The organism is Stenotrophomonas sp. LARHCG68 (assembly GCF_052871705.1).
Window position 1 is genome coordinate 1,226,514 of sequence record NZ_JBIXJV010000001.1, and the last position, 55,965, is coordinate 1,282,478.

At 66.6% G+C, this 55,965-nt stretch carries 52 protein-coding genes, 1 tRNA gene and 1 pseudogene (1 of these 54 cut by a window edge); 33 read left to right on the forward strand and 21 right to left on the reverse strand.

All coding sequences use genetic code 11. The features are described 5' to 3' along the window. Positions 1 to 115: 115 nt before the first annotated feature. A complete protein-coding gene (locus ACIPR8_RS05335; protein WP_446540349.1) occupies positions 116 to 595 on the reverse strand; it encodes a peroxiredoxin in 480 nt (159 codons plus the stop codon). Positions 596 to 672: 77 nt separating this feature from the next. Beyond that, positions 673 to 1,233 carry a glycine cleavage system protein R gene (locus ACIPR8_RS05340; RefSeq protein WP_132862794.1) on the reverse strand — a complete coding sequence of 187 codons (561 nt, stop codon included), beginning with the start codon at positions 1,231 to 1,233 and terminating at the stop codon, positions 673 to 675. Positions 1,234 to 1,393: 160 nt separating this feature from the next. On the opposite strand from ACIPR8_RS05340, the gene dapA reads away from it, so the two are divergent. Further along, positions 1,394 to 2,287, forward strand: coding sequence for a 4-hydroxy-tetrahydrodipicolinate synthase (gene dapA / locus ACIPR8_RS05345; protein WP_132862795.1), 894 nt, complete (start codon positions 1,394 to 1,396; stop codon positions 2,285 to 2,287). A gap of 31 nt (positions 2,288 to 2,318) precedes the next feature. Beyond that, on the forward strand, positions 2,319 to 2,825 hold the full coding sequence (locus ACIPR8_RS05350; protein WP_446540350.1) for a hypothetical protein: 507 nt from the start codon (positions 2,319 to 2,321) through the stop codon (positions 2,823 to 2,825). A 71-nt stretch (positions 2,826 to 2,896) separates the two neighbouring features. Here the strand turns inward: ACIPR8_RS05350 and fdxA are convergent, their stop codons facing one another. Continuing rightward, positions 2,897 to 3,220: a ferredoxin FdxA gene (gene fdxA / locus ACIPR8_RS05355; protein ID WP_132862797.1), complete on the reverse strand. Its 324-nt coding sequence runs from the start codon at positions 3,218 to 3,220 to the stop codon at positions 2,897 to 2,899. Positions 3,221 to 3,377: 157 nt separating this feature from the next. After that, positions 3,378 to 3,452: transfer RNA gene (locus ACIPR8_RS05360), tRNA-Glu, on the reverse strand. A gap of 41 nt (positions 3,453 to 3,493) precedes the next feature. On the opposite strand from ACIPR8_RS05360, the gene pcnB reads away from it, so the two are divergent. The 6 genes from pcnB (at position 3,494) to pgi (ending at position 9,132) form a co-directional block, all read left to right on the forward strand. Next, positions 3,494 to 4,876: a polynucleotide adenylyltransferase PcnB gene (gene pcnB, locus ACIPR8_RS05365; RefSeq protein ID WP_425603743.1), complete on the forward strand. Its 1,383-nt coding sequence runs from the start codon at positions 3,494 to 3,496 to the stop codon at positions 4,874 to 4,876. 6 nt (positions 4,877 to 4,882) lie between these two features. After that, the gene (gene folK / locus ACIPR8_RS05370; protein WP_446540351.1) at positions 4,883 to 5,371 is read left to right on the forward strand and encodes a 2-amino-4-hydroxy-6-hydroxymethyldihydropteridine diphosphokinase; all 489 of its coding nucleotides are present in this window, start codon (positions 4,883 to 4,885) and stop codon (positions 5,369 to 5,371) included. A 31-nt stretch (positions 5,372 to 5,402) separates the two neighbouring features. Further along, positions 5,403 to 6,218, forward strand: coding sequence for a 3-methyl-2-oxobutanoate hydroxymethyltransferase (gene panB / locus ACIPR8_RS05375; RefSeq protein WP_132862799.1), 816 nt, complete (start codon positions 5,403 to 5,405; stop codon positions 6,216 to 6,218). Next, complete coding sequence (panC, locus tag ACIPR8_RS05380; protein ID WP_446540352.1) at positions 6,215 to 7,057, forward strand: pantoate--beta-alanine ligase; 843 nt, start codon at positions 6,215 to 6,217, stop codon at positions 7,055 to 7,057. Before panB ends, panC begins: the two co-directional genes overlap by 4 nt. 180 nt (positions 7,058 to 7,237) lie before the next feature. Next, positions 7,238 to 7,618 (forward strand): aspartate 1-decarboxylase, encoded by a 381-nt coding sequence (gene panD, locus ACIPR8_RS05385; RefSeq protein ID WP_192288096.1) that lies wholly within the window; start codon positions 7,238 to 7,240, stop codon positions 7,616 to 7,618. Further along, positions 7,615 to 9,132 carry a glucose-6-phosphate isomerase gene (gene pgi / locus ACIPR8_RS05390; protein WP_446540353.1) on the forward strand — a complete coding sequence of 506 codons (1,518 nt, stop codon included), beginning with the start codon at positions 7,615 to 7,617 and terminating at the stop codon, positions 9,130 to 9,132. The genes panD and pgi overlap by 4 nt, the downstream gene beginning before the upstream one ends. Positions 9,133 to 9,291: 159 nt before the next feature. Here the strand turns inward: pgi and ACIPR8_RS05395 are convergent, their stop codons facing one another. Together ACIPR8_RS05395 and ACIPR8_RS05400 are read right to left on the reverse strand one after the other, a co-directional pair. Beyond that, on the reverse strand, positions 9,292 to 9,858 hold the full coding sequence (locus ACIPR8_RS05395) for a response regulator transcription factor (protein ID WP_132862803.1): 567 nt from the start codon (positions 9,856 to 9,858) through the stop codon (positions 9,292 to 9,294). Further along, positions 9,855 to 11,081 carry an ATP-binding protein gene (locus ACIPR8_RS05400; RefSeq protein ID WP_132862804.1) on the reverse strand — a complete coding sequence of 409 codons (1,227 nt, stop codon included), beginning with the start codon at positions 11,079 to 11,081 and terminating at the stop codon, positions 9,855 to 9,857. Before ACIPR8_RS05400 ends, ACIPR8_RS05395 begins: the two co-directional genes overlap by 4 nt. Positions 11,082 to 11,166: 85 nt before the next feature. On the opposite strand from ACIPR8_RS05400, the gene ispG reads away from it, so the two are divergent. The 3 genes from ispG to ACIPR8_RS05415 all read left to right on the forward strand — a co-directional run bounded on the left by ispG (position 11,167) and on the right by ACIPR8_RS05415 (position 14,077). Next, a complete protein-coding gene (gene ispG / locus ACIPR8_RS05405; protein WP_446540354.1) occupies positions 11,167 to 12,432 on the forward strand; it encodes a flavodoxin-dependent (E)-4-hydroxy-3-methylbut-2-enyl-diphosphate synthase in 1,266 nt (421 codons plus the stop codon). Further along, complete coding sequence (locus tag ACIPR8_RS05410; RefSeq protein WP_192288100.1) at positions 12,413 to 13,102, forward strand: phosphatase PAP2 family protein; 690 nt, start codon at positions 12,413 to 12,415, stop codon at positions 13,100 to 13,102. The genes ispG and ACIPR8_RS05410 overlap by 20 nt, the downstream gene beginning before the upstream one ends. 327 nt (positions 13,103 to 13,429) lie before the next feature. Then, positions 13,430 to 14,077 (forward strand): response regulator, encoded by a 648-nt coding sequence (locus ACIPR8_RS05415; protein WP_446540355.1) that lies wholly within the window; start codon positions 13,430 to 13,432, stop codon positions 14,075 to 14,077. Positions 14,078 to 14,283: 206 nt separating this feature from the next. On the opposite strand, the gene rne is transcribed toward ACIPR8_RS05415, so the two are convergent. Beyond that, positions 14,284 to 17,442: a ribonuclease E gene (rne, locus tag ACIPR8_RS05420; RefSeq protein WP_446540356.1), complete on the reverse strand. Its 3,159-nt coding sequence runs from the start codon at positions 17,440 to 17,442 to the stop codon at positions 14,284 to 14,286. A gap of 410 nt (positions 17,443 to 17,852) precedes the next feature. Between rne and ACIPR8_RS05425 the strand changes: the two genes are divergently transcribed. After that, complete coding sequence (locus tag ACIPR8_RS05425) at positions 17,853 to 18,824, forward strand: RluA family pseudouridine synthase (RefSeq protein WP_446540357.1); 972 nt, start codon at positions 17,853 to 17,855, stop codon at positions 18,822 to 18,824. Between the two features lie 39 nt (positions 18,825 to 18,863). Here the strand turns inward: ACIPR8_RS05425 and zupT are convergent, their stop codons facing one another. Genes zupT through ACIPR8_RS05440 form a run of 3 tightly spaced genes read right to left on the reverse strand, consistent with a single transcriptional unit; the run spans position 18,864 to position 20,463 of the window. Continuing rightward, positions 18,864 to 19,673, reverse strand: coding sequence for a zinc transporter ZupT (gene zupT / locus ACIPR8_RS05430; protein ID WP_132862810.1), 810 nt, complete (start codon positions 19,671 to 19,673; stop codon positions 18,864 to 18,866). Between the two features lie 24 nt (positions 19,674 to 19,697). Beyond that, positions 19,698 to 20,114, reverse strand: coding sequence for an energy transducer TonB (locus tag ACIPR8_RS05435; protein WP_446540358.1), 417 nt, complete (start codon positions 20,112 to 20,114; stop codon positions 19,698 to 19,700). Position 20,115: 1 nt separating this feature from the next. Next, positions 20,116 to 20,463, reverse strand: coding sequence for a 4a-hydroxytetrahydrobiopterin dehydratase (locus ACIPR8_RS05440; protein ID WP_132862812.1), 348 nt, complete (start codon positions 20,461 to 20,463; stop codon positions 20,116 to 20,118). A 94-nt stretch (positions 20,464 to 20,557) separates the two neighbouring features. Here ACIPR8_RS05440 and ACIPR8_RS05445 point away from each other — a divergent pair, with 94 nt between their 5' ends. Together ACIPR8_RS05445 and ACIPR8_RS05450 are read left to right on the forward strand one after the other, a co-directional pair. After that, positions 20,558 to 21,157 (forward strand): NfuA family Fe-S biogenesis protein, encoded by a 600-nt coding sequence (locus tag ACIPR8_RS05445; RefSeq protein WP_192288102.1) that lies wholly within the window; start codon positions 20,558 to 20,560, stop codon positions 21,155 to 21,157. Positions 21,158 to 21,169: 12 nt separating this feature from the next. Beyond that, entirely contained in the window at positions 21,170 to 22,960 is a 1,791-nt protein-coding gene (locus ACIPR8_RS05450) for a hypothetical protein (RefSeq protein WP_446540359.1), read from the forward strand. 174 nt (positions 22,961 to 23,134) lie between these two features. Here ACIPR8_RS05450 and ACIPR8_RS05455 read toward each other — a convergent pair whose 3' ends face one another. Further along, complete coding sequence (locus ACIPR8_RS05455) at positions 23,135 to 23,596, reverse strand: c-type cytochrome (protein ID WP_323439462.1); 462 nt, start codon at positions 23,594 to 23,596, stop codon at positions 23,135 to 23,137. Positions 23,597 to 23,605: 9 nt separating this feature from the next. Then, positions 23,606 to 23,992 (reverse strand): c-type cytochrome, encoded by a 387-nt coding sequence (locus tag ACIPR8_RS05460; RefSeq protein WP_446540360.1) that lies wholly within the window; start codon positions 23,990 to 23,992, stop codon positions 23,606 to 23,608. A gap of 225 nt (positions 23,993 to 24,217) precedes the next feature. On the opposite strand from ACIPR8_RS05460, the gene ACIPR8_RS05465 reads away from it, so the two are divergent. The 4 genes and pseudogenes from ACIPR8_RS05465 to ACIPR8_RS05480 all read left to right on the forward strand — a co-directional run bounded on the left by ACIPR8_RS05465 (position 24,218) and on the right by ACIPR8_RS05480 (position 31,889). Further along, on the forward strand, positions 24,218 to 25,351 hold the full coding sequence (locus ACIPR8_RS05465; RefSeq protein ID WP_446540361.1) for an efflux RND transporter periplasmic adaptor subunit: 1,134 nt from the start codon (positions 24,218 to 24,220) through the stop codon (positions 25,349 to 25,351). Continuing rightward, positions 25,348 to 26,982: pseudogene (locus ACIPR8_RS05470) on the forward strand (efflux RND transporter permease subunit); the annotation flags it as partial. The gene ACIPR8_RS05465 and the pseudogene ACIPR8_RS05470, both read left to right, overlap by 4 nt. 207 nt (positions 26,983 to 27,189) lie before the next feature. Further along, complete coding sequence (locus tag ACIPR8_RS05475; RefSeq protein WP_425603744.1) at positions 27,190 to 28,815, forward strand: efflux RND transporter permease subunit; 1,626 nt, start codon at positions 27,190 to 27,192, stop codon at positions 28,813 to 28,815. A 5-nt stretch (positions 28,816 to 28,820) separates the two neighbouring features. After that, positions 28,821 to 31,889 carry an efflux RND transporter permease subunit gene (locus tag ACIPR8_RS05480; protein WP_446540362.1) on the forward strand — a complete coding sequence of 1,023 codons (3,069 nt, stop codon included), beginning with the start codon at positions 28,821 to 28,823 and terminating at the stop codon, positions 31,887 to 31,889. A gap of 564 nt (positions 31,890 to 32,453) precedes the next feature. Here the strand turns inward: ACIPR8_RS05480 and ACIPR8_RS05485 are convergent. The 6 genes from ACIPR8_RS05485 to ykgO all read right to left on the reverse strand — a co-directional run bounded on the left by ACIPR8_RS05485 (position 32,454) and on the right by ykgO (position 37,050). Then, positions 32,454 to 33,686 carry a TraB/GumN family protein gene (locus tag ACIPR8_RS05485; protein WP_446540363.1) on the reverse strand — a complete coding sequence of 411 codons (1,233 nt, stop codon included), beginning with the start codon at positions 33,684 to 33,686 and terminating at the stop codon, positions 32,454 to 32,456. After that, the gene (locus tag ACIPR8_RS05490; protein ID WP_446540364.1) at positions 33,679 to 34,209 is read right to left on the reverse strand and encodes an N-acetyltransferase family protein; all 531 of its coding nucleotides are present in this window, start codon (positions 34,207 to 34,209) and stop codon (positions 33,679 to 33,681) included. Before ACIPR8_RS05490 ends, ACIPR8_RS05485 begins: the two co-directional genes overlap by 8 nt. Before the next feature lie 13 nt (positions 34,210 to 34,222). Next, positions 34,223 to 35,110, reverse strand: coding sequence for a carbon-nitrogen hydrolase (locus ACIPR8_RS05495; RefSeq protein WP_192288108.1), 888 nt, complete (start codon positions 35,108 to 35,110; stop codon positions 34,223 to 34,225). A 173-nt stretch (positions 35,111 to 35,283) separates the two neighbouring features. Then, a complete protein-coding gene (locus ACIPR8_RS05500; RefSeq protein WP_132862823.1) occupies positions 35,284 to 36,324 on the reverse strand; it encodes an agmatine deiminase family protein in 1,041 nt (346 codons plus the stop codon). Positions 36,325 to 36,407: 83 nt separating this feature from the next. Next, positions 36,408 to 36,737, reverse strand: coding sequence for a hypothetical protein (locus ACIPR8_RS05505; RefSeq protein WP_446540365.1), 330 nt, complete (start codon positions 36,735 to 36,737; stop codon positions 36,408 to 36,410). Positions 36,738 to 36,924: 187 nt separating this feature from the next. Beyond that, entirely contained in the window at positions 36,925 to 37,050 is a 126-nt protein-coding gene (gene ykgO / locus ACIPR8_RS05510; RefSeq protein WP_005409283.1) for a type B 50S ribosomal protein L36, read from the reverse strand. 191 nt (positions 37,051 to 37,241) lie between these two features. On the opposite strand from ykgO, the gene cmk reads away from it, so the two are divergent. The 8 genes from cmk (at position 37,242) to galU (ending at position 45,538) form a co-directional block, all read left to right on the forward strand. Further along, positions 37,242 to 37,919, forward strand: a complete 678-nt coding sequence (cmk, locus tag ACIPR8_RS05515) for a (d)CMP kinase (protein WP_323439469.1) — start codon at positions 37,242 to 37,244, stop codon at positions 37,917 to 37,919. Positions 37,920 to 38,110: 191 nt separating this feature from the next. Beyond that, positions 38,111 to 39,790, forward strand: a complete 1,680-nt coding sequence (rpsA, locus tag ACIPR8_RS05520) for a 30S ribosomal protein S1 (protein ID WP_132862826.1) — start codon at positions 38,111 to 38,113, stop codon at positions 39,788 to 39,790. 94 nt (positions 39,791 to 39,884) lie between these two features. Then, positions 39,885 to 40,190 (forward strand): integration host factor subunit beta, encoded by a 306-nt coding sequence (locus ACIPR8_RS05525; RefSeq protein WP_132866053.1) that lies wholly within the window; start codon positions 39,885 to 39,887, stop codon positions 40,188 to 40,190. Between the two features lie 78 nt (positions 40,191 to 40,268). Next, a complete protein-coding gene (locus tag ACIPR8_RS05530) occupies positions 40,269 to 40,571 on the forward strand; it encodes a lipopolysaccharide assembly protein LapA domain-containing protein (RefSeq protein ID WP_132862827.1) in 303 nt (100 codons plus the stop codon). Between the two features lie 6 nt (positions 40,572 to 40,577). After that, complete coding sequence (gene lapB, locus ACIPR8_RS05535; RefSeq protein WP_192288113.1) at positions 40,578 to 41,756, forward strand: lipopolysaccharide assembly protein LapB; 1,179 nt, start codon at positions 40,578 to 40,580, stop codon at positions 41,754 to 41,756. A 9-nt stretch (positions 41,757 to 41,765) separates the two neighbouring features. Then, on the forward strand, positions 41,766 to 42,746 hold the full coding sequence (locus ACIPR8_RS05540) for an MraY family glycosyltransferase (RefSeq protein ID WP_446540366.1): 981 nt from the start codon (positions 41,766 to 41,768) through the stop codon (positions 42,744 to 42,746). Then, entirely contained in the window at positions 42,747 to 44,660 is a 1,914-nt protein-coding gene (locus tag ACIPR8_RS05545; RefSeq protein WP_446540367.1) for a polysaccharide biosynthesis protein, read from the forward strand. After that, the gene (gene galU / locus ACIPR8_RS05550; RefSeq protein ID WP_446540368.1) at positions 44,660 to 45,538 is read left to right on the forward strand and encodes a UTP--glucose-1-phosphate uridylyltransferase GalU; all 879 of its coding nucleotides are present in this window, start codon (positions 44,660 to 44,662) and stop codon (positions 45,536 to 45,538) included. The genes ACIPR8_RS05545 and galU overlap by 1 nt, the downstream gene beginning before the upstream one ends. 179 nt (positions 45,539 to 45,717) lie before the next feature. On the opposite strand, the gene ACIPR8_RS05555 is transcribed toward galU, so the two are convergent. From ACIPR8_RS05555 to ACIPR8_RS05565, 3 genes are all read right to left on the reverse strand, one after another. After that, positions 45,718 to 46,926 (reverse strand): acetyl-CoA C-acyltransferase, encoded by a 1,209-nt coding sequence (locus ACIPR8_RS05555; protein ID WP_446540369.1) that lies wholly within the window; start codon positions 46,924 to 46,926, stop codon positions 45,718 to 45,720. 79 nt (positions 46,927 to 47,005) lie between these two features. Next, positions 47,006 to 49,378, reverse strand: coding sequence for a 3-hydroxyacyl-CoA dehydrogenase/enoyl-CoA hydratase family protein (locus ACIPR8_RS05560; protein WP_446540370.1), 2,373 nt, complete (start codon positions 49,376 to 49,378; stop codon positions 47,006 to 47,008). Between the two features lie 34 nt (positions 49,379 to 49,412). Beyond that, positions 49,413 to 50,063, reverse strand: coding sequence for a TetR/AcrR family transcriptional regulator (locus ACIPR8_RS05565; RefSeq protein WP_132862833.1), 651 nt, complete (start codon positions 50,061 to 50,063; stop codon positions 49,413 to 49,415). 213 nt (positions 50,064 to 50,276) lie between these two features. On the opposite strand from ACIPR8_RS05565, the gene ndk reads away from it, so the two are divergent. The 7 genes in view from ndk to der are tightly spaced (at most 55 nt apart) and all read left to right on the forward strand, a layout consistent with a single transcriptional unit that may run on beyond the window. Then, positions 50,277 to 50,702, forward strand: a complete 426-nt coding sequence (ndk, locus tag ACIPR8_RS05570; protein WP_108749396.1) for a nucleoside-diphosphate kinase — start codon at positions 50,277 to 50,279, stop codon at positions 50,700 to 50,702. Positions 50,703 to 50,723: 21 nt separating this feature from the next. After that, entirely contained in the window at positions 50,724 to 51,929 is a 1,206-nt protein-coding gene (gene rlmN / locus ACIPR8_RS05575; RefSeq protein ID WP_192288119.1) for a 23S rRNA (adenine(2503)-C(2))-methyltransferase RlmN, read from the forward strand. After that, positions 51,916 to 52,716: a type IV pilus biogenesis/stability protein PilW gene (gene pilW, locus ACIPR8_RS05580; protein ID WP_446540371.1), complete on the forward strand. Its 801-nt coding sequence runs from the start codon at positions 51,916 to 51,918 to the stop codon at positions 52,714 to 52,716. Before rlmN ends, pilW begins: the two co-directional genes overlap by 14 nt. A gap of 6 nt (positions 52,717 to 52,722) precedes the next feature. Beyond that, positions 52,723 to 53,571, forward strand: coding sequence for a helix-turn-helix domain-containing protein (locus ACIPR8_RS05585; RefSeq protein ID WP_446540372.1), 849 nt, complete (start codon positions 52,723 to 52,725; stop codon positions 53,569 to 53,571). Between the two features lie 55 nt (positions 53,572 to 53,626). Further along, positions 53,627 to 54,268, forward strand: a complete 642-nt coding sequence (locus tag ACIPR8_RS05590; RefSeq protein WP_192288122.1) for a YfgM family protein — start codon at positions 53,627 to 53,629, stop codon at positions 54,266 to 54,268. Next, positions 54,268 to 55,464, forward strand: a complete 1,197-nt coding sequence (bamB, locus tag ACIPR8_RS05595) for an outer membrane protein assembly factor BamB (RefSeq protein ID WP_446540373.1) — start codon at positions 54,268 to 54,270, stop codon at positions 55,462 to 55,464. Before ACIPR8_RS05590 ends, bamB begins: the two co-directional genes overlap by 1 nt. 12 nt (positions 55,465 to 55,476) lie before the next feature. After that, positions 55,477 to 55,965, forward strand: the 5' portion of a protein-coding gene (gene der / locus ACIPR8_RS05600; protein WP_132862839.1) for a ribosome biogenesis GTPase Der. It continues 912 nt past the right edge of the window; only the first 489 of its 1,401 coding nucleotides appear in the window; it begins with the start codon at positions 55,477 to 55,479; the stop codon falls past the right edge of the window.

Consider the following 55,965-nt stretch of genomic DNA (forward strand, 5'->3'; position numbering starts at 1 on the left):
CTCCTCCCCGGTTCGGGCCTCGCCGGGGGCCCCGTGCTTGGCGGGGGGGGGGCCCGGGCCCCCCCCCCCGCGCCTGCGGGGCAGGGCGGTGGCGTGGGTTGGTACGGGAGGTGGGTCACTTGGCTTGGGCGGCCTTCAGGGCGTCCAGCACGGCGTCGGCATGGCCGGCAACCTTGACCTTGCGCCATTCCTGCACGAGCGTGCCGTCGGGCGAGATCAGGAAGGTGCTGCGCTCGATGCCGCGCACCTGCTTGCCGTACATGTTCTTGAGCTTGATCACGTCGAAGGCGGTGCACAGGGCCTCGTCGGCGTCGCTGATCAGCGGGAACTTGAATCCCTGCTTGCCGCAGAAGTTGTCGTGTGACTTGACCGAGTCGCGGGAGACGCCGAACACCTGCGCGCCGGCACGCTTGAACCTGGGCAGCAGGGTGTTGAAATCCAGTCCCTCGGTGGTGCAGCCCGGGGTGCTGTCCTTCGGGTAGAAGTACAGCACCAGCCAGTGGCCGGCCTGTTCGGCGAGGGTGGTGGTGGCGCCGCCGGACAGGGCCAGCGGGAGGTCGAGGGTCGTGCGGTCCAGGGTGTCGCCGATGTTCATTGGATCCTTTCCGGAGCCTGGGGTAATTCGATTGCAATCACATGAAACGCCGCGCGCCTGTGACGGGCGCGCGAATGTCAGAACTTCATCGGGTCCATGATCGCGTCCAGGTTGAGGTGGTCGCAGAATTCGAGGAAGTCGTCACGCAATGCCGCGATGTGCATGTTGGAAGGCACGCCGATGGTGATCTGCGCGGAGAACATCTCCGCACCGGTCTGCATGGCCTGGTAGCGCGTGCTCTGCAGGTTCTCGATGGTGATGCCCTGGCGGTCGAAGAAGTCGGCCAGCTGGAACAGGATGCCCGGCTTGTCGGCGGCGATCACTTCGACGATGTACGGCAGCAGGTTGGACTGCACCTGCTTGGCGGCGGTGCGGTACCACACCAGCTTCAGGCCTTCCTCGCGCTCCAGGCGCGACAGCATGGCTTCCAGCTTGGCCACGGCATCCCATGAGCCGGTGGCCAGGGTGGTGACCGAGACATCACGGCCGACGGTGGAGAGGCGGGCGTCGACCAGGTTGCAGCCGCTGTCGGCGATGCGACGGGTGACGGACAGCAGGGGGGACTCCGGATGCGTCGTGTAGGCGTTGATCAGGAGGTGGTTTTCAGTCGGCAGCGGCCGCGGCGTGGTGTCGGTCAAGGTGGTTCCGGAATGCTGGAGAGTCTGAACGGCGCCGCTGGCGGCCCGTTCACTGGCGTCCAGCATACTTGCCCCTGCTTTCGACCGGCAAGTAACATGCTTTTGGTCACGAACCCGCCGTCTGGCGGGCTTCTTTACCCCCACGAAGAGCGACGATTCCTTGTCCATTACTGGTCTCATCACCGCGCTGGCCACCCCGTTCAGGGAAGACGGCGCATTGGATCCTGACGCCTGGCAGCGGCTGCTTGCATTGCAGCGCCAGGCCGGCGTGCAGGGCGTGGTCGTCGCCGGTTCCACCGGCGAGGCCGCCACGTTGTCCGACGAGGAGTACGACAGCCTGCTGCGCAGCGCGGTGTCGGCCTTCGGCGGCAAAATTCCGGTGATGGCCGGCACCGGCCTGTCCGGTACCGCGAAAACCATCGCGCTGACCCGGCGTGCCGCCGCCAATGGCGCGACCCACGCGCTGGTGGTCACCCCGCCGTACGTGCGGCCGACCCAGGAAGGGCTGCGCCAGCACTACCTGGCGGTGGCCGAGCAGGGCGGGCTGCCGGTGGTGCTGTACAACGTGCCGGGCCGCACCGGCTGCGACCTGCTGCCGGAGACGGTGGCCCAGCTGGCCACGCACCCGAACATCGTCGGCATCAAGGAAGCGGTGGGCGACATGGCGCGCCTGAAGGCGCTGCTGGAGCTGCGCAGCGACACGTTCGCCCTGCTCAGCGGCGATGACGGCACCGCCGCGCGCTCGATCCTGGCCGGTGCCGATGGCCTGGTCTCGGTCGGTTCCAATGTCCTGCCGGGCGCTTACCGGACCCTGTGCGACCTGGCCCGTGCCGGCCGGCACGAGGCGGCAGAGTCCTGGGATGCCCGCCTGCAGCCGTACCACGATTTCTGTGGCGTCGAGTCCAACCCGATCCCGGTCAAGGCGCTGCTGCAGCGCATTGGCATCGGTCACGGGCTGCGCCTGCCGCTGCTCCCGCTTTCCGCGCCGCATCACGCTGCTGCCGACCATCTGGCCGCCGACGTGGGTGCGCTGGAAGAACTATCCAGCCGCTGATCGCAGCGGCCTGAACCTCGGAGATTCACCCATGCGTCAAACCTCTACTGTTCGCGTGCTTTCGCTGGCGTTGCTGGCCGTTGCGACCATTGCCGCCACCGGCTGCCACCGCGGTGCGCGCGGCGATTACGCCCTGGCGCCGGAAGCCCGCCCGCTGGAAGTCCCGCCGGATCTGAACCTGCCCAACACCTCCGGTGCCGCGGCCATCCCGGCGCTGGCCTCGGCCAACAAGCCGGTGGCCGCTTCGCAGGCGACCGTGGCCTCCTCGCAGAGCGGCTTTACCGCCGCCGGCAGCCGCGACGAGGTTTTCGGCAAGGTGGGTGACGCGCTCGGCGGCATCGAAGGGGTGACCATCGCCAGCCGTGCGCAGCTGCTGGGCTCTTATGATGTCGGCTACGAAGGCAGCAACTTCCTGGTGCGCGTGGTGGCCGTGGATGCCGGTGCCTACGTGTCGGCGGTGGATCCGCGCGGCATGCCGGCGACGGACGCGGCCGCGGTCAAGCTGATCGCGGCACTCAAGGCCAAGCTGGCCGGCTGAGGCCGGGCCGCCGCCAGCAACGAAAACGGGCGCCCAGGGCGCCCGTTTTCATAGGGGGAGCTGTGGCGCGATCAGCGCTCGAGCAGCTTCAGCTTGTCCGGCTTGCCGTCCCAGTCGGCCGCGTCGGCCGGCGGGTCCTTGCGCACGGTCAGGACCGGCCACTCCTTGGCGAGCTCGGCGTTGAGGCCGACGAAGACCTCCTGGCCGGCCGGCACGTCGTCTTCCGGGAAGATGGCGTTGACCGGGCATTCCGGCTCGCACAGGGTGCAGTCGATGCATTCATCCGGGTCGATGACCAGGAAGTTCGGGCCTTCATGGAAGCAATCCACCGGGCAGACTTCAACGCAATCGGTGTGTTTGCACTTGATGCAGTTTTCGGTAACGACGAAAGGCATGGCGGGGTCCGGCTTTGAGCCCGGCAATTCTAGTGCAGGATGCCGTGGCAGGGCGGGGGGATGTTCGTTCGCGGCAGGCCGCGGGGCCTGGCAGGGGGCTGGGCCGCAAAACAAAAAACCCCGCAGGGCGGGGCTCTTGATGTATCGCAGACGGAGTTGGCGCTCCCTAGGGGACTCGAACCCCTGTTTTAGCCTTGAGAGGGCCACGTCCTAACCACTAGACGAAGGGAGCGTTTGGTCGCGTCTGGCGAGCGCGCTAGTATATGCACCTGGTTGCCGTTCGGCAATCCCGTAAACCCAATTGGAAGCGCCACCATCAATTCCCCAGTTACAACACCATTCACGCTGCATGTCATCCCGCGCGACCAGCACACCATTTCGCGCAAGGACATCAGCCCCAATGCGCTGCGGGTGCTGTACCGCCTGCGCGAGTCCGGCTTTGGTGCCTACCTGGTAGGTGGCGCCGTGCGCGACCTGCTGGTGGACGGGCGGCCCAAGGACTTCGACGTGGCCACCGACGCCACCCCCGAGCAGGTCAAGCAGTTGTTCCGCAACTGCCGGCTGATCGGGCGGCGGTTCCGCCTGGCCCATGTCGTGTTCGGCCGCGAGATCATCGAAGTGGCCACCTTCCGTGCCAACAGCGATGACGGCAGCGGCGACCGCGAGGTCGAGAACGGCATGCTGGTGCGCGACAACGTGTACGGCAGCATCGAGGACGATGCGGTCCGCCGTGACTTCACCTGCAACGCGCTTTATTACGCCATCGAGGATTTCTCGGTCCGCGACTACGTCGGCGGCTTCGAGGACGTGATGGCCCGGCGCATGCGCCTGATCGGCGACCCCGAGCAGCGCTACCGCGAGGACCCGGTGCGCATGCTGCGCGCGGTGCGGCTGGCCGCCAAGCTGGGCTTCGAGATCGACGGGCCGACCGCCGAGCCGATCCCGCGCCTGGCCACGCTATTGAATGAGGCCGCGCCGGCACGGCTGTTCGAGGAAGTGCTCAAGCTGTTCCTGGCCGGCCACGGCGTGGCCAGCTTCGAGGGGCTGGAGCGCTACGGCCTGCTGCAGGTGCTGTTCCCGGAAAGCGCCGCCGCGCTGAAGAGCAACCGTACCGGTGCGTTGCGCCGGATGGTCATCGCCGGCCTGCGCAGCACCGACGAGCGGGTGGCCAACGACGAGCCGGTCTCGCCGGCCTTCCTGTTCGCGCTGCTGCTGTGGCCGGCGTTCTGCCGGACCCTGATCGGCCTGCAGAAGCAGGGCCTGGCCCCGGAAGAGGCGCAGCGTCGCGCCGCCGACCGGGTGACCCTGCACCAGTTGAGCACGATCGCCCTGCCGCGCCGCTTCTCGCTGCCGATGCAGGAGATCTGGCTGCTGCAGTCGCGTTTCGCCTCGCGCCAGCGCAAGCGCGTGTTCCGCACCCTGACCCATCCGCGCTTCCGGGCGGCGTTCGACTTCCTGGTGTTGCGCCAGGTGGCCTCGCCGGAGCATGAGCAGGACATCGCGTTCTGGCAGGAAGCCCAGCAGCAGAACGGCCGCGAGCTGGAATCGAGCCTGGAGTCGATCCACGCCGAGGTCGATGCCGAGCAGGACGGCGAGGCGCCGCGTCGCCGCCGCCGTCGCCGCCGTCGCCCCGGCGGCGCGGTATCGGGCGAGTAAGCCACGATGGTGATGGCCTGCATCGGGCTCGGCGCCAATCTCGGCGACGCGCCCGGCACGGTGCGCGCCGCGATCCAGGCGCTGCGCCGGCTGCCGCAGACGCGGCTGCTGGCGGCCTCGCGCCTGTACCGCACCCCGGCCTGGGGCAAGCAGGACCAGCCGGACTTCATCAATGCCGCCGCCGCGGTGGAGACCAGCCTGCCGGCGCCAGAGTTGCTGGCCGAGCTGCTCTCCACCGAACAGGCCTTCGGGCGGGTCCGCAACCCGGGCGAGCAGTGGGGGCCGCGGACGCTGGACCTGGACCTGCTGCTCTATGGCGAGCAGGTCATCGATCTGCCGCAACTCAAAGTGCCCCATCCCTACCTGCACGAGCGTGCCTTCGCCCTGCTGCCGCTGGCCGACGTGGCACCGCTGGCGCTTATCCCGGGCCATGGAACGGTGCGGGACACACTTGCTGTCATCAAAACCTGCGACATCGCGCCGATAGGGGGATAATGCTCGGCTTATCACCAAGCGTTACCCCCATATGAGCACACACGCAGACAGCAAACCCTGGACCGTCCCGGCCCTGGCCGACGCCAAGCGCAACGGCCAGAAGCTGGTGATGTTGACCGCCTACGACGCCGGCTTCGCCCGCGCCTTCGATGCCAACGGCGTGGACCTGATCCTGATCGGTGATTCGCTGGGCATGGTCGTGCAGGGGCACGATTCCACCTTGCCGGTGACCGTGGCCGACATGGTCTACCACACCCGCGCGGTGTCGCGCGTGCTGCAGCGTGCGCTGCTGGTGGCCGACCTGCCGTTCGGTGCGGATGCGACCCCCGAGCGCGCGCTGGAGGCCTCGCTGCAGCTGCTGCAGGCCGGCGCGGAGATGGTCAAGATCGAAGGTGCCGGCTTCAAGCTGGACATCATCCGCCACCTGGTCGAGCGTGAAATCCCGGTGTGCTCGCACCTGGGCCTGACCCCGCAGTCGGTGCTGCGCCTGGGTGGCTACCGCGTGCAGGGCCGAGGTGATGCCGCCCAGCAACTGGTCGATGACGCCAAGGCCGTGGTCGCCGCCGGCGCCAGCCTGCTGGTGCTCGAATGCGTGCCCAGCCCGGTCGCCGCGCGCGTCACCGCCGCGGTCAGCGCGCCGACCATCGGCATTGGTGCCGGCCCGGACTGCGATGGCCAGGTGCTGGTGCTGCACGACTTCCTCGGCCTGGACAGCGGCCATCGGCGGCCCAAGTTCGTCAAGGACTTCCTGGCCGAAGGCGGCTCGGTCGCCGGTGCCGTACAGGCCTACGCCGACGCCGTGCGCGCCGGTACCTTCCCCGACGCGGAGCATGCGTACGCATCATGATCGAGACCGTTACCGACCTTGCCCGGCTGCGTGCCATCGTTGCCGGCTGGAAGCGCGATGGGCTGCGCGTGGGCTTCGTGCCGACCATGGGCAATCTGCATGCCGGCCATTATTCGCTGGTCAAGCTGGCGCGCCAGCACGCTGACCGGATCGTCTCCAGCGTCTTCGTCAACCCGACCCAGTTCGGTCCGAACGAGGATTTCACCCGTTACCCGCGTACCCCGGAGGCCGATACCACCGGCCTTGAGCAGGCCGGTTGTGACGTGTTGTGGCTGCCGACGGTCGAATCGATGTACCCGTTTGGCGTGGGTCTGGCCGCCAATGTCCATGTGCCGGGCGTGAGCGCCCTGCTGGAAGGGGCTTTCCGCCCCGGCCACTTCGATGGGGTCTGCACGGTGGTGAGCCGCCTGTTCAACCAGGTGCAGCCGGACGTGGCCGCGTTTGGCCGCAAGGACTACCAGCAGCTGGCGGTGATCCGTCAGATGGTGACCGACCTGGCATTCCCGATCGAGATCCTCGGCGGCGAGATCGTCCGTGAAGGCGATGGCCTGGCGATGAGTTCGCGCAACCAGTACCTGACCGCGGAGATCCGTCCGCAGGCGACGGTGATCCGGCGCGTGCTACTGGCCATGCGTGAGGCCTACCTGGCGGGCGCCACGCGCGAGCAGGTCGAGGCCGAGGGCGCCGCACAGCTGGAAGCGGCTGGTTTCCAGGTGGACTACGCGGTGGTGCGGCTGCCGGATCTGGGCGAGCCGGGGAACAGTCATGACGGTGCCCGCGTGGCGCTGGTGGCCGCCAAGCTGGGCAGCACCCGCCTGATCGACAACGTCGAGTTCTGAATGGGGCAGCAAGGGGACTTCGCCTGTCCCGCCGATGCCTGTTCCTGACTGCCGATGGCGCCCTCGTGGCGCCATCGGCGTCTTCGGGCCCCGTCCCCGGGAGCACGCTTGTTGCAGTGCGGGCAAGCCGCCATGCGGGTGCTAGACTGCGCGCTTTCACACGCAGTTTTCGGCATTGCCATGCAACTTTCCCTGCTCAAGACCAAGATCCACCGCGCCACCGTCACGCACTCGGAGCTGAACTACGAAGGCTCCATCGCCATCGATGACAACCTGCTCCAGGCCACCGGCATCCGCGAGTTCGAACAGGTGCACATCTGGGACGTGACCAACGGTGCGCGCTTCACCACCTACGCCCTGCGTGCCGAAGCCGGCAGCGGCATCATCTCGCTCAACGGCGGCGCCGCGCGCCACGTGCAGGTGGGCGACATCATCATCATCGCCGCCTTCGCCAGCATGAGCGAGGAAGAAGCCAGCCGCTTCAAGCCGAAGTTGGTCTACGTCGACGGCGACAACCGCATTTCCCACACCAACGACAGCATCCCTACACAGGCCGCATGACCACGTACAACGGATTCGACGTATTGCGCACCCACGCCCAGCGCTTGCAGGGCACGGGTATCCCCACGCTGCTGGCCGCCGAGCCGGACCGGGTGAAACGCCTGGCGCTCAAGGTCGGTCCGTTGTATGTGAACTTCGCACGGCAGAAGTACGACGCCGCCGCCCTGCAGGCGTTGCTGGAGCTGGCCGCCGCGCGCGATGTCACCGGCGGCTTCCAGCGCCTGTTCGGCGGTGAGCGGATCAACATCACCGAGGACCGCGCGGTGCTGCACAGCGCCCTGCGCGGCAACGCCAGCCAGGCGCCGGTCGCGGTTGCGGCCAACGCCGAGGCGGTGGCGGTGGCGGTGCAGCAGCGCATGGGTGCGCTGATCCAGCAGCTGGAAGCGAGCAATGTCACCGACATCGTCAGCGTCGGCATTGGCGGTTCGGACCTGGGCCCGCGATTGGTGGCCGATGCGCTGCGTCCGGCCAGCGGCGCGCGCTTCCGCGTGCATTTCGTTTCCAACGTCGATGGCGCGGCGATGCAGCGCACGCTGGCCACGCTGGACCCGGCGACCACGGCCGGCATCCTGATCTCCAAGACCTTCGGTACCCAGGAGACGCTGCTCAACGGCGCGATCCTGCGTGACTGGCTGGGTGGCAGCGCGCGCCTGTACGCGGTCAGCGCCAATCCGGAGCGCGCGGCCAAGGCGTTCGAGATCGCCGCCGAGCGCGTGCTGCCGATGTGGGATTGGGTGGGGGGGCGCTATTCGCTGTGGTCGGCGGTCGGCTTCCCGATCGCGCTGGCCATCGGCTTCGAGCGCTTCGGCCAGTTGTTGGCCGGTGCAGCGGAAATGGACGCCCACGCCGCCAGTGCGCCGCTGGACCGCAACCTGCCGGTGCTGCATGCCTTGACCGACATCTGGAACCGCAACGTGCTCGGCTACGCCACGCACGCGGTGATGACCTACGACCAGCGCCTGGCGCTGCTGCCGGCCTACCTGCAGCAGCTGGTGATGGAAAGCCTGGGCAAGCGGGTCAAGCTCGACGGCAGCCCGGTCGACGTGGACACCGTGCCGGTGTGGTGGGGCGGTGCCGGCACCGACGTGCAGCACAGCTTCTTCCAGGCCCTGCACCAGGGCACCAGCATCGTGCCGGCCGACTTCATCGGTTGCGTGCGCAATGATGATCCGTACACGGTCAACCACCAGGCGCTGTTGGCCAACCTGCTGGCGCAGACCGAGGCATTGGCCAACGGCCAGGACAGCGAAGACCCGCACCGGCAGTACCCGGGCGGCCGTCCGAGCACTTTGATCCTGCTGGATTCGCTGACCCCGCAGTCGCTGGGGGCGCTGATCGCGATGTACGAACATGCGGTGTACGTGCAGTCGCTGGTCTGGGGCATCAATGCGTTCGACCAGTTCGGCGTGGAGCTGGGCAAGCAGTTGGCCAACCAGCTGTTGCCGGCGTTGCAGGGGCAGGCGGTGGAGATCGCCGATCCGGTGACGCGCGAGGCGCTGGCGCTGCTGCGCTGATTGTCGCGCGCAGGTTGATGCAAGAACGCCGTGCAGCGATGCACGGCGTTTTCGTTTTCGCTCCCTCCCTTTCGCGCAGCGAAGGGGAGGGCTGCGGTGGGGGCTTGGGGGGGCTCGCCAGCGACGCTTGCTTCGCGACGGAAGTCGCTGCTGCCGGGCCTATCGGTTCGGGTCGCGTTCCGGGCTTGGGCGCTTGGTCAGTTTGCGCTGCAGCGAGCGGCGGTGCATGCCGAGCAGGCGTGCGGCGGCCGAGACGTTGCCGCCGGTTTCATGCAGGGCCTGCTGGATGTGTTCCCACTGCAGGCGGCTGATCGGGGTCATCGAATCCGGCGGCTCGACGTCGTCCGGCTCTTCGCCGCCCTCGTCATCCTCGCCCAGCGCACGCAGGATCATCTGCACGGTCGCCGGCTTGGGCAGGTAGTCATCGGCACCGAGCTTGATCGCTTCCACTGCGGTGGCGATCGAGGCATAGCCGGTCACCAGCAGGATGCGCATGTCCTGGCGCAGTTCGCGCAGCGGCTGGATCAGGTTCAAGCCGGACTCGGTGCCCAGCTTCAGGTCGATCAGGGCGAACGCCGGTGGCGTCTGGGTGGCCAGCTGCAGCGCACTGACGGTGTCGGTGGCGGTCACGGTCTGGATGTCGCGCCGCGCCAGCGTGCGTTGCAGGGTGCGCAGGTACAGCGGGTCATCATCGACCAGCAGGCCGTGGGAAGCGGGAGCAGTCATGCATTTACCTCGGTGGTGTTCAACGGCAGGCGGAAGCCGACGCGTGCTCCCTGGCCTTCGGCCGGACGCATCCACAACTCGCCATGCAGGCGCTCCATGGTGGCATGGGACAGGGCCAATCCCACGCCCATGCCATCGGTTTTTCCGCTGTTGAACAGTGTGCCCGGCAACGCCGCATCGTTGGCATTGAAACCGGGGCCGTAATCGCGCACTTCACCGTAGAGCTGGCCGTCACGCACGCGGATGTCCAGGTCCACCTGCGCTCGTCCACTGCGCTCGCCGGCATCGGCGGCATTGTTGAGCAGCACCTGCAGCAGGTGGCCCACGCCCGGGTCCAGCTTCAGCTCGAGCGGGGCATTGGCATTGCGGCGCAGCTGGATGGTCGGGCGCACCAGCCGCCATTGTTCGAGGACATGGCCGATGGAGACGTCGGCGCGGCTGCGCGCGCCTTCGGCCGGGGCGGCCAGCGCCAGGACGCGCTCGCGGCATTGCACCAGCAGGCCGCGCAGTGTCTCCAGGTCCTCGCGCATTTCCAGGTTGTCGTTTCCCTGTTCGGCGATGTCATCGACCAGCAGGGTCATCGTCGCCAGCGGCGTGTTCAATTCATGCGCGACCGAGGCCGCATGCGTGGCCAGCGCGACGATGCCCTCGTTGCGGACGAAGCGCTCGCGCAGCAACGCGAGCTGGTTCTCGCGCTCGCGCAGCGCGGCGGCCAGTCGGGTGGAGAACACCAGCACCACCACGCTGGAGAGCAGGAAGTTGGCCGCCGCTCCCCACAGGTGCAGGTCCATCGAGTTGAAGTAGCCACCCTGCAGCGGCAGGCCGAACACCGCGCTCAGCGCATAGCCGCCGACGCAGGCGGCGGCCACCGCGTGGGTCCAGCGCAGGGGCAGGGCCAGCGCGGCCAGCGCGATCAGGATCAGGAACAGCGAACCGAACGGGTTGGCGATGCCGCCGCTCCAGCCCACCATCCAGGTCAGCACCGTCACGTCGACCAGGATATGGCCGAAGGCGGTGACCGGGGCCGGGTTGGAGTCGTGCACGCGCAGCTGGACGTACAGGTTGAACAGGGCCAGCACGAACACGCCGGCCCACAGCTGCTGTTGGGGCAGTTCCAGGCCCAGCAGCCAGGTGGCGACGAGGATGGTGGCGGCCTGGCCCGCGCAGGCCAGCCAGCGCAGGCTGCACAGGGTGCGGAGGAAGGAGGTGTCCTGGGATTCCATGGGCGCCATCGTATGCTGTCGGGCCGGTTGTCGTGCAATGGAGGGTTCATGCCCGCGAGGCGGCCGGCGCGCTAAAATGCCGCCCATGTACGACGCCGTCACTCGCCCAACCCCACCCACCGACGCCACCGCGTGGCCCCGCCGCATCACCCAGGCCGTGACCATCGGCGGTGTGAAGGTGGGCGGTGGCAATCCCGTGGTCGTCCAGTCGATGACCAACACCGATACCGCCGACGTGGCGGCCAGCGTCAAGCAGGTCGCCGACCTGTGGCGCGCCGGCTCGGAGATGGTGCGGCTGACCGTCAACAACCCCGAATCGGCCGCCGCCATCCCGCGCATCGTCGAGAAGCTGCGGATGATGGGCATCGAGGTGCCGCTGATCGGCGACTTCCATTACAACGGCCACCAACTGCTGACCAATGAACCGGCCTGTGCCGAGGCGCTGGCCAAGTACCGCATCAACCCGGGCAATGTCGGCTTCGGCAAGAAGAAGGACACCCAGTTCGCGCAGCTGATCGAGTTCGCGATCAAGTACGACAAGCCGGTGCGCATCGGCGCCAACTGGGGTTCGCTGGACCAGGCGCTGGCCGCGAAGTTGATGGACGAGAACAGCCAGCGCGAGCAGCCTTGGGATGCCGGCCGGGTGCTGCGCGAGGCGCTGATCCGCTCGGCGCTGGATTCGGCGCAGACCGCCGTGGAGCTGGGCCTGCCGCGTGATCGCATCGTGCTCTCGGCCAAGGTCAGTGGCGTGCAGGAACTGATCGCGGTCTACCGTGACCTGGCCAACCGCTCCGATTTCGCCCTGCACCTGGGCCTGACCGAGGCGGGCATCGGCAGCAAGGGCATCGTTGCCTCGTCGGCGGCGCTGGCGGTGCTGCTGCAGGAAGGCATCGGCGACACCATCCGCATCTCGCTGACCCCGGAACCGGGCCAGGCGCGCACGCAGGAAGTCATCGTCGCCCAGGAACTGCTGCAGACCACCGGCCAACGTGCGTTCACGCCGATGGTCACCGCCTGCCCGGGCTGTGGTCGCACCACCTCCGAGTTCTTCCAGGAGCTGGCCAAGGTGGTGCAGAACCATGTGCGGGAGAAGATGCCGGTGTGGCGCGTCAGCCACCCGGGGGCCGAGAACATGACCCTGGCGGTGATGGGGTGCATCGTCAACGGGCCAGGTGAGTCGCGTCACGCCAACATCGGCATCTCGTTGCCAGGCACCGGCGAGACGCCGGCCGCGCCGGTGTTCGTCGATGGCGAGAAAAAAGTGACCCTGCGTGGTGAGAACATCGCCCAGGAATTCGTCGCGCTGATCGACGACTACGTCGAGACCCGGTATGCGCGAAGCTTCGGCTGAGTCCCGGAGCGAAGCCGCCGGTGTGCGGCGCTGGCTGGCCCACAATGCGTGGCGGCTGGTGCTGTTGTTCGTCGGCGTGCTGTTGCCCTTGGCGGGGTTCGTCACCCTCGCCGACGACATTCATGAGGCCGAAGCCTTCCATTTCGACGATGCGCTGCTGTTGCACCTGCATGGGCTGGCCACGCCAGGGCTCAACACGTTCTTCGTGGTGCTGTCCAAGCTGGGCTACGAATGGGGCGTCATCCCGCTGGATGTGCTGATCGTGGCGGTGCTGCTGCTGCGCCGGCGCTGGCGCAAGGCAGCATTCGCGGCCACCGCGTTCGTGGGGTCGGCGCTGCTGAACCTGGGCAGCAAGCAGCTGTTCCAGCGTGAACGCCCGAGCCTGTGGGAATCGATCGCCCCGGAGAGCACGTTCAGCTTTCCCAGCGGGCACGCCATGGGCTCGATGACCCTGGCCGTCACGGCGGTGCTGCTGACCTGGCACACCCGCTGGCGTTGGCCGGTGCTGCTGGCCGCCATCACCTTCGCGGGGCTGGTCAGCCTGTCACGGGTGTACCTGGGCGTGCACTATCCCTCCGATATCCTGGGGGGCTGGTGTGCCGCGCTGGTCTGGGTGATCGGCGTCCACACGGTGATGTTCCGGCGCCGCTGGTCGCTTCCGGCACCATGATTCGCTGTCAGATTGTCAGCGATTTTTACTAAGAAAAGTCTTAAATGCGCGGGGGAAAAGGGCTGATGGATCAGCTCCGCGCATCACGCGATAGTAGCTCCAACGGCGTCGTTGCAGTGTTTCAGCGTCGTGACGGCACGGGATGCAGGTCATGCGCCGCGTGATCCGGTCAGCGAAGCGCTGACCCGGTTGCAGAGTGTTCTGACGGGTTCTGGTCGATAATACGCAAGGCCTTGGTCTTGGGTGGCGGTGGGGACCGTCGCCTCGTGTGCCCCCGGCGGGCAATGGCTCTGGCTTCAACTATCACCTCGGTACGAGGACTGCGGTATGACCATCAGCGTTTTTCTCATCGATGACCATGCGCTTGTGCGCACGGGCATCCGGATGATCCTCTCCGGCCAGGCCGACATAGAGGTCGTCGGTGAAGCGGACAGCGGCGAGGCCGCGTTGCCGCAGATCCGTCGGCTGCGTCCCGACGTGGTGCTGTGCGACCTGCATCTTCCCGGGTTGAGCGGGCTGGAGATCACCGAACGCATCGTCAAGGGCGACCATGGCACGCGGGTGATCATCGTGTCGGTGCTGGAGGATGGGCCGATGCCGAAGCGGTTGCTGGAGGCCGGTGCGTCGGGGTACGTGGGCAAGGCCGGCGATTCGCGCGAGCTGATCCGCGCGGTGCATGACGTTGCCGCCGGCAAGCGTTACCTGGCCAACAGCATTGCCCAGAACCTGGCGCTGTCGAACCTGGAGGGTGAGTTGTCGCCATTTGATTCCCTGTCCCCGCGCGAGCTGGAGGTGGCGTTGCTGTTGATCCAGGGCCACCGCCAGGAAGAGATCGCGCGGCGCTTGAGCCTCAGTGCCAAGACGGTCAATACGCACAAGGCGCGGCTGTTCCAGAAGATGGGGGTACAGGACAACATCGCCCTGGCGCGGTTGGCCACGCAGTACGGCGTGGGTGATCCGGCCCGCGCGCTCTGAGCCAATTCCAATCGCATGGAAGGCAGGGTGGTCGCGAGGCCGCCCTTTCTTTTTGCCCGCGGATGGAAGGGCAGAGCCGGTGATGCAGGAGGCATGCACAAGCGGTGGTGGGTGTTGCAGGCTGCGGCGGTGAGGCGGGTAGCCTGCATGCATGAAAAAGGGCGGCCAGTGGCCGCCCTTTTTGCTACAGCGATGAGGCGAGGAGATCAGCCGTTGCGCGGCTGGTCGGACTCGGCTTCCACCTTGTCGCTTTCCTCGACCTTGACCGGTTCGACGTGGGCGATGGCTTCCGGCTTCCGGGTTTCCGGGGCATCGGTGACTTCGACCGTGGCCGGTGCTGCTTCGAACAGCTGGCCGTTTTCCGGTGCGACCGCGATGCTTGTCGGTGCTTCGACAGCGGCGGGGGCTATTGGCGCGGGCGCGTCAACCACCGGTGCTGCAGCGGCTTCCACCTTGGGAGCGGCTTCGGCGGCGAGCGGCGCTGCTTCCACGACGGGCGTTTCGACGGCCGGTGCGTCAACCGTCACCGGAGCCTCCGCCGCTGCCTTGGGAGCTTCCGTAGCCGGGACCTCGGCGAGGACCGGTGCTGCCTCGGCTTCCGGCTTCGCGGGCTCGATCACGACCGGGGCCGGTTCGACGACTGGCGTCACCGTCGCCGGTGCGGTCGGGGCTACCTGCTCAGCCACCGGGTGGGTGACCGCCACCGGCTCGCTGACCACGGTTGCGGATGCGGCTTCTGCCTTCGGTGCCGGTGCGGCAACGGTGTCCTTGGCTGGAGCTGCAGCCGGAGCGGGCTTCACGGCAGCGGCTTCACCCGGCTCGTCATCGAACTCGAACTCCGGCTGGGCGGCCGCCGGCTTATGGGGGGCAGCGTCCGCCACCTCGCCATCGTCGATTTCATCGATGCTGTCCTCGTCGGACTCATTGCCCAGCGCCTCGCCGGCGGCGGCGCCTTCGGCGTTGCCACGACGACGGCGACGGCCGCCACGACGGCCGCGGCGACGGCGGCTGCCGGCTTCACCGGCGGCTTCGTCACCGGCAGCGGCGGCCGGGTTGGCATCGTCGCTGGCAACCGTGCTGTCCACGACCAGTGGGGCGTCGCTGACGGCGACCGGCTTGGCGACTTCAGCGGCAAACACCTTTTCCTTGGGCGCCACGTCCGTCGAGACGGTGTCGGTGGCAACCACGGCGGCGGCAGTCACGGCAGCAGCAGCGCGGGGTGCTTCGGCCTGCGGCTGGCGTGCCGGCTTCTCGGCAGCGGGCTGCTGCTGGACGGCCTTGTCGGCGTCCTGCGGCTTGGCTTGCTTGGGCTGCTTCGGCTGCTTGGGCTGCTGCTCGTTGCGCGGCTGCTTGGGCTGCTGTTGCTGCTGCTGTTCGTTGCGCTGCTTGGGCTGCTGCTGGCCGTTGTTCTGGTTCTGGGCCTGCTGCTGCGGCGCGTTGCCGTTCTGGCGGCGCTCTTCACGACGGTCCTCGCGGCGTTCGTCACGACGCTGGTCCTCGCGGCGGTTGCCGTTGGCATTGCCGTTGCCGGCCTTCTGGGCGTTGTTGCCGTTGCGGTTGTCGCGGCGCTGGTTGCGATCATAGCGGTTGTTGCGACCGCCTTCGTGCTGGCGCTGTGGCTGGGCCGGCTGCGCGGTGGCTGCCGTGCCTTCGCCACCGAAGATGCGCTTGAGCCAGCCCATCACGCCGCCCGCGGCCGGGGCTGGTGCGGGGGCGACCGGTGCCGGCGTCGGTGCGGCCTCGACCACTTCGCGGACCGGTGCCGGCTGGCTGTGCTTGACGTGGGTCACCGCCGGTGCCGGCGGGATGTTCAGCTGGGCCTTGGTCAGGGCGTGCACCGGCAGCTTGCGCGGGGTGCCACGCTGGTAGCTCGGCTTGCCCGATTCCTCGCCCAGCTCGTTCTCGCGCAGGCGGGTGACTTCGTAGTGCGGGGTGTGCAGCTGCTCGTCGGCGACGATGATGATCGGCGCGTCGTGGCGACGCTCGATCTCACGCAGCGCGCCGCGCTTCTCGTTGAGCAGGAAGTTGGCGATCTCGACCGGGGCCTGGACCAGCACCTGCCCGGTGTTTTCCTTCATGGCGTGTTCTTCGGCCACGCGGATGATCGACAGCGACAGCGACTCGACGCTGCGCATGCGGCCCTGGCCATCGCAACGCGGGCAGACGATCTGGCTGGACTCGCCCAGGCTCGGACGCAGGCGCTGGCGGCTCATTTCCATCAGGCCGAAGCGCGAGATGCGGCCCAGCTGGACGCGGGCGCGGTCGTACTTCAGGGCGTTCTGCAGGCGGTTCTCGACTTCGCGCTGGTGCTTGTTCGAGGACATGTCGATGAAGTCGATGACCACCAGGCCCCCCAGGTCGCGCAGGCGCAGCTGGCGGGCGACCTCTTCGGCGGCCTCCAGGTTGGTCTGGAACGCGGTGTCCTCGATGTCGGTGCCCTTGGTGGCACGGGCCGAGTTCACGTCGATGGCGGTCAGGGCTTCGGTCTGGTCAACCACGATCGAACCGCCCGAGGGCAGGCGCACGTTGCGCTCGTAGATCGCCTCGATCTGCGATTCGATCTGGAAGCGGTTGAACAGCGGGATGTCGTCCTTGTAGTGCTTGAGCTTGCGCAGGGTCTGCGGCATCACCTGCTGCATGAACTCGCGCGCGGTCTCGTACAGCTCTTCGGTGTCGACCAGGATCTCGCCGATGTCCGAGCGCAGGTAGTCGCGCAGGGCGCGCACGATCAGGCGCGATTCCTGGTAGATCAGGAACGGGGCCGGCTTGGTCAGCGCGGCTTCGGCGATCGAGCGCCAGACCTGCAGCAGGTAGTCCAGATCCCACTGCAGCTCCTCGGCATCGCGGCCGACGCCAGCGGTGCGGATGATCACGCCCATGTCGTCGGGGATGTTGAGCTTGTCCAGCGCTTCCTTCAGGGCAGCGCGGTCTTCACCCTCGATGCGACGCGAGACGCCGCCGGCGGAGGGCGAGTTCGGCATCAGCACCATGTAGCGGCCGGCCAGGGAAATGAACGTGGTCAGGGCAGCGCCCTTGTTGCCACGCTCTTCCTTATCCACCTGCACGACCACTTCCTGGCCTTCGCGCAGCAGTTCCTTCAGGCCCGCCTTGTGCGGGTCGACGCCAGCCTGGAAATAGTCGCGGGAGATTTCCTTCAGCGGCAGGAAGCCGTGGCGGTCCCCGCCGTACTCGACAAAGGCGGCCTCGAGCGAGGGCTCCAGGCGGGTGATGCGGCCCTTGTAGATGTTGGACTTCTTCTGTTCCTTCGACGGTTGCTCGATGTCGATGTCGTACAGGTTCTGCCCGTCGACGATGGCCACGCGCAGTTCTTCTGCCTGCGTGGCGTTGATCAGCATTCGCTTCATTGTGCGTTCCTCGCGCGCTGCTACCGCGCGGAACGCCATGGGGTTTCGCCTCTGGTCACGGGTCGCCGCCCATTCGCGCAGGCGCGGACAGGGCGGCTTGGGCTTCCAGCGCTACGACACCACGGCAGGCCGCGGGAGCGCTTCTCATTTTTGTTTTAGGTGTTTCAGGGCCGGCGGCCGCATCCGGCCATGGCCGGGGCGTCGCACGGGACATTTGTTTCGTCCAGCTCAGGTGCTTTTGACACCCGGCGATGGCCGGGAACGCCGACGAGCCGCTAACATGGCCGCCCCGGGGGCGGTGGCCGCGCACTGTGCCGGATTCGTAGGGAGCGGGGCTTCTGGCCCTGACCAACTTCCAACGAAATCAAACCCTTATATCGCCCCCCGAGTGTAGCAGAATAAATAGGCAGATGACTGACTCCGAACACCGCCAAGCACCGCCCGCGGGCAAGACCAGCGTGCGCATGATCAAGGTCCCCGAGGACCGGGCAGGCCAACGCCTGGACAACTTCCTGCTCGGCCAGCTCAAGGGTGCCCCGCGCAGCCTGGTCTACAAGCTGGTCCGCAGCGGCCAGGTACGGGTCAACGGTGGCCGCGCCAAGGCCGACCGCAAGCTGGAGGCCGGCGAAGAGGTGCGGGTGCCACCCGTCAATCTCAGTGAAGTTGGAGACAAGGCGCCGCCGCCGGCCAGCTTCCTGCAGCGCATGGAGCAGGCCATCGTCTTCGAGGATGCCAAGCTGCTGGTGATCAACAAGCCCTCGGGGGTGGCCAGCCACGGCGGCAGTGGCATCAGCCATGGCGCCATCGAGACCATGCGTGCGCTGCGCCCGAACCTGAACCTGGAGCTGGTCCACCGGCTGGACCGGGACACCTCCGGCCTGCTGATCCTGGCCAAGAAGCGCTCGGCCCTGAGCGAGCTGCAGGCGATGCTGCGCGAGGACCATGGCGGCATCCAGAAGCGCTACCTGACCCTGCTGGTCGGGCGCATGCCCGATGGCGTGATGAGCGTGGACGCCCCCTTGCTGGTGGGGCTGCGCCAGGGCGGGGAGCGCCATGTCCAGGTCAACCAGGGCGGCAAGCCGTCGTTGAGCCACTTCCGGGTGCTGGAACGGCGGGGCGGGCACTCGTACTGCGAGGTGCGGATCGAAACCGGACGTACCCACCAGATCCGCGTGCATGCCCAGCACATTGGTCACCCGGTCGCCGGGGATGACAAGTACGGCGATCCGGCGGTCAACAAGCGGCTTCGTGAGCAGATCGGGCTGAAACGCCTATTCCTGCATGCCGCTTCGCTGGAGTTCGCGCTGGATGGGGGCAAGACACCTTATGTATTGAATGCGCCGCTGGCACCGGAGCTGGCCGAGGCGTTGAACCGGCTGTGAGGCGCAGGGAAGGGGGCGGGCATCGCCCCCTTCTTCATCTCACCACTTGAACAGCACCAGGCTGATGGCGATGGTGGCCATGCCGATCACCAGTCCGTAGACGGTTTCGTGCCCCTTGGCATAGCGCTTGGCGGCCGGTAGCAGCTCGTCCAGTGCCAGGAACACCATGATGCCGGCGATCAGGCCGAACACCGCGCCGAAGGTGGCGTTGGACAGGGAGCCGGCCAGGGCGAAGAAGCCGATCGCCGCACCCACCGGTTCGGCCAGCCCGGACAACAGGCTGGCGCCGAAGGCGTAGGACTTGCGGCCCGTGGCGAAGTACACCGGTACCGCGATGGCAATGCCCTCGGGAATGTTGTGGATGGCGATGGCGAAGGCCAGCGGCAACCCGACGGATGGGCTTTCCAGCGTGGCAAAGAACGTGGCCAGGCCTTCAGGGAAGTTGTGGGCGGTGATCGCCACCGCGCTGAGCAGGCCTACCCGGCGGATGCTGCTGCGGTTCTTTTCCTTGAACGCGGGGTCCTGCTTGTCCAGCGTCTCATGGGGGTTGGGGACGAAGTGGTCGATCAGCACCACCAGGATCACGCCGGCCAGGAACCAGAGCGTGCCGTAGGTGAAGCCCAGGCGCTCGCCATAGGCCAGCGCGAAGGAGGCGACCGACTTGTTGAGGATCTCCGACAGCGACACGTACACCATCGCGCCGCCGGCGAAGGCCAGCCCGAACGCCAGCAGCCGCGGGTTGGGCCGCTTGGAGAACAGCACCAACAGGCTGCCGATGGCCGTGGCCAGGCCGGCAGCGAAGGTCAGCCCGAACGCGACCCAGAGATTGTCGAGGGAAACGGCGTGCATGGAGGAGGCGCCGGGCAGGGGCAATCAGCCGCCGCGACGCGCACGCTCCTCGATCGCGAAGCACTCGTCCGGCTTGGGCTGGGGCGGGTTGAAGCTGACCGGGACCTGGATGGTGGTCGGCACGGCCTGGCCATTGCGGGTGGCGGCCTTGAACTTCCATTCGCGCACGCGGGCGATGGCCGAGTCATCCAACTGGCTGTTGCCGCTGGTGGTGACCAGGGTGACATCGGTCGGCATGCCCTGCGGGCCGACGACGACGCGCAGGACGCTCTTGCCGCCCACGCCGGCGCAGGCCAGCTCGGCCGGGTAATCCGGCGGCGGGGTCTGCACGGCGGCTACTTCGGTGGGGGCGACGGCCGGTGCGGCCGGTTGATCGGAGCCGTTGCAGGCGGCGAGGGCGGTGGCGGTGGCCAGCGCGCCCAACAGCAGACGCAGGTTCATGTCATTGCTCCGTAAGTGCGGATGCCTTGGCGGCACAGATGAAGTCGTTCTCGCTCAGGCCGCCGACATCGTGGGTGGAGAAGCGCACCACCGCGCGGTCGTAATGCACGCCCAGGTCGGGGTGGTGGTCTTCCTGGTGGGCGATCCAGGCCAGCGCGTTCACGAATGCCATCGTGGCGTGGTAGTTGTCGAAGCGGAAGGTGCGCAGCAGGGCCTGGCCGTTTTCGGCCAGCTCCCAGCCGGGGACCTGTGGCAGCAGCTCCGCCAGGCGCGCCTGGCCCAGTCGGTTTTCGTGGCCGCGGCGGGGAATGCAGTGTGCCTGGACGAGCGGGATCAGATCTGGGGCCATGGGAGCCTCCTTCAAGGCAAGGGACTGATGAACGGTATCGCGCCTGGAATCAGTGTCCCATCAGCGTCAACCAAGACACGGCTAGAATACCCGGATGATCCAGATCTCAGATACCGCCCAAAGCTATTTCCGCAAGTTGATCGAACGCGAGGCCGTGCCCGGCATGGGCGTGCGCCTGAGCGCGGTCGAGCCGGGAACGCCGCGTGCCGATGCGCGCCTGGAGTTCGCCGAGCCGACCGAACTGCTCGGTGACGAGTGGGCGGTGGATTGCGATGGTTTCACCTTGTATGTGGCCGCCACCAGCGTGGCATGGCTGGACGGGGCGGAGATCGACTTCGTCACCCAGTCCGCCGGTACCCAGCAGCTGACCATCAAGGCACCCAAGATCAAGGGTGAGGCACCCGGCGACGCTGCGTCGATGGTGGAGCGCGTGCATTGGGTGGTCGAGAACGAGATCAACCCGCAGCTGGCCTCGCACGGTGGCCGCGTGGCGGTGCAGGAAGTCTCCGCCGATGGCGTGGTGCTGCTGCGTTTCGGCGGTGGCTGCCATGGCTGCGGCATGGCCGACGTGACCTTGAAGCAGGGGATCGAGAAGACCTTGATGGGCCGTGTGCCGGGCGTGACCGCCGTGCGCGATGCCACCGACCACGACAGTGGCCAGGCGCCTTACATTCCGCGCGGCAGCGCGGGCTGAGTTGAGCGCCGCATGCCGGTGACGTCAGTTGCCGAGTTGATCAACCTGCTGGCCAGCCGCCGGCAGGCCAGCATCCTGCATGATCGCCGCACCGGCATGCCGTACAGCTGGAGCAACTGGCTGCGCACGCGTGCATCGCGTGGTGGCAGCCAATTCAATGACCAGGACGTGCGCGCGCTGATGGGCGCGCGCGCTGCGCCCGCGCGTGGCACGGCGCCGGCATTGATGCCGTTGTGGCAGGCCATCGCGTTGATGTTCTGGCACGGTGGCGACGATCCGCCGCCGCGCGACCAGCGCGGGCTGCGCTGGTTCTCCGGCTTCTTCAGCGCTGGCCTGCACCTGTTGTTCGCGGTGTTGCTGTTGTGGGTGGCCATGATCCGGAGCAATGCGCCGGATGCGAGCGCCGAGGACGGCGAGCGCGTGCAGGTCGAATACATCGGGCGCGGCACTCCCGACGCGGAAGGCGGCGGTGCGCCGCAGGCACAGGGGGCGCCGGGTGCCCCGGCAGCACCGGCAGCGTCGGGCGATGCCGCGTCCATGGCCGCTGCCGCGCAGCCGCAACGCGGGCAGGACGTGCCAGTCGACGTGGCGGCCGATGTGGCTTCCGAGCCATCGCCTGTGCCGGCGGAGGAGAGTCCCACCCGCACGCCCGCGCCTCCCGTCGCGCAACCGCTGCAGGTCACCGAGACCGCGCAACCGACCACGGATTTCGTGCTGACCCCGCCCACGGTGCAGGTGCCGGCGGTGAGCCTGCCCAGCGTGACCACGCCGGAAGTGCACGTGCGCGAACGGACGGTGGAAACGGCGACCGAGCGACCACTGGTGACCTCGCAGGTGCGCCAGCCGACGGAAGTCCAGGCACAGGTGCGCGCACCCGACATGCAGGTGCGTGAGCGCCAGGTGGAGGTCGCGCCACGGCAGCAGGTGCAGATGGCGGCCGTGCAGGTGCGCGGCGCCGAGGTGCAGGTGCGCTCGCGCGAGATCGCGGTACGCGAGCGACAGGTAGAGGCGGCGCCCCACCAAGCGGTATCGATGGCGCAGGTGCGCTCGAATGCGCCCGAGGTGCAGGTGAAGTCACCGGGCATGGCCGTGCGCGAGCGGCAGATGCCGGGTGTTGCGGAGGCACCGGCGACCCGCAGTGCCGAAGGGGCTGCGCAGGCGACGTCGACGGCTGCCACGGGTGCGACGACGGCAGCGACCGCCTCCAGCGCGCCGTCCGCCGGCAACCCGGCGGCGAACGCGGCATCGTCGCGCTCCGGCAGCAGTGCCGGTGCCGGTCCCGCCGCACAGGACCGCTCCGGCGGTTGGGCCGCGGCCACGCGCGGGGATGATTGGGGGGCTTCCCGACGGCAGGTGGAAGGCAGCGCCGGCGGACAGTCGGACCAGGGCCGCGGCTTGTTCAACGCCGACGGCAGCGTGCGCCTGGCCGGGGACGGCGAGAAGGGCCAGGAGCCGAAGCGGGGCGCACCGGGCGGTGATTCGGACAGCTGGACGCGCGAGCGTATCGCCGAGTCCGGTACCTGGCTCAAGCGGCCGCCCTATGAGTTCACTCCGACCTCGTTCGACAAGTATTGGGTGCCCAACGAGTCGCTGCTGGCCGAATGGGTGCGCAAGGGCATCAAGAGCATCGAGATTCCGATTCCCGGCAGCAGCAGCAAGATTTCCTGCGTGGTGTCGATGCTGCAGTTCGGTGGTGGCTGTGGCCTGACCAACCCGAACATGCAGGAGCAGCCGGCCGAAGCGCGGCCGCCACCGGACATCCCGTTCAAGAAGGAACTGCAGGAAGACAACGGCAGCCGCTGAGGTGGTTGCCCGCGGCTGGTGCGGCTTGAGGCGTAAACCCAGCCGCTCACCAGTCCCCCGCATGCTGGCGGGAGAGAGGCTCAAGCAGGCGAGATCAAACACGCCGGCATGCAAAAAAGCCGCCCCTGGGCGGCATTTTTGCGTCTGTCGGAGTGGTTCGGTTGCCGGGCCGGCTCAGTTCACGCCGTGCAGGTCACGCAACTGGGTGGGACGCGAGCCGAAGTAGGCGGCAAGGTCGGCGATGTCCTGGTCGCTGAGGCTGGCGGCCTGCGGGGTCATGAGCATGTGGTCGCGGTCGCCGCGTCGATAGGCCTGCAGCGCATGGGCGAGGTAATCGCCGTACTGGCCCCCCAGGCGCGGGTAGGTGGGGTCGATCGGGGCGTTGCCGTCCGCGCCGTGGCAATCGATGCAGCTCTGGCCGGTGGCCTTGCCCTTGGCGTTGGCCAACTGTTCGCCGATGGCGATGCGGCCCTGTGGCAGGCCGGCGGAGGAGCTCGAACCGTGTTCGCCGCTGGCATGGCCGGGATCGCCGGCGGAGGTGCTGGCCGACTCCACTTCCGATTGTGAACACGCTGCCAGCGCCAGGGCAGCGAGCAGGACGATGGACAAGCGCGTTGCGTGCGTTGCTTTCGACATGGGCGATGCCTATTTGACGGTGGACAGGTAAGCGGCGAGGTCAGCGATTTCCTGCGCGCTGAAACTCATCGACTGGGCCTGCATGGTCGGGTGCTTGCGCTTGCCTTCGCGGTATTCGGTCAGCGCCTGGGAAAGGTACTGCGCCGACTGGCCGCCGATCTTGGGCACGCGGTAGCTGGGATAGGCATTCTTGTAGCCGGTGATGCCGTGGCAGCCCTGGCAGGTATAGGCCAGGGTGCGTCCGGCTTCGGGGTTTCCCACGGGGGCTGCAGGCGCGGCGGCTGCGGGCGCAGGGGCCGGTGCGGCGGGTGGATCAGACGGCGGTTCTGCGAGGGCGGCCCCGGTGGTCAGGGCGAAAGCCAGAACGAAACAAGCGGCGAGCGGCTGCGGGCGCATGGTTTCCTTGTCCGGTAAGCGGGTCTGTTGTTCCGCCGTGGGGGACACGGAACGGGCCGAGTATAGCCCGCGTATTTACCGGTCCGGTACCCGGTCCGATGCTGCGGCGCGTCAGTGTTTGTGGGCAGGCAGGGGGTGGGCATGACCTTTGGGGCATGGTGTCCCTGTGGGGTGGTGCAATACTTTGCTACAACACCCCGCCAATGCATCCCCAGGGACCTGACGATGTCGCGATTCTTCTCTCAGCACGGCCGCACCGGAAGCTGCGCCGCTGCACTTCTCATTACCACCTCTCTGCTGCTGGGCGGATGCAAGGCAGGCGGCGAAGAGGCCAAGGCCAAGGCTCCGGAGGAGCAGAAGGTGTCCGACGCGGTTCCGGTCGAGGTGGCCAAGGCCGTCCATCGCGCCATCGCCGCCAGCTATGCCGGTACCGCCGCGCTCGAGGCCCGGGCCGAATCACAGGTGGTGGCCAAGACGTCGGGCGTTGCACTGGCAGTGCTGGTCGAGGAAGGACAGCAGGTCAGTGCCGGCCAGGCGCTGGTGCGACTGGATCCGGACCGCGCGCGCCTGAGCGTGGCGCAGAGCGAGGCACAGATGCGCAAGCTGGAGAACAGCTACCACCGCGCCGAAAAGCTGGTGCAGCAGCAGCTGGTCAGCGCCGCCGACGTGGACCAGCTGCGCTACGACCTTGAGAACGCACGTGCCCAGTACCGCATGGCGACGCTGGAGCTGTCCTACACCACGGTGGTGGCACCCATTGCCGGCGTGGTGGCTTCGCGTGACATCAAGCCGGGCAACTTCGTGCAGATCAACTCGCCGATCATCCGCATCGTCGACAGCTCCCGGTTGGAAGCGACCTTGAATGTGCCCGAGCGCGAGATCGCCAAGCTCAAGCCGGGCCAGGCGGTCGGGCTGGCGGTGGACGCGCTGCCGGGCAAGCCGTTCACCGGTACGGTGGACCGCGTCGCGCCGGTGGTGGACAACGGCACCGGCACCTTCCGCGTGGTCGCCTCGTTCTCCGGCGGAGGGGACCTGCAGCCGGGCATGTTCGGTCGCCTCAGCATCAACTACGACCAGCGTGCCGACGCGTTGGTGGTGCCGCGCAGCGCGCTGCTGGAGGACGGTGGTGAGCCGGCCGTGTACGTCGTGCGCGACGGCAAGGCACAACGCGCCACGCTGAAGCTGGGCTACGACGATGCCGGCTGGATCGAAGTGCGCGAAGGCCTGAAGAGCGGCGATGAGGTGGTGATCGCCGGCAAGGCGGCGCTGCGCGAAGGCAGTGCCGTGCAGGTCATCGGGCAGGAGAAGAAGGTGGCCGCGGCCGCCCAGGCACCGGCCGCGGGGGCGACCAAGCAATGAGTGCGCACGGACCATCGGCGTCCGGCGGTGGCTTCGACCTGATCGAGTTCGCCACGCGCCGCCGCGTCACCATCGCGATGATGACGCTTACCCTGGTGTTGTTCGGCCTGATCTCGCTGTCCAGCCTGAAGGTCGAGCTGCTGCCGGACCTGAGTTACCCGACGCTGACGGTGCGCACCGACTATGAGGGCGCGGCACCGGCGGAAGTGGAAACGCTGATCTCGCAGCCGGCCGAAGAAGCGCTGGGCATCGTCAAGGGCCTGCGCAAGCTGAAGTCGATCTCGCGTACCGGGCAGAGCGATGTGGTGCTCGAGTTCGCCTGGGGCACGGACATGCAGCAGGCGGGCCTGGACGTCCGCGACAAGATGGAGACGCTGCAGCTGCCACTGGAGGCCAAGGCCCCGGTGCTGCTGCGCTTCAACCCGTCGACCCAGCCGATCATGCGCCTTGCATTGTCCTCCCGGCAGGACGCCGGCAACGAGGCCGATGCGATCCGTCGCCTGATGGAGCTGCGCCGTTATGCCGACGAGGACCTCAAGCGCAAGCTCGAACCGGTCTCCGGCGTGGCGGCGGTGAAGGTGGGTGGTGGCCTGGAGGATGAGATCCAGGTCGACATCGACCAGCGCAAGCTGGCCCAGTTGGGCCTGTCGCTGGACAACGTGATCCAGCGCCTGCAGCAGGAGAACGTGAACCTGTCCGGCGGACGCCTGGAAGAAGGTTCGCAGCGTTACCTGGTGCGTACGGTCAACCAGTTCGCCACGGTCGAGCAGATGCGCGAGATGCTGCTGACCACCACGGCGGGCGCCTCGTCCAGCAGCTCGACCGGCACCAACCCGCAGCTGATGACGGCGATCCTGGGCAGCAGCGATCCGAACGTGATCGCCGCGCTGCGCAGCGACACCAGCAACGGTGCGCCGAGCGTGCGCCTGAAGGACGTCGCCGATGTGCGGCAGGGGTACAAGGAACGCGAGGCAGTCATCCGCAGCGCCGGCCACGAGGCGGTGGAGCTGGCCATCTACAAGGAAGGCGACGCCAATACGGTGTCCACGGCCGATGCGCTGGAGAAGCGCCTGGAGACGATCCGCAAGGAGCTGCCCAAGGACATCGAGATGACGATGGTGGAGGACCAGTCGGTCTTCATCCGCCACGCCATCAAGGACGTGAAGATCGATGCGGTCATCGGCGGCATCCTGTCGATCCTGATCATCTTCCTGTTCCTGCGCGATGGCTGGAGCACCTTCGTCATCTCGCTGTCGCTGCCGATCTCGATCATCGCCACGTTCTTCTTCATGGGCCAGCTGGGCCTGAGCCTGAACGTGATGTCGCTGGGCGGCCTGGCACTGGCCACCGGCCTGGTGGTGGACGACTCGATCGTGGTGCTGGAATCCATCGCCAAGGCGCGCGAGCGTGGCATGGGCATCCTGGAAGCGGCGATCAAGGGCACGCGCGAAGTGTTCATGGCGGTGGTCGCCTCCACGCTCACCACGATCGCGGTGTTCCTGCCGTTGGTGTTCGTGGAAGGCATCGCCGGCCAGTTGTTCCGCGACCAGGCGCTGACCGTGTCGATCGCCATCGCGGTGTCGCTGGTGGTGTCGATGACGCTGATCCCGATGCTGAGCGCGCTCAAGGGGCGTCCGCCGCTGGAGTTCCCGTCCGAGGCGGTGCGTGAGCCGTGGCGTCCGGAAAGCCGCTGGAAGAAGCCGGCGGCCTACGCCGGGCGTGGCGTGGGTGCGCTGTTCCGCTACGGCTTCTTCTCGCTGGCGTGGCTGGTGGTGCGGATCTTCCGCGGCATCGCCGCGGTGGTGGGTCCGGTGATGCGCAAGGCCAGTGACCTGGCGATGGCGCCGTATGGCCGCGCCGAGGCCGGTTACCTGCGGATCCTGCCGGCGGCGCTGAAGCGCCCCTGGCCGGTGCTCGGTGGCGCCGCGCTGGCATTCGCGCTGACCATGGCCGCGCTGCCGCTGCTGGGCGTGGACCTGATCCCGCAGCTGGCGCAGGACCGCTTCGACATGACCGCCAAGCTGCCGCCGGGTACGCCGTTGGCCAGGACCGATGCGCTGGTGCGCGAAGTGCAGCGCCAGCATGCCGGCGAAGAAGGCGTGCGCCTGCTGTACGGCGTGTCCGGTACCGGTACCCGCCTGGACGCCAGCCCGACCGAAAGCGGCGAGAACATCGGTAAGCTCTCGGTGGTGATGAGCGACACCCGGCGTGAGCCGGCGTTGATCGAAAGCCTGCGCCAGACCATGAAGCAGTGGCCGGAAGCGCAGGTGGACTTCGCGCGGCCGGAGTTGTTCGCCTTGGCCGCGCCGCTGGAGATCGAGATCGAAGGCAACAACCTCGAATCGATCCGCGTGGCCGGCAACCGCCTGGCCGCGATGCTGCGGCAGAGCCCGCACTACGCCGACGTGAAGTCGACGGTGGAGCAGGGCTTCCCGGAGATCCAGATCGTGTTCGACCAGGACCGCGCCGCCGCGCTGGGCCTGACCACGCGCCAGATCGCCGATGCGGTGGTCAACAAGGTGCGCGGCAACGTCGCCACCCGCTACAGCTTCCGTGATCGCAAGATCGACGTGCTGGTGCGCGTGCAGGAATCCGAGCGTGCCTCGGTGGATGACATCCGGCGGCTGATCGTCAACCCCAGCGGCAACAAGCCGGTGGAGCTGATCTCGGTGGCCGACGTCATCGCCACCACCGGCCCGAGCGAGATCCACCGCGCCGACCAGCGTCGCGTGGCGATCGTCTCGGCCAACCTGCGTGACATCGACCTGGGCAAGGCCATCACCGAAGTGCAGAGCATGGTCGCCAAGAATCCGCTGGGCACCGATGTCGGCATGCGCATCGGTGGCCAGGGCGAGGAACTGGGGGAATCGATCCGCTCGCTGCTGTTCGCCTTCGGGCTGGCGATCTTCCTGGTCTACCTGGTGATGGCATCGCAGTTCGAATCGCTGCTGCACCCGTTCGTCATCCTGTTCACCATCCCGTTGGCGCTGGTCGGTGCGGTGGCGGCATTGCTGCTGTCGCGTTCGCCGGTATCGGTGGTGGTGTTCATCGGCCTGATCCTGCTGGTGGGCCTGGTGGTGAAGAACGCGATCATCCTGATCGACAAGGTCAACCAGTTGCGCGAGGACGGCGTGGCCAAGCGCCAGGCATTGGTGGAGGGTGCGCGCTCGCGCCTGCGCCCGATCATGATGACCACCTTGTGCGCGGTGTTCGGCTTCCTGCCGCTGGCGCTGGCCTTCGGCCAGGGCGCCGAGGTGCGCTCGCCGATGGCGATCACCGTGATCGGCGGCCTGCTGGTCTCCACGCTGCTGACGCTGGTGGTGATCCCGGTGGTGTACGACCTGCTGGACCGCAAGCCGGATGAGTTCTATGCCGAGCGTGGCCGTCGTGCACGCCTGGCCGCCGCGCAGGCCGAGCAGGTGATCGCGCACGAAGACGATGCCATCGGCGGCGCCAGGGACTGAACCGGATGAACATCACCGAGCTGTCCATCCGCCGTCCCGTCACCACCATCATGCTGTTCGTGTCGATGGTGGTGATCGGCCTGATCGCCTCGTTCCGGCTGCCGCTGGAGTCCGAGCCGGAAGCCACCATCCCGTTCTTCTTCGTCTCGCTGCCCTATCCGGGCTCGACGCCGGAGGAAGTCGAGCGCAACCTGCTGCGCCCGGTGGAAGAGGCCATCGCCACGATGCCGGGCATCAAGACGATGAACTCGCGCGCCAATGCCGAAGGCGGCCAGATCCAGGTCGAGTTCAGCGATTGGAGCCGTGACATCGCCATGGCCGCGTCCGAAGCGCGCGAGCGCATCGACGCGGTGCGCGACCAGCTGCCGGATGACTTCCGCCGCTACTACGTGCAGCGCTGGAGCACCAGCGACCAGGAGGCGATCAGCCTGCGCTTGAACAGCAACGAGGACCTGACCGCGCGCGCGGACATGATCGAGCGCAGCATCAAGCAGCACCTGGAGCGCCTGCCGGGCGTGGCGCGCGTGGAAGTGGAAGGCGTGGCCAAGCAGGAAGTGTTGGTGGCGCTGGACAAGGACCGTATCAGCGCGCATGGCATCGCCCTGAATGAACTGGTCGAGAAGCTGCAGGCGGCCAACTTCTCGGTGTCCGCAGGGCAGATCACCGAGGATGGACGACGCCTGCGCGTGCAGCCCCGCGGCGAGCTGCTGGAGCTGCAGGCGCTGCGCAACCTGCCGGTCAACAACCGTGGCACGCGCTTGTCCGATGTCGCCGATGTCAGCCTGCAGCCGCAGCGCATGAGCTACGTGCGGCAGATGGAAGGCAAGCCCAGCGTCGGCGTGGACATCTACAAGGAGCGTTCGGCCAACCTGGTGGACCTGTCGCGTGCGGTGGGCCAGGAGATCAAGGTGCTCGAGCAGGACCCAGCGATGCGCGGGGTCGACGTCGAGGTGGCCTACGACTCGGGCAAGGCGGTGACCAGTTCGTTGCTCGCGTTGGCCGAGGCCGGTGCGATCGGCCTGCTGCTGTCGGTGATCGTGCTGTACGCGTTCCTGCGGCATTGGCCGTCGACGCTGATGGTGTCGATGGCGATCCCGATCTGCTTCATCATGACGCTGGGCTTCATGTACTTCACCGGCATCAGCCTGAACATCATCTCGATGATGGGCCTGCTGCTGGCGGTTGGCATGCTGGTCGACAACGCCGTGGTGGTGGTGGAGAGCATCTACCAGGAGCGGGAGAAGTTTCCCAACCAGCCGGAGCTGGCCTCGATCATCGGTACCCGGCACGTCGCCATCGCGCTGTCGGCCGGTACGCTGTGCCATTGCGTGGTGTTCCTGCCGATGATGTTCGGCGAGAAGAACATCATCACCATCTACCTGTCGCAGCTGGCGGTGACCATCTCCTTCTCGCTGCTTGCATCGTGGCTGGTGGCGGTGAGCCTGATCCCGATGCTGTCGGCACGCATGAAGACGCCGCCGGCGGTGAAGTCACCGTTGATCAGCAGGTTGCAGACCCGCTATGCACGCGTGCTGCGCTGGACGCTGGAGCACCGTGGCTGGAGCGTGGCCGGCATCGTGCTGATCTCGGCGATCAGCGTGTTCCCGATGATGAACACGGCCGGTGGCGGTGACGACAACGACCCGGACGAGATCAACATCTTCTACCAGTGGAAGGGCTCCTACTCGAAGGAGGAGATGGGCAAGGAAGTGCAGCGGGTGGAGGACTTCGTCAACGCCAACCGCGAGGAATTCCACGTCAAGCGGGTGTACAGCCGCTATTCGGAGCAGGGCTGGGCGCAGACGCGCCTGTACCTGAACATCGACGACCGCGAGATCAGCAAGAAGATCGAGGAGGAGGTCCGCAAGGGCCTGCCGCAGTCGGCGCGGGCCAAGATCGGCATCGGCTGGCCCGGCGGCATGGGCAGCGAAGGGCAGGGCGTGCGCTTCAGCCTGGTGGGTGATTCCAGCCAGACGCTGCGCGAGCTGGCCGACGACATCATGCCGATCCTGTCACGCAACCCGAAGCTGCGTGACGTGCGCGTGGACATCGGTGATGCCGATTCCGAGCTGGCGGTGCAGGTGAACCGCGAGCGCGCGGCGGCCTACGGCTTCAGCGCGCAGCAGGTGGCGCAGTTCGTCGGCATGGCGTTGCGCGGCTCGTCGCTGCGGGATTTCCACCGTGACGATGTGGAGATCCCGGTCAACGTGCGCTTCGCCGGCTCGGACCACTACAGCATCGAGGACTTGTCTTCGTTCATGGTGCGCAGCGCGTCCGGCAAGGAGATCCCGTTGCTGGCGATGGTCGACGTCAACGTCAACCCGGCCGCCAATGCGATCCAGCGCCTGAACCGGCAGACCATGCTGCGGATCGAGGCCGGCCTGGCCAAGGATGTGTCGATGGAGGACGCGCGCAAGTCGGTGGAGGCCACGCTGGGCGACATGGAGTTCCCGCCGGGTTACGGCTACACGTTCAATGGCGCCGGCTTCAACATCAACTTCGATGGCATGGACCAGATGCTGCGCGCCATCGTGATCGCGCTGGTGTTGATGATGGTGATCATGGCGGCGGTGTTCGAATCGTTGCTGTTCCCGGCCGCGATCATGTCCTGCGTGCTGTTCTCCATCTTCGGCGTGTACTGGTTGTTCTGGCTGACCGGCACCGAGATGAACATCATGGCCGTGATCGGCATCCTGGTGCTGATGGGCGTGGTGGTGAACAACGGCATCGTGATGATCGAGCACATCAACAACCTGCGACGGCGTGGCATGGCGCGCACCGATGCGTTGGTGGAAGGCAGTCGCGAGCGCCTGCGCCCGATCATGATGACGATGGGTACCGCGATCCTGGCGATGATCCCGATTGCCCTGAACACGCAGACCGCCGACGGCATGCCGCCGTACTACCCGATGGCCCGCGCGATTGCCGGTGGCTTGGCGTTCTCGACGGTGGTCAGCCTGTTGTTCCTGCCGACCATCTACGCACTGCTGGACGACCTGCGCCGGGGCACCGCACGTTCGGTGCGTCGCGCGCGCGGTTTGCCGGCCGAGCGCGAGGTGGCGCTGGAGAGTTGATCCATCCCGAAGTTGAAATTGAAAAGGCCCGCAGCGATGCGGGCCTTTTCATTGCGACGAAGTGAACGCCGCGGTGGCTTGAAGCTGCTCTGAGCCCTCTCCCGTATGCGGGAGAGGGGTTGGGGGGAGGGCAGGCTCTGGATAATCCAACCGAAAGGCCAAAGCTCCCTCATCCGGCGCTCCGCACCACCTTCTCCCGCATGCGGGAGAAGGAAGCGCCTGCCGGCTTGGCGTGGAGTTGGATGGCAGGCCGGGCCGCTCAAAGCCCCTCTCCCGCATGCGGGAGAGGGGTTGGGGTGAGGGTAGGCTCTGGATAATCCAACCGAAAGGCCAAAGCTCCCTCATCCGGCGCTCCGCACCACCTTCTCCCGCATGCGGGAGAAGGAAGCGCCTGCTGACATATCGTGTAGCTGGATGGCAGGGAGGCCGCTCAAAGCCCCTCTCCCATACACGGGAGGGGGGTTGGGGTGAGGGCAGGCTTTGAATAATCCATGCCGAAAGACCAAAACACCTTCATCCGCTGCACTGCACCGCCTTCGCGCGCGTGGGAGAAGGGGGAGCCTCTCAGCCAGCCAACTTTCCATAAACGCTGAAGCCCGTCAGCCACAGCCCCAGCATGCTGCCAAGGTTGGTCAGCATGAAGGTCAACGTGATGCGGGTGACGCGGTTGCGGTACCAACCCTTCAGGGTTTGGGCGTCGTCGCGCAGCTGCAGGAAGTCCTGGTAGGTCGGCTTGCGCAGCCGGGTTTCCACCAGTGCGGCGAATGCACCGGTCGGGATGCTCAGGCGGAACGGCTTGAAGGGGGCCACCGCGATGGCGGTGAGGATGCTTAGCGGGTGGCTGCCGGCGAGCAGGGCGCCCAGGCCGGCCAGGCCGCCGGTGTACAGCGCCCAGATCGCCAGCATCTGCGCGCCCATGTTCATGCCGCCCTTCCAGAAACCGATGCCGATGCCGGCCAGCACCACGGCCAGGATGGTCAGCGTGATCCACGGGACGTTGCGCTTCCTGGGCACCGATTCGAGCTGCTCGCGCAACTGCGCCGGCGGCTCGTTGTCGGTTTCCAGGTAGCGGGCCAGGCCGGCCAGATGGCCAGCGCCCACCACGGCGAGCACGTTGCGCTGCGCGCTGTCGTGCTCCTGGCGCAGGCGGGTGGCCATGTAGCGGTCGCGCTCGCCGATGATGGTCTCGTACAGCGCCGGGCTTTCCTTGGCGAACTCGCCGAAGCTCGACTCGAGCATGTCGCCCTGCTTGAGCTTCTCGATCTCGTCCTCGCCGACGTCCTCGGACGAGAACAACCCGGCCCCCAGGCCGGCGATCAGCTTGATCTTGCCAAAGAAGCCCAGCCGCTGCGAAACACGGCGGAAGGTCAGCCCGACGTCGCGGTCGATCAGGTGCACCGGCAGGTCGTTTTCCTTGGCCAGTGTCACCGCACGCTTGAGCTCGGCGCCCGGTTCGATGCCCAGCTGGTCGGCGAGGCGGCGCTGGTAGGCGGCCAGGGCGAGGTTGGCCGCGAACAGGGCCACGCGGCCCTTGCGGATGACTTCGACCAGGTCCAGCTGCGCCATTGCATTCGGGTTGGTCAGTGCGACCAGGCGTTGCGGATCCAGTTCGACCGCGACCGCATCGAACTGGCCGCTGCCGATGGCTTCTTCCACTGCCTGTACGCTGGCCAGCGAGACGTGGGCCGTGCCGAGCAGGGTGTAGCGCACGCCGTCGCGTTCGACGATGCGGACCGGCTGGCCGGCAAGCAGTTCAGTGCCGGCGTGTTGCGAGGAGTCGTTCATTGCGTCATTCATTGGAGGGGGCACTGTCGGTGCCGTCGCCGAGGGCGCGTTGCATCTGCACCGTGTCCAGCCAGCGGCCATGCTTGCGGCCGAGCCCGCGGAAGATACCGACCAGGTGGAAGCCGAAACGTTCGTGCAGCTTGATCGAGGCGGTGTTGGTGGGTTCACCGATCACCGCCACCATCTGCCGGTAGCCGCGCGCGGTGCAGGCATCGATCAACGCCTGCATCAGCGCGCTGCCCACGCCCTTGCCCTGGAAGCGACCATCGACGTAGACCGAGTTTTCCACCGTCCACTGGTAGGCAATGCGGGCACGGTAGCTGTTGGCATAGGCATAGCCGGCGACCTGGTCGTCGATGGTGGCGACCAGGTAGGGGAAGCCGCGCGCGGTGATGTCGGCCATGCGCCGTGCCATCTCCACTTCGTCCGGCACCTCGTATTCGTAGGTGTTGACCAGTTCTTCCACCTCCACCGCGTAGATGGCGGTGATGGCGGGGATGTCGGCCGGGGTGGCCGGACGCAGCTGCAGGCTCACGGGCACCCTTGGGTCAGTCGATGTAGCGCTTGAGCAGGTCGCCGTAGGCATCGATGCGGCGGTCGCGCAGGAACGGCCAGATGCGGCGGACGTGTTCGCTGCGCTGCAGGTCGACGTCGCAGACCAGCAGGGTCGGTTCGGTGCCGGCTTCGGCCAGGAACTCGCCCTGCGGGCCGAGAATGTGGCTGTTGCCCCAGAAGTCGATGCCCGAGGCGCCCAGCGGCGAGCGCTCGTGGCCGACGCGGTTGCAGCTCAGCACCGGCAGGCCATTGGCCACGGCGTGGCCGCGATGGCTCAGCACCCACGCATCGCGCTGGCGGTTCTTCTCGTCCTGCACGTCGTCCGGGTCCCAGCCGATGGCGGTGGGGTAGAGCAGCAGGTCGGCGCCGGCCAGCGCCATCAGGCGCGCGGCTTCCGGATACCACTGGTCCCAGCACACCAGCACGCCGAGGCGACCGACCGAGGTGTCGATCGGCTTGAAGCCGATGTCGCCTGGGGTGAAGTAGAACTTCTCGTAGAAGCCCGGGTCGTCGGGGATGTGCATCTTGCGGTACTTGCCCAGCAGGGTGCCGTCCTTCTCGAAGACCACCGCGGTGTTGTGGTACAGGCCGGCGGCGCGGCGCTCGAACAGCGAACCGACGATCACCACGCCGTGCTTCTTCGCCAGCGCGCCCAGGCGTTCGGTGCTCGGGCCGGGGATCGGCTCGGCCAGGTCGAACTCGTCTACCGATTCGTGCTGGCAGAAGTACGGGCCGTTATGCAGCTCCTGCAGCAGCACCAGCTTCGCACCCTGCGCGGCGGCCTCGGCCACGCGTGCTTCGATCACTGCCAGGTTGGCAGCGGCATCGCCGTGGTTGCGCTCCTGGACCAGGGCGACGGTAAGGGGGCTGCGCGCGTTCATGTGATGCGGATCCTGCGGTGGAAAACGCGCATGTTAGCGCGGATGCGCAGGCGCGACGTGGTGGGGGCTGAACGACTTCGGGCAGCGTGCGGCCGGGTGTTGTCCGGCGGCTTTCCGTGTGTTCAAGGTGATGGGAGGGGAGCCGGGCATGGCCGGGCTCCTCCGCGGCCGGCTCAGTGCTTGAGCAGGCCGGCCGGCAACTGCATGGTGATGCAATGCAGGCTGCCGTTCTGCCAGATCAGCGAGCGGCAGGGGACCTGCACGATCTCGCGACCCGGGAACGCCTGCACCAGCACGTCGCGCGCGGCATCGTCGGCCGCGTCGCCATAGGCTGGCATCAGTACCGCGCCGTCGATGATCAGGAAGTTGGCGTAGGAGGCCGCCAGGCGGCGACCTTCGTCCAGCACCGGTTGTGCCCACGGCAGCGGGAACAGGCGGTAGGGCTGTCCATCGGCGGTGCGCAGTGCGGCCAGCTCGGCACCCATGGCCTGCAGTTCGGCGTAATGCGAGTCCTGAGGGTCATCGCAGTTCTGGTAGACGATGCTGTCGGCCGAGGCGAAACGGGCGAGGGTATCGACGTGGGCGTCGGTGTCGTCGCCTTCCAGGTAGCCGTGGTCCAGCCACAGCACGCGGTCCTGCTGCATCCACTGCGCCATGTCCGCGCCCAGCGAGGCACGGTCACGCTCCGGGTGGCGCTCATGCAGGCACTGCCAGGTGGTCAGCAGGGTGCCGGCACCGTCGGTGTCGATCGCGCCGCCTTCCAGGGCGAACGGAATGCTGCGGACATCGGCCTTGGCGTTGAACACGCCGGCGCCGTGCAACACGCCGACCAGCTGGTCGTCGAGGCTGGCGTCGAACTTGCCGCCCCAGCCGGTGAAGCGGAAGTCCAGCAGCTGGAAGCTGCCGTCGGCGCGGGTGAGGGTGATCGGGCCGGAGTCACGCAGCCAGGTGTCGTCGTACGGCGCGGTGACGAACTGCACGCGCGCCATGTCGATCCGGTTCGAGCGCAGGCGCATCTCGGCGTAGGTCTCGACGTCGTCATCGGCCACGCAGATCAGTACCGGCTGGAAGCGGGTGATGGCGGCAACCAGCGCGATATAGGTTTCTTCGACCTCGGCCAGGCGCTCGGCCCAATCGGTGTCGGCGTGTGGCCAGGCGATGAGGACGCCGGACTGGGATTCCCATTCGGCCGGGAAGCGGAGCGTGTCGTTCATTTCTTCCTGCAGTTTCAGGGCCCGGCGCACTGGCGCGGGCGTAGGCGGCGACCGATGACCGGCACCGGCCGCCGGGACAAGGGTCAGCGGATCGGCGGCTTGGGCCCGACTTCACCGGGGCTGGCCTGGTTGGCCACCACGTCGATGACGCGCTGCCGTTCGAAATACACGGTGAACGCCGGGTAGACCCAGCGGTTGATGGTCGGCCACTGGCGCTTCTGGCCGCCACGCGGCTCCAGCCGCTCCTGCGGCGCGCCGAAGCGGGCTTCCACCTGCTGCGTGGTGTCGCCGCGTGCCGGCAGGGCGCCGGCCGGCTTTTCCTGAGCGCGGTCGATGAGCAGGGTGTCGGCCATCGCGGCCGGTGCCCCGCCCAGCAGGGCGGTCAGGGTCAGTGCTTGGAACAGTTGCTTCATGGTCGCTTCTCCCCAGAGGACAAGTGGCGATTACAGCAAAAAACGGCGACGAAAAACCGGCTTGGCGTCGTTTGGTTGCGCTGGAACACGTCTGTGCCGGAAGCTGGATGCAAAAAACCGCCCGAAGGCGGCTTTTTGCGGATTCCGGCGGCCTTGCGGCGACCGGTGCTGGCCTAGGCCAGTTGGCTCAGCGCTGGCGAGCCTTGAAGCGCGGGTTCGACTTGCAGATCACGAAGATCTTGCCGCGACGGCGAACGACCTTGCAATCGCGGTGACGAGCCTTCGCCGACTTCAGGGAGGACAGGACTTTCATGGCATACCTCGGCGGATAACTGTTGGGAATCTCAGGAGCGCGGCCGCGGATATGCAGGATGACGCTCGTTCAAGCCCGCCATTCTACCGGGCATTTCCATGCGCGTTCAAGTGGTTGCGGCAAATCGGGCCGCGGGGCGTCCGCGCGGGGCGTTAGAATAGCGCGATTCCCGTTCAGACTCAGGCAGCCACATGAGCCAGCTCCCCCCTGTTCTCACCATCGATGGCCCGTCCGGGGCCGGCAAGGGCACGGTCAGCCGCATCGTCGCGCGCCGCCTGGGCTGGCACTACCTGGATTCGGGCGCGCTGTACCGGGCGGTGGGCGTGGCGGCGAGCTGGGCCGATATCGACACCTCCGATGCCTCGGCGTTGGTGCGTTGCACCTTCGATACCCGGGTTCAGTTCGCTGAACAGGGTGAAAGCCTGCGCGTGCTGGTCAACGGTACCGACGCCACCGATGAGTTGCGGCTGGAGACCACCGGCGCGCTGGCCTCGGCGATCGCGGCCATCCCGGAGGTGCGTGCGGCGCTGAAGGAGCGCCAGCGCGCATTCAGGGCCGAGCCGGGCCTGGTGGCTGACGGGCGCGACATGGGGACGGTGATCTTCCCGGATGCCCCATTCAAGGTCTTCCTGACCGCCAGCGCCGAGGAACGTGCCAATCGTCGGCATAAGCAGTTGAAAGAAAAAGGGGTTTCGGTTAACTTTGATGACCTCCTGCGCGAGATCATGGCCCGCGACGCCCGTGATGCACAGCGCGCAGTGGCGCCCCTGAAGCCGGCCGAAGACGCCGTCTTCATCGACACCAGCGGAATTGGCATCGACGACGTCGTTGCCAAGGTGCTGGATCTGGTCCCCGCAACGGGCCCGTGATCCACGCAGTGTTGAGTGTGGCCAGTGCACCGGCCGCAGTCGCGAAGAGAAGTTGCAACAACCCCGCTGCGCAATGGTGCGTGGTGGGCTTTTCCATTCACACGGCCGCCGGCATGGGGTCGTACAACAGGCTGGACAGTCCGGGTTTCCGCAACGAATCCGCTGTCCGTGTGTTCAACTGAGTAAATCCAATGACCGAATCATTTGCAGAACTGTTTGAAGCCAGCCAGGCCAACCTGGCCAAGCTGAAGCCCGGCGCCATCGTTGTCGGTACCGTCGTTGACGTCCGCGGCGACGTGGTCGTGATCAACGCCGGCCTGAAGTCCGAAGGCATCGTGCCGATCGAACAGTTCCGTAACGACGCTGGCGAGATCGATGTGGGCGTGGGCGACCAGGTGAAGGTCGCGCTGGACTCCATCGAGAACGGCTTCGGCGAAACCGTCCTGTCGCGCGAGAAGGCCAAGCGCGCCATGGTGTGGGACGAGCTGGAAGAAGCGTTGGAAAAGAACGAAACCATCACCGGCCGCATCAGCGGCAAGGTCAAGGGTGGTTTCACCGTGGACATCAAGGATGTCCGCGCGTTCCTGCCCGGTTCGCTGGTCGATGTGCGCCCGGTGCGCGACCCGGCCTACCTGGAAGGCAAGGAGCTGGAGTTCAAGCTCATCAAGCTCGACCGCAAGCGTAACAACGTGGTCGTTTCCCGCCGTGCAGTCGTCGAGAGCGAGCATTCGGAAGAGCGCGAGCAGCTGATGGACAAGCTGCAGGAAGGCGCGATCCTGAAGGGTGTCGTCAAGAACCTGACCGACTACGGCGCGTTCGTGGACCTGGGCGGCATCGACGGCCTGCTGCACATCACCGACATGGCATGGAAGCGCGTGCGCCATCCGTCCGAAGTCGTGAACGTCGGCGACGAGCTGGACGTGCGCGTGCTGAAGTTCGACCGCGAGCGCAACCGCGTTTCGCTGGGCCTGAAGCAGCTGGGCGAGGATCCGTGGGACAACATCTCGCGTCGTTACCCGGCCAACAGCCGCGTGTTCGGCAAGGTCTCCAACGTGACCGATTACGGCGCGTTCGTCGAGATCGAGCCGGGCGTCGAAGGCCTGGTGCACGTGTCCGAGATGGATTGGACCAACAAGAACGTCAATCCGTCCAAGGTCGTGCAGGTCGGTGACGAAGTCGAAGTGATGGTGCTGGACGTGGACGAAGAGCGTCGCCGCATCTCGCTGGGCATGAAGCAGGTTGCCGCCAATCCGTGGGAAACCTTCGCTGCCATCCACAAGAAGGGCGACAAGGTGTCGGGCCAGATCAAGTCGATCACCGACTTCGGCATCTTCATCGGCCTGGACGGCGGTATCGACGGCCTGGTGCACCTGTCCGACATCAGCTGGAACACCACCGGCGAAGACGTGGTCCGCAACTTCAAGAAGGGCGACACCCTGGATGCCGTCGTGCTGGCGGTTGATCCGGAGCGTGAGCGCATCTCGCTGGGCGTCAAGCAGCTGGAGCAGGATCCGTTCGGCCAGTACATGGCTGCCAACCCGAAGGGTTCGAAGGTCGAAGGCGTCGTGAAGGAAGTTGACGCCAAGGGCGCGACCATCGAGCTGGCTGACGGCATCGAAGGCTACGTGTCGGCACGTGACGTCGCCAACGAGCGCGTCGACGACGCCACCCAGTTCCTGAAGGTCGGCGACAAGGTCGAAGCCAAGTTCGTGGGCATGGACCGCAAGGGCCGCACCCTGCAGCTGTCGATCAAGGCCAAGGACGATGCTGAAATGCGCGAAGTGCTGGAGGAATACCAGTCCTCTTCGGGCGGCACCACCCAGCTGGGTGCCTTGCTGCGCGCGCAGTTGAATGGCAACAAGTCCGAGTAATAATCGGACATCCTTGTTGTAGATGTATCTGGGCGGCCCGGACGATCAGTCCGGGCCGCTTCAGGCTAGAGAACCAGCCATTGGCGAGTACGCAATGACCAAATCCGAACTGATCGAAATCCTCGCGCGCCACCAGGCGCACCTGAAGGCCGATGATGTCGATCTGGCGGTGAAGTCCTTGCTGGAAATGATGGGGGGTTCGTTGTCCTCCGGGGATCGCATCGAGATCCGCGGTTTCGGGAGTTTTTCCCTGCATTACCGCCCGCCGCGCCTGGGTCGCAACCCGAAGACGGGTGACTCGGTCGCATTGCCGGGCAAGCACGTGCCGCACTTCAAGCCAGGCAAGGAATTGCGCGAGCGCGTCAGTTCCGTCATCCCGCTGGAAAGCGATCCTGCCTGAGCCTGCCCGGTTCCTGCTGCGAATTCATGCGCTGATTCGGTAAGCTACCGGCTCTTGATTATCGGAGCAGACGGCGCCATGAAGATTTTTCGTTTAGTGCTCCTGCTGGCCGTCCTCGTCGGAGGACTGGTGATTGGTTCGCTCAACTCGCAACCCATCCAGATCAGCCTGGCCTTCTGGATGCTCAAGACCACCTCCGGGGTGGCAATCATCGCCTCGCTGTTGCTCGGCGCCCTGGTGGGTGGCGGCATGGTGATGGCAGGCCTGGTCGTGCCGATGTACGCCAAGCTGCGCCGTGCCAACAAAGTGGTGGCTGCAGCCAACGCGGCGGCAGCACCGGCCGAAACGACGCAATCCCCTTCTCCTTTCGACGGGCGCTGATCGCAGATGGAATTCATCAGTGAGTGGTTCTGGTTCTTCCTGTTCCTGCCGCTTGCCGCGCTCAGCGGCTGGGTCGTGGGCCGCCGTGGCGGGCAACGGCATAGCGAGAACCAGGTCAGCCGGCTTTCCAGTACCTATTTCCGCGGCTTGAATTACCTGCTCAACGAGCAGCCGGACAAGGCCATCGAGCTGTTCCTGCACATCGCCGAACTGGACAAGGAAACCTTCGAGACGCAGGTGGCGCTGGGGCATCTGTTCCGCCGCCGCGGCGAAGTTGATCGCGCCATCCGCCTGCATCAGGGCCTGGTCAATCGCAATGACCTGAGCGATGCGCAACGTGTGCAGGCATTGCTTGCCTTGGGCGAGGACTACATGAAGTCCGGCCTGCTTGACCGCGCCGAAACCGTGTTCACCGACCTGGCCAGGCTGGACCAGCGTGCGCCGCAGGCGCTCAAGCACCTGATCAGCATCTACCAGGCCGAGCGCGACTGGGAAAAGGCGATCGAGAACGCCACCCGTTACGAGCAGGTCACCGACGAACCGATGGGCAAGCTGATCGGGCAGTTCGAATGCGAGCTGGCCGAGCGCTATCGCGCCGCGGGCCGTCTGGAGGATGCGCGCGCGGCGATCAACCGCGCCAATGCGGCGGATGCGATGAGCGTGCGTGCCGGCATCATCGAGGGCCGCCTGGAGAGCGACTTCGGCAATGACGAAGCCGCGGTGCGTGCGTTCGAGCGTGCGGCACGCAATGACCCGGACTACCTGCCGGAGATCCTGCCGCAGCTGTTGAAGAACTACCGGAATGTCGGTGATCTGGCTGGCGCGCGTGCGTTCCTGGCCGAAATGACCGAGCACTACCGAGGCATTGCGCCGGTGCTGGCACTGACCCGCCTGATGGAGGAGCAGGAAGGCACTGCGCCTGCACGCGCCTATCTGGGGCGACAGCTGAAGGATCGTCCTTCGGTGCGCGGTGAGTCGGCGCTGATCGACCTGACCCTGGCCGAGGGCGCTGACCCGGTTGCCACGCTGCAGGACCTCAAGCACATCACCGACCAGTTGCTGGTCCGCAATCCGGCCTATCGCTGCACGCGTTGTGGCTTCGGCGCCAGGACGCACCACTGGCAATGCCCGAGCTGCAAGGAGTGGGGCACGGTCAAGCCGCTGCTGAACTTCGCGGTGCTCTGAACCGTGCCGATGTCGTTCGTACTTCTGCCGCTGGCGACGCTGGCGCTGGCGGCATGGGTGACCTGGCTGGCCATCCACTATGCGATCCGTCGTCGATTGGTCGATCTTCCCGGCGAGCGGCGCAGCCACCAGGTCACCACGCCACGCGGTGGCGGGGTCGGGATCGTTGCATCGCAGGTGTTTGCCTGTTCCGTTCTGGCTTTCCTGTACCCCGCTTACGCGTTCGCGCTGTTGGTCTTCGCGGCGGGGCTGCTGTTGGTGGCGGGAATCGGCTGGTGGGACGACCATCGGCCACTTCCCGCGCTACCACGGTTGGGTGTTCACCTGCTTGCATCGCTGATGCTGGGCGGGGTGGTGCTGGTGGCGACCGGCGACCCGTTGAAGGCGGCGTTCTGTGCCTTCCTCGCGGTGTCGCTGATCAACATCTGGAACTTCATGGATGGCATCAACGGATTGGCCGCCAGTCAGGCGGCGCTGGTCGGCATCGGGGTGGCAGTGATCCTGCCCTGGCCCCAGGGAATCGCGGGCGCAGTGCTGGCGGCCGGTTGCCTGGGGTTTCTCCCGTTCAACTTCCCGCGTGCCCGGATCTTCATGGGGGATGTGGGCAGTGGCGCGCTGGGCTACCTCATTGCCGGATTGCTGGCACTGGGCATGTGCACGACAGTGCTGGCCCCGCCGTTGTGGCTGGTATTGCCGTCGGTGTTCCTTGTTGATGCGGGGTTCACCTTGTTGGCGCGGATACTCAAGGGTGAGCGCTGGATGCAGCCGCATACCCAGCATCTGTATCAGCGGTTCGTGAAACGTGGCCGAAGTCACGCCATTGTCACGGTCATGTACGCCAGTCTTACGCTGTCGGGAGTGGCATTTACGGTATTCTTTTCAAGCCTTCCCCTAGGTTGGGGATGGGCAGGGGGATTGGGCTGGGGGGCTGCGCTTGCAGCCGCCTGGGGTTTCCTGCGCATCGGGCTTTTCAATAAGGACGACGACTGAATGGCATCCTGGCATGATCGATTCCCCGGTAGTGGTCTGCGCTATGCGGTGATGTTCCACGATCTGGTCATGGTCTGGCTGGGGTGGCAGCTGCTGTTTGCCGCGCGCTACGCGATGCTGGACAACGCGCCTGACCAGCCGCTGTTCTCGCTGGACGTGCTGGCCGTGGTGGCGATACAAGGAATCGCGTTCTGGAAGGTCGGCCTTTATCAAGGCCTGTGGCGTTTCGCCAGCGTTGCCGACCTGATCAATATCTTCAAGGCGAGCTTCATTGGCCTGCTGGCCATCGTTGTGCTGTTCACCTACCGACGGCTTCACGGCATTCCGATCTCCGTATTGGTGGTCTATCCGTTTGCGCTTTCAGCGCTGCTGGGCACGCCACGGTTGTTGTACCGGGCCTGGAAGGACTACCAGTCCGTGCATTTGGATGCGCGGGCACGCCGCGTGCTGGTCATCGGTGCGGGGCAGGCGGCGGAAGGGCTGATCAAGGACCTGCGCCGCTCGGGCGACTATGAGCCGGTCGGGCTGGTTGATGACTCGATTCATCTGAAGGGCGCGAAGCTGCATGGCGTGCCGATCCTGGGCAAGATCGACGATCTGGTCTCGGTTGCCCGGGAGACCAGCAGCAAACTGCTCGTGATTGCCATTCCAACCATCGATGCCGCCGGCATGCAGCGTATCGTGGGCTTGTGCGAGCGGACCGGGTTGCCGTTCCGGACCGTGCCGCGGTTGACCGATATCCTGGAGGGCAGCTCGCTCCCCGGTGAACTCAAGGAAGTGGCCATCGAGGACCTGCTGGGCCGCAAGCCGATCCTGCCCGACTGGGAACTGATCCGCGGTTGGCTGCGGGGACGCACGGTGCTGGTGACCGGTGGCGGTGGTTCGATTGGTTCGGAGCTGTGCCGGCAGTGTGCACGGCATGGCGTTACCCGTGTCGTCGTGCTGGAGATCAGCGAACTGCTGATGATCAACATCCAGGCCGAGCTGCGGCGCAATTTTCCGGACCTGGATGTGCAGGGGGTTTTGGGTGATTGTGGCGATCCGGCCGTGATCCGCCATGCCTTGCGCACCTTCCGGCCCGATACCGTGTTCCATGCGGCTGCCTACAAGCAGGTGCCGTTGCTTGAGGATCAGTTGCGCGAGGCGGTGCGCAACAACACGCTGGCAACCGAGTGCGTGGCTTCGGCCTGTGCGGAAGCCGGGATCGAGAACTTCGTGTTGATCTCCACCGACAAGGCGGTGGATCCGGTCAACGCGCTCGGCGCGAGCAAGCGCTACGCCGAAATGATCTGCCAGAGCCTGAACAAGCGCGCGCCATCGACCCGCTTCGTCACCGTCCGCTTTGGCAACGTGCTCGGTTCGGTCGGTAGCGTGGTGCCGTTCTTTCGTGAGCAGATCCGCAAGGGGGGGCCGGTGACGGTCACCCATCCGGACGTCAGCCGCTACTTCATGACGATCCCGGAAGCCTGCCTGCTGATCCTGCAGGCGGCCGCCTCGTCCTCGCGTGGTGCCATCTACATGCTGGACATGGGCGAGCCGGTGCTGATCCGTGACCTGGCCGAGCAGATGATCCGGCTGGCCGGCAAGGTGCCCGGCGCGGACATCGCCATTGTCTATACGGGCCTGCGTGCCGGTGAGAAGCTGCACGAGAGCCTGTTCTACCACGACGAAAACTGCCAGCCGACCGCCCATCCCAAGGTGATGGAAGCCGGTGTGCGTGAATTCTCGCCTGATCTGGTACTTGGCAACGTGGCGGCGCTGCGCAAGGCCATCGCTTCCTATGATCTCGAGGCGATGCAGCAGATCCTGACCGCCACCATTCCTGAGTTCAAGCCGATCGAGGAGCCGGGAGTGCCCAGTACCTCGGCCAAGATCGTGCCGTTCCCCACCAAAGAAGCTGGAAGGATTCATTGATGAGTGTTCGTATCAAAAAGGCGGTGTTTCCCGTGGCGGGCCTGGGGACGCGCTTCCTGCCTGCGACCAAGACCGTGCCGAAGGAGATGCTGCCGATCATTGATCGTCCGTTGATCCAGTACGCGGTGGATGAAGCCATCGAGGCCGGTTGCGATACGCTGATCTTCATCACCAACCGCTACAAGCATGCGGTGGCCGATTATTTCGACAAGGCCTACGAGCTGGAGCAGAAGCTCGAGCGCGCCGGCAAGACCGAGCAGTTGGAGCAGATCCGCCATGTACTGCCCAAGGGCGTGCGCGCGGTGTTCGTGACCCAGACCGAGGCGTTGGGCCTGGGGCACGCGGTGCTGTGTGCCAAGCCGATCGTCGGAGATGAGCCGTTCGCGGTCCTGTTGCCGGACGACCTGATCTGGAATCGTGGCGACGGCGCACTCAAGCAGATGGCCGATCTCAATGAGGCATCGGGGGCCAGCGTCATCGCGGTGGAGGACGTGCCCCACGAGAAGACCGGCAGCTACGGCATCGTCGCCACTGACAAGTTCGACGGGCGCAAGGGGCATATCACCCAGATCGTCGAGAAGCCCAAGCCGGAGGACGCGCCCAGTGACCTGGCCGTGGTCGGCCGTTACGTGCTGAGCCCGAAGATCTTCGAACTGCTTGAGTCCACCGGGACCGGAGCGGGCGGGGAAATCCAGCTGACCGATGCGATCGCGCAGTTGCTCACCAGCGCGCAGGTGGATGCCTATCGGTTTGAGGGCACCCGCTTCGACTGCGGCACGCACCTGGGGCTGGTCGAGGCCACGGTGCGTTTCGCGCTGGAGAACCCGAAGCTGGCCGGCCCGGCGCGCGAAGTCATGCAGAAGATGCTGGCCGAGTAAGCCCCGCGCTTGCAGGGCGTCGACCTTCAAGGGTGACATGCAGAAGGGCAGCCACTGGCCGCCCTTCCTGCTTTCTGCATCATGCGAAGCATCAGGGCGTCGGTTTCAGGGCATCACGTCGATGCGCACAAAAAGGGCGGCCCGCGGGCCGCCCTTTCGGCGTCATCCGGCGCGTGGGATTACAGCGACTCGAAGATGCCGGCAGCACCCATGCCGGTGCCGATGCACATGGTGACCATGCCGTACTTCTGCTGGCGGCGACGCAGGCCGTGCAGGATGGTCGCGGTACGGATCGCGCCGGTGGCACCCAGCGGGTGGCCCAGGGCGATGGCGCCGCCCAGCGGATTGACCTTGCTCGGGTCCAGGCCGCAGTCGCGGATGACGGCCAGCGACTGCGCGGCGAAGGCTTCGTTGAGCTCGATCCAGTCCAACTGGTCCTGGCTCAGGCCGGCCTGCTTGAGCGCCTTCGGGATCGCGGCGATCGGGCCGATGCCCATCACTTCCGGGCGCACGCCGGCGACGGAGAAGCTGACGAAGCGGGCCAGCGGGGTCAGGCCGTAATCCTTGATGGCCTGCTCGGAGGCCAGTAGCACCGCGCCGGCACCGTCGCTCATCTGCGAGGAGTTGCCGGCAGTGACGGAGCCGCCGAACTGGCCGTTGTGGAACACCGGACGCAGCTTGGCCAGGCCTTCTGCCGAGGAATCAAGGCGCGGGCCTTCGTCGGTGTCGGCGAGCTTGTTGCGGGTGATGATGCGCTTGCCATCGGCCAGGTCGGGCAGGTGCGAGATGATCTCGTAGGGACTGATCTCGTCCTTGAACTCGCCGTTCTGGATCGCGGCGATGGCCTTCTGGTGCGAGGCCAGGGCGAAGGCGTCCTGGTCTTCGCGCGAGACCTTCCATTCCTCGGCGACCTTCTCGGCGGTGATGCCCATGCCGTAGGCAATGGCGGTGTGGTCGTTGTCGAACACGCTCGGTGCCATGGCGATCTTGTTGCCCATCATCGGCACCATCGACATCGACTCGGTGCCGCCGGCCAGCATCAGGTCGCTGTTGCCCAGGCGGATCTGGTCGGCGGCCATGGCCACGGCCTGCAGGCCGGAGGAGCAGAAGCGGTTCACCGTCTGCGCGGCGATGGTGTTGGGCAGGCCGGCCAGCAGCACGCCGATGCGCGCCACGTTCATGCCTTGCTCGGCTTCGGGCATGGCGCAGCCGATGATGGCGTCGTCGATGCGGTTGACGTCCACGCCCGGGGCCTGGGCGACCACGCTCTTGAGCACGTGGGCGAGCATGTCGTCCGGACGGGTGTTGCGGAACATGCCCTTGGGCGCCTTGCCAACCGGGGTGCGGGTGGCGGCGACGATGTAGGCGTCCTGGATTTGCTTGGTCATTGCAGTGATCTCTTCAATAGGTGTGAGCGTGAGGGCGGGCGAGGGCGACGCCGTGGCGTCGCGCCTGAAGCACGCTCACTCAGTTCCGCAGCGGCTTGCCGGTGGTCAGCATGTGCGCGATGCGGGCCTGGGTCTTTTCCTGCTGGGCCAGTTCGACGAAGTGCTTGCGCTCCAGGGTGAGCAGCCACTCTTCGTCCACTAGCGTGTTGCGGTCGACCTTGCCGCCGCACAGCACGGTGGCGATGCGCTCGGCGATTTCGTAGTCGTAGGGGCTGATGAAGCGGCCTTCGAGCATGTTGACCAGCATCATCTTGAAGGTGGCGATGCCCACGTCGCCGGCGACGCGGATGCGGCGTGCCGGCAGCGGCGGACGGTAGCCGCCCTCGGCCAGCGCGGTGACCTCGGCCTTGGCGATGTGCAGCAGCTCGAAGCTGTTGAACACGACCTTGTCGGTGCCACGCATCAAGCCCAGTTCCTTGGCATTGACGGCCGAGTTGGAGACCTTGGCCATGGCGACCGTTTCGAAGGTCTTCTTCAGCTCGGCGAACACGTCGCCGTCGGCACCTGCGGCCTGCGAGGCGCGCACGGCGATTTCCTTCAGGCCACCACCGGCCGGCAGCAGGCCGACGCCGGCCTCGACCAGACCGATGTAGCTTTCCAGCGCGGCGACCGACTTGGCCGCATGCATCTGGAACTCACAGCCGCCGCCCAGGGCCAGGCCGCGCACCGCGGTCACCACCGGCACGGTGGCGTACTTGATGCGCTGGCTGGTGCGCTGGAAGTTGGCGACCATCGCCTCGAACTCGGCGATCTTGCCGGCCTGCAGTGCGCCCAGCGCACCGGACAGGTCGGCGCCGGCGGAGAAGGGCTCCTTGTTCTGCCAGATCACCACGCCCTTGAACTGCTTCTCGGCCAGGCCGATGGCGTGCTGGATGCCGTCCAGCACCTGGTCGGAGACGGTGTTCATCTTGGTCTTGAAGCTGATGACGCCGATGCCGTCACCGTCGGTCCACAGGCGGATGCCGTCGTTCTCGAACACGGTCTGGCCCGGGGCGAACTTCTCGCCGAGCAACGCATCCGGGAAGCGCTGGCGCTGGTACACCGGCAGCGACGAGCGCGGCACCAGTGCATTCTGCGACGGGCTGTAGCTGCCTTCGGCGGCATGCACGCCGTCTCGGCCGTCCAGCACCCAGGCCGGCAACGGGGCATTGCTCATGCTCTTGCCGGCGGCGATGTCCTCGGCGATCCACTGCGCCACCTGCTTCCAGCCGGCGGCCTGCCAGGTCTCGAACGGGCCCAGCGACCAGCCGTAGCCCCAGCGGATGGCCAGGTCCACGTCGCGCGCGGTTTCGGCGATGTCGGCCAGGTGGTAGGCGCTGTAATGGAACAGGTCGCGGAACGTCGCCCACAGGAACTGGGCATGCGGGTGCTGGCTCTCGCGCAGCTTGGCGAACTTCTCGGCCGGGTTCTTGATCTTCAGGATCTCGACCACTTCCGGTGCGGCGGTGCGGTCGGCCGGACGGTAGTCCTGCTTTTCAAGGTCGATGACCAGGATGTCCTTGCCGACCTTGCGGAAGATGCCCGCGCCGGTCTTCTGGCCCAGTGCACCCTTTCCGATCAGCGCGCCCAGCCATGCCGGGGCGGCGAAGTACTTGTGCCACGGGTCGTCGGGCAGGGTGTCGCCCATGGTCTTGATGACATGCGCCATGGTGTCCAAACCGACCACGTCGGAGGTGCGGTAGGTCGCCGACTTCGGGCGGCCGACCAGCGGGCCGGTCAGGCCGTCCACTTCGTCGAAGCCCAGGCCGAACTGCTGGGTGTGGTGGATGGTGGACAGGATCGAGAACACGCCGATGCGGTTGCCGATGAAGTTCGGGGTGTCCTTGGCGTACACCACGCCCTTGCCCAGGTTGGTGGTCAGGAAGGTTTCCAGGCCTTCCAGCACCGACTTGTCGGTGGTCTTGGCCGGGATCAGCTCGGCCAGGTGCATGTAGCGCGGCGGGTTGAAGAAGTGCACGCCGCTGAAGCGGTGGCGCAGTTCTTCCGGCAGCACGTCGGCCAGCTTGTTGATGCCCAGACCGGAGGTGTTGGAGGCCAGCACCGCGTGTTCGTTCACGAACGGGGCGATCTTCTTGTACAGGTCCTGCTTCCAGTCCATCCGTTCAGCGATGGCCTCGATGATCAGGTCGCAGTCGCGCAGCTGCTCCAGGCCCGAGTCGTAGTTGGCCGGGGTGATGGCTTCGGCCAGCGACTTGGACGCCAGCGGTGCCGGGCTCAACTTGCCCAGGTTGGCGATGGCCTTGAGCACGATGCCGTCGGCCGGACCTTCCTTGGCAGCCAGGTCGAACAGGACGGTGTCGACGCCGGCATTGGTCAGGTGGGCGGCGATCTGCGCACCCATGACGCCTGCGCCCAGGACGGCGGCGCGGCGGACAAGCAGGGAATTGGACATATCGATAAACCTTTGGTCTGCGATGACGGGTGGATCAGGTAAGGGACGAATCCGGCGTACGTGCGCTTGCACGGAAGCCGGCTTCAGCGAAATGGATCAGTTCCTGCGCGGCCTTGCTGCGGTGGGCGGCCTCGCTGATGTTGTGCGGGCGCTTGATCAGGCCGAAATCGGCCATGGCGTAGGTGAGCGCGCCGGCCAGGAAGTCCAGGCGCCAGTACAGCTCTTCCTTGCTCAGGCCAGGGACACAGGCGCCGATGGCCTTGCCGAACTCGCGCAGCACGTGGCCGTAGTGGTCGGACAGGAACTTGCGCAGGTTGTCGTTCTTCTCGGCATAGGCGCGGGCGATCACGCGGACGAAGGCGCCGCCGCTCTGGCGGTCCTGGGCCAACGCCAGCGCCGGCTCGACGAAGGCCGCCAGCACCGCACGCAGGTCGCCGGGCTGGCTGCTGCGGGCCTGTTCCAGCTGGCCCAGGCGGGCGGCGGTCATCTCGTCCATGCGGCGGCGGAACACTTCATTGACCAAGTTTTCCTTGGACCCGAAGTGGTAATTGACCGCCGCGATGTTTACGTCCGCGTGACTGGTGACCTGGCGCAGCGAGGTACCGGCGAAGCCGTGCTGGGCGAACAGTTCCTCGGCCGCGCCGAGGATGCGGTCCTTGGTGGAGAAGCTGGCGGGTTTGCCCATGGCGGTCACAATCAATCAAACGATTGTTTGGATCCTACGCCCGGCCGGGCGTCCCGGTCATGCTGCGGCGCAACATAATTCACGTGGCGCTGTGCAAAGGCCCGGGGCACCCGGTAGAATTAGCCACCGCAATTCAGGCTAAGCCCGCGTCCGCACGCGGGTTTTTTTCATGTACCCTCGGGCCGACCGGCCCTGAACAACCGGAGAATTCCCATGGCGCTGGAGCGCACCCTTTCCATCATCAAGCCCGACGCCGTTGCCAAGAACGTGATCGGCGAGATCTACGCCCGCTTCGAAAAGGCCGGCCTGAAGGTCGTGGCCGCCAAGTACAAGCAGCTCTCGCGCCGTGAAGCCGAGGGCTTCTACGCCGTGCACCGCGAGCGTCCGTTCTTCAACGCTCTGGTCGAGTTCATGATCTCCGGCCCGGTGATGATCCAGGCCCTGGAAGGCGAGAACGCCGTGCTGGCGCACCGCGACCTGCTGGGCGCCACCAACCCGAAGGACGCTGCCCCGGGCACCATCCGCGCCGATTTCGCTGATTCGATCGACGCCAACGCCGCCCATGGTTCGGATTCGGTCGAGAACGCCGCCATTGAAGTGGCCTACTTCTTCGCCGCCACCGAAGTGGTTTCGCGCTAAGCAGTAAAGAAGGTTGAAGCCGTGAACGAGGTCGTACAGACACCCGCCATTCAGCCGCTGCCGAAAACGGCGCCGACCGCTGGCAAGCAGAACCTGCTCGACCTTGATCGCGCGGGCCTGGAAAAGTTCTTCGTCGAGACTCTCGGCGAACAGAAGTTCCGTGCCCACCAGGTGATGAAGTGGATCCACCACCGCTACGTCACCGATTTCGACCAGATGACCGACCTCGGCAAGGCGCTGCGCGCCAAGCTGCATGCCCATGCCGAGGTCGTCGTCCCCAATGTCGTGTTCGACAAGCCCTCCGCCGACGGCACCCACAAGTGGCTGCTGGCGATGGGCGTGGATGGCAAGAACGCCATCGAGACCGTCTACATCCCGGACAAGACCCGCGGCACGCTGTGCGTGTCCTCGCAGGTCGGTTGCGGCCTGAACTGCACCTTCTGCTCGACCGCCACCCAGGGCTTCAACCGCAACCTGACCACCGCCGAGATCATCGGCCAGGTATGGGTGGCCGCCCGCCACCTGGGCAACGTGCCGCACCAGATGCGCCGTCTCACCAATGTGGTGATGATGGGCATGGGCGAGCCGCTGATGAACTTCGACAACGTCGTGCGCGCCATGAGCATCATGCGCGATGACCTGGGCTACGGTCTGGCCAACAAGCGCGTGACGTTGTCCACCTCCGGCCTGGTGCCGCAGATCGATCGCCTCTCGGTCGAGAGTGATGTATCGCTGGCCGTGTCGCTGCACGCGCCGAACGATGAGCTGCGCGAAACGCTGGTGCCGCTCAACAGGAAATACCCGATCGCCGAGTTGATGGCGTCGTGCGCGCGTTACCTGCGCGGCAACAAGAAGCGCGATTCGGTGACCTTCGAATACACCCTGATGAAGGGCATCAACGACCAGCCCGAGCACGCCCGCCAGCTGGCGCGCTTGATGCGCCAGTTCGACAACGCGGTGCAGGCCAAGGATTCGGGCAAGGTCAACCTGATCCCGTTCAATCCGTTCCCCGGTACCCGCTACGAGCGTTCGGACGAGGAGCAGATCCGTGCCTTCCAGAAAATCCTGCTCGACGCGCAGGTGCTGACGATGGTGCGCCGTACCCGCGGTGACGACATCGACGCGGCTTGCGGCCAGCTCAAGGGCCAGGTGATGGACCGCACCCGCCGCCAGGCCGAATTCAACCGTCTGCTGGAAGCACAGGAAAACGGGGATGCGCGGGCCTGACCGGCTGCTCCTGCTGGCGGTCGTGGCGCTGCTGCTGGCCGGCTGCGGCGAGCGCAATGCGCGGATCGGCAAGATCAAGGGGTACAAGCCGGTCGCGCCGGTGTACGAGGTGCGCGATGACGCGCAGACCCGCAAGCGGATGAAGTACGACGAGCTGCTGGGCGTGGCCGGCGATCGCTTCGGTCGCGGTGATCTGGAGGATGCCCAGAAGTTCGCCCGCTCCGCCCAGAAGCTGGACGCCTCGCGCCCGGAAGCCTTCACCGCGCAGGCCTTGGTGGCCTCGCAGCGCGGCCAGGACGAGGAGGCCGGCGCGCTGTACCGCAAGGCCGCCGAGCTGGCGCCGACCCAGGGTGCGGAGCTGAACAACTACGGCGTCTGGCTGTGCTCGCACGGGCATCCGGCCGAGGCGCTGGTCTGGTTTGACCGTGCCCTGGCCGATGCCAACTACGGCTCCCGGGCCGAGGCGCTGGCCAACGCCGGTGGCTGTGCGCTCGAAGCCGGCCAGAACGAGCGCGCCGAGGACAACCTCCGCCAGGCGCTGGCGTCGGCGCCGAACAACGCCTACGCGCTGGAATCGATGGCGCGCAACGAGGTCCTCCATGGGCGCTATTTCGAGGCCCGGGCCTTCTACCAGCGGCGTTTGGCGGCTGCGCCGGCCACGGTTTCCGTGTTACAACTTGCCATTCAGATTGAAGAGCGGCTGGGCGACAGGAGTGCCGTCGGTCGATTCCAACAGCGGTTGCGCGAAGAGTTCCCTTCGGACGCGGCCTCGAAATCCCAGGGCTGATGCATTGTGATCAATGATCCGGATGTAAGCGCTTTCGAAAGTGCGGTGGGATGTGGTGAGCGGCTCCGCAAGGCGCGCGAGGGTGCCGGGTTGTCGCTCGAAGCGGTTGCCAGTCAGTTGAAAATGCCCATTCAGGTTGTGTCCGCACTGGAGTCCGAGCAGTGGGATCGTCTGGGGGCGCCGGTGTTCGTCCGTGGCCAGCTGCGCAGCTATGCGCGCCTGCTGAAGGTGGACCTGGGGCAGTTGCTGGAGCAGGCGCGGATCGCGCCGGTCGAGCCGCCCAAGCTGGTCAGCCATACCCATACCCCGCCGATGAAGCGGATGGCCGAGAACCTGGGCCGCCGCGCGGTCTATGTGGTCATCACCGCCGTGCTGGCCGTGCCGATCTGGTACGTGGTCAGCAGTACCACCCGCAGCGCGCCGCCCAGCACCGCGTCGCTGGACGTGGTGCCGCCCGCCGCCACGACGGTTGCCGCTGACCCGGCGAGCGCCGCCGCGTCGCCGGCTGCCGCGCCGGTGCCGTCCGCGGCACGGCAGGAAGGCCCATACCTGGCCTCGATGGCGCCCATTGCCCGGCCCGTCGCGGCGGCCTCGGCGCTGACGTTGAACTTCAAGGGCGACAGTTGGGTCAACATTTCCGCACCGGACGGTGCCACGGTCGAGAAGGCCCTGGTCCGTGCTGGTGAAACCCGTAGCTTCAACGCCGGCCAGGTCGGGCACATGGTGCTCGGCAATGCGGCCGAGGTTGAGGTCCAGCAGGCGGCCGGGAGCGTCGATTTGACGCCCTACAAGCGCGGTAATGTCGCCCGCTTTACGGTATCCTCTGACGGTTCCGTGGCGCCGGTTTCACCCTGAGGCAAGGCGCCGATCAATACAACAAGGCTCCCCGGCAGGGTGGGCGAGAGTACGCATGGCGATTGACGACCTGCTCGACGAGCACGAACAAAGCGAACGTGTCCGCACGTGGCTGCGCAAGAATGGCGCCGGAATCTTCGGCGGAGTGGTACTCGGCATCGGCGCCATCGCCGGCTGGCAATGGTGGCAGAAGGACCAGGTCGGCAAGCTGGCTGAAGCCAACGTCCGCTATGAGGCGGTGACCCGCAGCCTGCAGTCCAGCAAGCTGGACGAGGCGGCCAAGGAAGTCGCTGCGCTGGAAGGCGGCAAGGCCGGCATCTACGCCGACCTGGCGTCGCTGGAGCTGGCCAAGGCCCAGGTCGAGGCGGGCAAGAACGACGACGCGATCAAGACGCTGCGCGCGCTCAAGACCGAAGGCGAGTTCAAGACGCTGATCGACCAGCGCATCGCGCGATTGCTGATCGAGACCGGCAAGGCCGGCGAGGCGCTGACCCTGATCGGCAACGCCGAGGACAGCGCCAGCCTGGAGATCCGCGGCGACGCCCAGGTCGCGCAGGACAAGCGTGATGAAGCGCGTGACCTCTACACCAAGGCATTGGCCAAGCTTGACGTGGCTGCACCGCAGCGCCGCCTGCTGGAAACCAAGTTGATGGATGCCGGCGGCACGGTGGCCGATCCTGCGGCGGAGAAGATCTGATGAAGCTCAAGTATGTTGCAGGCGTGGTGCTGGTCGCGATGACCCTGACCGGTTGCTCGACCGTCAAGGGCTGGTTCGCGGGCAAGGACGCGGCGGCCAAGAAGGCGCTGGAACCGGCCGAGCTGGTCAAGTTCGAACCGGGCGTACGGGTCGACCGCATCTGGTCGACCGGCGTGGGCAAGGGCGAGGGCCGCATCGGCGTGCGTCAGGCGCCGCTGGTGCACGATGGTCGCGTCTATGCCGCGGCGGTGGAAGGCGGCGTGCATGCGCTGGACCTGCAGACCGGCAAGGAGATCTGGAAGTACGTCCCGGCCAAGGAAAAGAAGCAGCCCAAGCTGCGTCTTTCCGGTGGTCCGGGCGCGGGTGACGGCCTGATTGTGATCGGCACGCTGGACGGGCAGGTGATTGCCCTGGATGCGGCCAATGGCAGCGAGAAGTGGAAGGCCAAGGTGCCGGGCGAAGTGATCACCGCGCCGGCCGTCGCGCAGGGTCTGGTGTTCGTGCGCAGCAACGATGGCCGTACCACCGCCCTCGACGCCGCCACCGGCGAGCAGCGCTGGTTCAATTCGCAGGAACTGCCGACGCTGACCGTGCGCGGCAACGCGCCGGTGGTGACCGGCCCGGGCGTGCTGTTCATCGGCAACGACGACGGCACCCTGAGCGCGCTGGCCATGCAGGACGGCCGCCCGCTGTGGGAACAGATGGTCGGTACGCCGGAAGGCCGCACCGAGCTGGAGCGTATGGCCGACGTGGACGGCGCACCGGTGCTGGAAGGTAATACGCTGTACGTCACCAGCTTCAAGAACGAGACCATGGCAATCGAAGGCCCGACCGGCCGTCCGCTGTGGTCGCGTGACCATGGTGGCGCTGGCGGCGTGGCGATTTCGTCGGGCAACGTGGTGGTGACCGACGGCAAGGGTACGGTTTACGGCCTGGACAAGAATTCCGGTTCGGCCATGTGGTCGCAGCAGGCGCTGGCGCGTCGCTCGGTCACCGGTGCCGCCATCCAGGGCGACTACGCCGTGGTGGGGGACTACAAGGGATACGTGCATTGGTTGCGGCTGAGTGACGGTGAGCTGGCCGCGCGCGCGAAGAGTGGCGGTGACGCCCTCCTGGCGCAGCCGGTCGTCGCCGACGGCATCCTGCTGGTGCAGAACGTTGATGGAAAGCTGACCGCATTCCGGTTGGCCCAATAAGGAGTAAACGCGATGCTGCCTTTGGTCGCCCTGGTAGGACGGCCGAACGTCGGCAAGTCCACCATTTTCAATGCGCTGACCCGTACGCGCGATGCGCTGGTCCATGACCAGCCCGGGGTGACCCGCGATCGCAACTACGGCGTCTGCCGCTTGGACGAGGACAATCCCTTCCTGATCGTCGATACCGGTGGTATCGCCGGTGAAGAGGAAGGGCTGGCCGGCGCCACCGCGCGCCAGGCCCGTGCCGCCGCCGGTGAGGCGGATCTGATCGTGTTCGTGGTCGATGCCCGAGATGGCACCTCCGCGCTGGATGACGAGATCCTGTCGTGGCTGCGCAAGCTTGCGCGGCCCACGCTGCTGTTGATCAACAAGATCGACGGCACGGACGAGCATGCCGTGCGTTCGGAGTTTGCCCGCTACGGGTTCGGCGAGATGCTGATGATCTCGGCCGCGCACCGTCAGGGCATCGATGACCTGGTCGAGGAAATCATCGAACGTCTG

Coding starts and splice junctions, on each gene's coding strand:
- ykgO (WP_005409283.1), bottom strand. CDS start 37,050: ATGAAAGTCCTGTCCTCCCTGAAGTCGGCGAAGGCTCGTCACCGCGAT.
- panD (WP_192288096.1), top strand. CDS start 7,238: ATGCAACTTTCCCTGCTCAAGACCAAGATCCACCGCGCCACCGTCACG.
- ACIPR8_RS05415 (WP_446540355.1), top strand. CDS start 13,430: ATGACCATCAGCGTTTTTCTCATCGATGACCATGCGCTTGTGCGCACG.
- ACIPR8_RS05475 (WP_425603744.1), top strand. CDS start 27,190: ATGGCGCCGTATGGCCGCGCCGAGGCCGGTTACCTGCGGATCCTGCCG.
- ACIPR8_RS05410 (WP_192288100.1), top strand. CDS start 12,413: ATGCGCGAAGCTTCGGCTGAGTCCCGGAGCGAAGCCGCCGGTGTGCGG.
- ACIPR8_RS05555 (WP_446540369.1), bottom strand. CDS start 46,926: ATGACCAAGCAAATCCAGGACGCCTACATCGTCGCCGCCACCCGCACC.
- ACIPR8_RS05525 (WP_132866053.1), top strand. CDS start 39,885: ATGACCAAATCCGAACTGATCGAAATCCTCGCGCGCCACCAGGCGCAC.
- ndk (WP_108749396.1), top strand. CDS start 50,277: ATGGCGCTGGAGCGCACCCTTTCCATCATCAAGCCCGACGCCGTTGCC.
- panC (WP_446540352.1), top strand. CDS start 6,215: ATGATCGAGACCGTTACCGACCTTGCCCGGCTGCGTGCCATCGTTGCC.
- ACIPR8_RS05545 (WP_446540367.1), top strand. CDS start 42,747: ATGGCATCCTGGCATGATCGATTCCCCGGTAGTGGTCTGCGCTATGCG.
- fdxA (WP_132862797.1), bottom strand. CDS start 3,220: ATGCCTTTCGTCGTTACCGAAAACTGCATCAAGTGCAAACACACCGAT.
- ACIPR8_RS05455 (WP_323439462.1), bottom strand. CDS start 23,596: ATGTCGAAAGCAACGCACGCAACGCGCTTGTCCATCGTCCTGCTCGCT.
- rne (WP_446540356.1), bottom strand. CDS start 17,442: ATGAAGCGAATGCTGATCAACGCCACGCAGGCAGAAGAACTGCGCGTG.
- ACIPR8_RS05425 (WP_446540357.1), top strand. CDS start 17,853: ATGACTGACTCCGAACACCGCCAAGCACCGCCCGCGGGCAAGACCAGC.
- pgi (WP_446540353.1), top strand. CDS start 7,615: ATGACCACGTACAACGGATTCGACGTATTGCGCACCCACGCCCAGCGC.
- ACIPR8_RS05335 (WP_446540349.1), bottom strand. CDS start 595: ATGAACATCGGCGACACCCTGGACCGCACGACCCTCGACCTCCCGCTG.
- ACIPR8_RS05565 (WP_132862833.1), bottom strand. CDS start 50,063: ATGGGCAAACCCGCCAGCTTCTCCACCAAGGACCGCATCCTCGGCGCG.
- lapB (WP_192288113.1), top strand. CDS start 40,578: ATGGAATTCATCAGTGAGTGGTTCTGGTTCTTCCTGTTCCTGCCGCTT.
- pilW (WP_446540371.1), top strand. CDS start 51,916: ATGCGCGGGCCTGACCGGCTGCTCCTGCTGGCGGTCGTGGCGCTGCTG.
- zupT (WP_132862810.1), bottom strand. CDS start 19,673: ATGCACGCCGTTTCCCTCGACAATCTCTGGGTCGCGTTCGGGCTGACC.
- ACIPR8_RS05400 (WP_132862804.1), bottom strand. CDS start 11,081: ATGGAATCCCAGGACACCTCCTTCCTCCGCACCCTGTGCAGCCTGCGC.
- ACIPR8_RS05590 (WP_192288122.1), top strand. CDS start 53,627: ATGGCGATTGACGACCTGCTCGACGAGCACGAACAAAGCGAACGTGTC.
- ACIPR8_RS05560 (WP_446540370.1), bottom strand. CDS start 49,378: ATGTCCAATTCCCTGCTTGTCCGCCGCGCCGCCGTCCTGGGCGCAGGC.
- ACIPR8_RS05450 (WP_446540359.1), top strand. CDS start 21,170: ATGCCGGTGACGTCAGTTGCCGAGTTGATCAACCTGCTGGCCAGCCGC.
- ACIPR8_RS05350 (WP_446540350.1), top strand. CDS start 2,319: ATGCGTCAAACCTCTACTGTTCGCGTGCTTTCGCTGGCGTTGCTGGCC.
- ACIPR8_RS05505 (WP_446540365.1), bottom strand. CDS start 36,737: ATGAAGCAACTGTTCCAAGCACTGACCCTGACCGCCCTGCTGGGCGGG.
- ACIPR8_RS05460 (WP_446540360.1), bottom strand. CDS start 23,992: ATGCGCCCGCAGCCGCTCGCCGCTTGTTTCGTTCTGGCTTTCGCCCTG.
- bamB (WP_446540373.1), top strand. CDS start 54,268: ATGAAGCTCAAGTATGTTGCAGGCGTGGTGCTGGTCGCGATGACCCTG.
- cmk (WP_323439469.1), top strand. CDS start 37,242: ATGAGCCAGCTCCCCCCTGTTCTCACCATCGATGGCCCGTCCGGGGCC.
- ACIPR8_RS05485 (WP_446540363.1), bottom strand. CDS start 33,686: ATGAATGACGCAATGAACGACTCCTCGCAACACGCCGGCACTGAACTG.
- rpsA (WP_132862826.1), top strand. CDS start 38,111: ATGACCGAATCATTTGCAGAACTGTTTGAAGCCAGCCAGGCCAACCTG.
- ACIPR8_RS05435 (WP_446540358.1), bottom strand. CDS start 20,114: ATGAACCTGCGTCTGCTGTTGGGCGCGCTGGCCACCGCCACCGCCCTC.
- folK (WP_446540351.1), top strand. CDS start 4,883: ATGGTGATGGCCTGCATCGGGCTCGGCGCCAATCTCGGCGACGCGCCC.
- ACIPR8_RS05530 (WP_132862827.1), top strand. CDS start 40,269: ATGAAGATTTTTCGTTTAGTGCTCCTGCTGGCCGTCCTCGTCGGAGGA.
- panB (WP_132862799.1), top strand. CDS start 5,403: ATGAGCACACACGCAGACAGCAAACCCTGGACCGTCCCGGCCCTGGCC.
- ACIPR8_RS05500 (WP_132862823.1), bottom strand. CDS start 36,324: ATGAACGACACGCTCCGCTTCCCGGCCGAATGGGAATCCCAGTCCGGC.
- ACIPR8_RS05465 (WP_446540361.1), top strand. CDS start 24,218: ATGTCGCGATTCTTCTCTCAGCACGGCCGCACCGGAAGCTGCGCCGCT.
- ACIPR8_RS05395 (WP_132862803.1), bottom strand. CDS start 9,858: ATGACTGCTCCCGCTTCCCACGGCCTGCTGGTCGATGATGACCCGCTG.
- ACIPR8_RS05480 (WP_446540362.1), top strand. CDS start 28,821: ATGAACATCACCGAGCTGTCCATCCGCCGTCCCGTCACCACCATCATG.
- ACIPR8_RS05445 (WP_192288102.1), top strand. CDS start 20,558: ATGATCCAGATCTCAGATACCGCCCAAAGCTATTTCCGCAAGTTGATC.
- ACIPR8_RS05440 (WP_132862812.1), bottom strand. CDS start 20,463: ATGGCCCCAGATCTGATCCCGCTCGTCCAGGCACACTGCATTCCCCGC.
- galU (WP_446540368.1), top strand. CDS start 44,660: ATGAGTGTTCGTATCAAAAAGGCGGTGTTTCCCGTGGCGGGCCTGGGG.
- ACIPR8_RS05495 (WP_192288108.1), bottom strand. CDS start 35,110: ATGAACGCGCGCAGCCCCCTTACCGTCGCCCTGGTCCAGGAGCGCAAC.
- ispG (WP_446540354.1), top strand. CDS start 11,167: ATGTACGACGCCGTCACTCGCCCAACCCCACCCACCGACGCCACCGCG.
- ACIPR8_RS05540 (WP_446540366.1), top strand. CDS start 41,766: ATGTCGTTCGTACTTCTGCCGCTGGCGACGCTGGCGCTGGCGGCATGG.